The organism is Pseudoalteromonas sp. S1727, from assembly GCF_005886375.1.
Taxonomy (GTDB): Bacteria; Pseudomonadota; Gammaproteobacteria; order Enterobacterales; family Alteromonadaceae; genus Pseudoalteromonas; species Pseudoalteromonas haloplanktis.
In genome coordinates this window covers 1-57,671 of record NZ_PNDT01000049.1, presented here as the reverse complement: position 1 = coordinate 57,671, position 57,671 = coordinate 1, and the positions used below count along the sequence as shown (strand labels likewise).

Genomic DNA, 57,671 nt, shown 5'->3' with positions numbered 1-57,671 from the left:
TAAGTTGCGCTGGCGCTATTTACATGGGCAGTACCTGGCTCCCATTGTGGCATGGCTTCAATGCCTTGTGGAATAATACCAAAAGTACCATCGGGTAAGCGCCAGTAATCACCCTCTGTATATTTTAACCAATACGATGCAAGCATTTCACCGGCTTCTTGTTGATGGTGGCGAGTATTTACTTCTACGCTGTGCTCGTCATTAAAAGCGTAATTAAACTTGGCAAGGTAAGACTCACTGGCAAAGCTGGTGTTAACCACTTCTGCACCTTGATTGACGGGAGGCAGTCGTTCAAAGCCGCTATCGGTTACATCAACAAACTGATCATAACCATGACTCCCAGCAAAATAATTGCCGGTTTCTTTTTTACTGTAGGCAAGTACCCCGCTAAAATCATCGCCTTTGTAAGCTGATGCCAGTACCAAGCCGCCATTTTCAAATTGGCTACTGTCTTGATCTTGAGTTACTTGATAATACTCTTGTTGCCAAGGATCATCGCTTATCTCGGGTGTTTTATTGTTGTTGTAAGTTTTTAATTTCATTAACACACCAAACTCTTGGTTGGCGCTTAAAATATCGCTCGGGTTGAGGGTGCTAATTGTGACCGTACCGCCAATAGCACCTGCACCATAAGGTGAAACTCGACTAGAGGCGCCTTTTTCAACACTGACTGTGCTGATCAAATCAGAATCAATATAGGTTCTGTCAGATGTACCCATATAGCCTCGGTTGGTATGGGTTGACTGCAAACTCCCATCAATAAAAACCGGCACACGGCCTTCCCCCTGTACACCACGAATACCAATATCCAGTGCACCAGCTTCATTACGCAGGTTGTTAGCTTCAATACTGGTATGAGTTGAGAAAATATCAGCGTTGGAACTACCTTTAGTACGCTCTAACTGTTCGCGATTGAGGTTTATTTGATCGCCTTTGACAACAATGACTTCGATGTCGTCAGCGTGTTTTGGCTGCTCTGCTAAATTAGCCTGCAAATCAGCGGGAGCAGTTGTTGTGGCTGTTGTGTTAGTACCTTTGAGGATAATAGTGTTGCCCACTATTTCAGCTATTATTGCCGTGCCTTGCAAGGTTTGCGTTAATGCATCGCGTACTGTTTTTTGCCCATACAAAGCGGGTGCTTGCAAGTTATCAAGTAAATTTGCATCTGCGATTAAGCTCATATCAGCTTGTTCAGCGAGTTGGTTAAGTGCTTGGCTAAGTGGTTGTTGAGCAATATTAAAGGTGACTATATTGCTCTGTGCTTGAGCCGCTAAAGGCTGGCTTAACACTAGCCCTAAAGCAAGCGTGAGAGTGGTTAACTTTGAACAGTGTCGCGAAGTGCTGAGCATTGTAATTGTTCCATATAAAGCAAATTGATTTATATGAAAACGAATGAAAATGAGAATCCCTCAATAAATTTTGAGTTTTTTTAAATTAATTAATTTTCACTCATAACCACATGATTATTATTGTTTTTAATTTCTATAGGCAATACGTGGGGAAGAAGATTTAAAAAATTGTCCAGCTCATTAGCATTAAATGTACCTGAAATCATCATGTTTCTAACGCTGAATTTGGTAAATTCAAAGTTAACATCGTGATAGCGGGTAAACTCAGCACATACTTCGTATAGGGGCACATTGTTAAAGACTAAGCGGCCGTTACGCCACGCATCGACAAGGTGTGGATTTATATTTTGCACCTCGACTCCTTGTTTTGTCAGTACGGCTTGTTGCCCCTGAACTAGTTCAATGAGGTGCTGTGAGTTATCAGTGCTCTGTACTTTTACACGGCCATGATCAACGCTTATCCGCGTGCTATTGCTTTTACTATCAACACTAAAGCGAGTACCTAACACGGTAATATTTGCGCCGTTAGTATTTACAATAAAGGGGCGCTGTGGATCTTTGGCAATATCAAATAAGGCACGACCTTGCTTTAACTGGCTGACTCTTTGCTTAGCATCAAACACTAATAACAGTTGGCTTTGCGCATCCAAACTGAGCTGACTACCATCGGGTAGTTCAAAGTCGATTTGTTCTCCCCGCGCTGATTGATATTGAGCATGAAAACTTGGCAAGTCACTGTTTGGCCAATACTGATAACTGATAAGGCTGATCACCATCAGTGCTGCACAGGCGGCGATAGCCCATATTTTACTCAAGCCTGAGTGCTTGGTTGCATCATTAACTTTGGCTGTTTGTGCATCGTCAAATTTTGCCAGTAGTAGGTTTACTTGCTGAGTTTCTTGATAAGCTGCGTGGTGTGCTGGGCTTTCATTTAGCCAATGCATAAATGCTTGTTGCTGGGTTTTATTTAAACCAGTTCGTTGTAGCTCGAGCCAGTGGTTAGCCTGCTGTTGAAGTTGCAAAGGTGTTTGATGACGGGTCATGATTGTTATTCTCGCACTTATTTCTTTATTGCATCACGGCATGCAAGCATGGCTGTCGCTAAATGTTTTTCCACCATACTTACTGAAATACCCATTTGTTCGGCTACTTGTTGGTAGCTTAGATTTTTAAATTTATACAGCGTAAAGGCTTGTTTAGTTTTCAGTGGCAGCTGATCAATGCAAGTATAAAGTAATTCGAGCTGTTGTTGGCTAGCTAATTTTGCTTCAGGCTCATAATCACAGGGGGCAACGAGTTCGCATTCTATGGGATCAACGAACTTCTGGTTGCGGCGATAATGATCGATCACAATATTTTTAGCTGCGGTAAAAAATAGTGCCCGTTGGTGATTTTCATCGTAGTTTGTTTGATTAATGCGCCCACGGAGTAATCGAGTATAAGCTTCTTGTACTATGTTTTCGGCTTTATCACGACAGCCCACAGAGCGAGAAATAAAGCTTAGAACTTCAGCGTAATGTCGTTCCAATGTGTACCATCCGTTTCCAAAAAAGAGCCAGATGTTAGCGGTTTATTTAGTAAATAGCAATTATTATCGTTTATAAATATTGTGAATTCTCGATTGTGTGCGGTTATTACTGTGCAGAATGAAAGTAAGCGTAGGTGAGAATGCACCCAGCAAACACGCTGGGTGACTGAATAAGCCTAAAAATAATAGCCTATATTGATATTAAAGCGACGTTCTGTTTCATCGCTATCGCCTGCGACAGAGCCGCCAACAAAAGCTTGGTTTCGAGCATGCACTAAATCAAAGTAGGTAAATAAGCCACCTGCAGCAACGGATACGCCGGTCACATTCATCCAAGTATCTGCGGTATCATCAGACTTGTTATAAACAGCGCTGTAATCATTGTAGAATTGCAGATTGCTCACAGGCCCCCATTCTACCGGTAAACTATACGCGACATTCAAACTGCTGGTGGTTGCATCGGCTGCAATTGAGTCATAAAACGCATAGGCGCCTACCGCGATGCGGTTGGTGTCATCAATGTTGTAATCATATTCTCCATGCTGTAGCTGAATATTCCAGTTATTAATATTGCTATTTACATGCAATGCCCATGCATTGTAACTTCCGGCACGCTCTTGGCCGTCATGTAAGCCCCCAGCTAAGCCAGATACACCCACTTCGGTGATCATGCCTTCACCGTGTTCAAAGTAATAAGCGTAGCGCCCTGTAAAGGTATTGTACTCACCAAGCTCTCTGGTTGGTGTAGCATAAATACCTTCGTCGGCGGTGCGGCTGCCGACAATATCGTACGAATAGCGGTGGCTACGATCTTCTACGTAACCATCAATCCCACCGAGTTCATCGTTTTTGAAAAACCCTAAGTCTAATTGCCAGTTATCAGCCACTTTGCGTTTAAACATTATCCCTAAATCATGGTCATCTTCGAGGCCAAGGTAGTAGTTTGCGCTAAAAAAGTAGTTATGCGAATTATATGGATCGTTACCAAATGGGACTTTTGTTATACCTACCTGCATTTGCCAATCATCAGTAAATTGATACCCTGCCCAAGCTGATTTTATCGCGGTCATGTAATCAAAAAAGCGAATTTCGCCGCCTATCAACACGCCGCCGATATCACCAGAAACATTTAAACGGAAGATATCAAAATCAAAATCGCCACCGCGATTATTATTACCGTCATCGTAAGAAGTATGGCTGTAGTTGGTACGAATCGCGCCACCAAACTTTACCCCAGATAACGCTGTTTCAGTATTATCCTGCGCTTGCTTTGCAATGATCTCGTTTTGCTGCTCAAGCTGTTGGTTAATTTTTGTTTGTTTGGCTTTTTCAGCGGCTAACTGCTGTTGTAGTTGCTGCATTTGTTGTTGCAGTTGATTTAGTTGGGCTTGCATAGCTTCAATGTTCGAAGAAGCGTATGAGGCGCTAGTTGTAACGCCTAGTATAGTTGCGACAGCCAACTGAGATAGTTTGAGCATGATATATCGCTAATCTAGAAATGGATATAGATAGGATAGACTAATTGTACCTCAAACCCAAGTTGGTCATTTATAAACTATGCTTAAATGTATGTTTAATATATTTATTCTGTTATTTTTCCTTCAGCAGCTCGGGTAAGCAGACCCACTTCTAATAATGGTGCCGCGTCGATACTTTGTGCATCCATCATAGTTGCAATGCGCTGCATTGATGAAAGTAACTGGCTTTGTTCCCACTCTTCTAAAGCACTAAATTGTTCGATAAAGTGCTCTTGCAAAGGTTGTGGCGCTGCTAGCAATATAGACTTACCACTTTGTGTTAAATACAGACTGACTCGACGCTTATCTAATTGGCTACGCACACGAGTCACTAAATCTCGGTTCTCTAAGCGGTCTAAAATATTGGTAACAGTTGCGGGGCTTAAATTAACATTTTGCGCGATGCGACTGGCGGTAATACCGTCTGTTTGAGCGACTTCTGTCATAATTAGTAGCTGTGGACCGGTCAGACCTGACGTTTTATTTAACTGCTTAGAGTGCAGATCGATCGCGCGGATCACTTTACGTAAAGAAACCAATAACTCGTCATATTTTTTCATTTTTATCTCATTAGCAGCAGGTTTGCAGTTTAGGTGTGATCGCAACTAATAAATATTACACATCTAATAAATAGAGTTCAAATTAATGAAGAGGATTAATACTGTAATACTGGCTTTACAGAGTGGTTTATATTATTTGAGTTGAAATCAATTTCCTCTAAAACATCGTTGTTAAATTACACGTTATTACCAGATATTTTACTAATAAGAAGCGACAGAGTGAAAAATTATAGAATTTGACACAAAAACTCACTAAATAATATTTACTAACAGGCCGAGTATTGGGTAAGGTGGGTTAGGCTTTTCATTTTTATGGGACGTATTATGAAGTTATCTCCATCTGTAAGCATAGAACAAACAGACACAGGCTTAGAGTATATTAATGTTGCAAGTGAGTTTTGTAGCGCGAAAATTTTCCTACAGGGCGCGCAGCTCACTGAATTTACACCAACTGACAAAAAACCTTTAATCTGGGTATCAAGCGAAGAAGATTACCAAGAAGGCAAAAGTGTACGTGGTGGTATTCCCATTTGCTGGCCATGGTTTGGGGTTAATGCAAATCCAGATTGGCCAATTCATGGTGTCGCGCGCACAAGCCTATGGCGTGCGAATGAAGTATCTGAGCAAGATGATGAAATACGTGTCAGTTTAACTCTGCCGATGGCTCAAGTGGATGAGACTTATTGGCCGCATAAATCAACGCTTAAAGTGGAATTTATACTAACAACTAAGCTTGAAGTGCGTTTAACAACAACAAATCTAAGCGATCAAACGATTACGTTTACGCAAGCACTGCACACCTACTTCCCAACACCAGCAATTACTGAAACTCAGGTTGATGGACTACAAGGCTCAAAATATATTGAATTTGCTGAGGGCCCATTTGAACAAAATGAACTGGTTGGTTTTGCTCGTGAAACAGACATGGTTTATACCCAAGCTGCTGCGACACAGCGTATCATTACCCCTGATGGTATTATTGAAGTAGGCCGCGAAAATTCAACATCGTGCGTACTATGGAACCCATGGATTGATAAATCAAAACGTTTATCTAATTTTGCTGATGACGAATACCACACGATGTTGTGTTTAGAAGCCGCAAATGTAATGGATGACAGTGCTGTTGTAGCCCCAGGTGCAAGCCATACTTTAGCGACGACCATTCGTTGGGTTTAATACATAGGTTATAGTGGTATTATAAATTGAGCCAATGCCTTACTACGTTGGCTTTTAAGGAATTAAAGTGTTCGAAAACCACCAATTAGACGCCTTGCCTCAACATCAAAAAATTATTTTTAAGCCGCTTGCAGAAAAGGCGTTATTACACGCTCAGCTAAGTTGGCTATTGTTTTATATTCCATTAATGGCTGCCTTAGCGGTGGTTTGCTTTTTTAACCACGCTTTTGCAGCTATTGCGCAAACACCGTTACTCATTGCTTTACCAAGCATTTTGGTTATCTCCTTACTGTATAATATCGTAAGTATACGATTGAAAGGAATTGCTATGCGCGAGCATGATATTGCGTATCGTAAAGGGGTTATCTGGCAACAAGTGACTGTTTTACCGCTGGCACGGATACAACATACTGAAATTCATCGTGGGCCCCTAGAGCGAAAATTGGGCTTGGCGAGCTTGCGATTATACAGCGCGGGTGGCATGAGTGCAGACCTTAATATCAGTGGCTTAAGCCATGACGATTGCAAAGACATTCGTCAATTTATTCAAAAGTACACCGAAGCGAGGCAAACATCTGTCCATAGTTCAGCGCCGCTTAGTGATAATAATGAGTTAGTCGGATGAATAACATAGTGTGGCAGCGTGTATCGCCCTGGGCGCTTGGTTATTTTGTATTACATTTTGCGTTTCGATTTGTAAAAGACGGTATTTTTAATTTACTGCCAATTTTGGTGGTGTTTGTTACCCAAGTGCAAAACAAGCTGTTTTGGGGGCAGGTAGCTGTCGCAATAGCGGTTGTTGCGTTATTGGTTTATGCGTTTGCCTATTACGTTAACTTCCGTTTTTGTATTTCTGATGAGCATGAGATCTTGCTCAATAAAGGGGTGTTTAAAAAAGAGCGCTTAACGCTTAACTTTTTAAGGGTGCAAAACGTTAATATTACGGAGCCGTTTTATTTTAAACCACTTGGCTTAGTTAATTGTATTTTTGATGCCGCAGGTAGTGTGGGTCAAGAGGCTGTACTACCAGGGGTGACAACTCAATATGCTGAACAAATACGCGAGCAGGTGCTGGCTTTTAAAGAAACGCAGCAAGCAGATGAGTTGCAACCACGTACTGAAGATACACGGCCAAATGCTATGGAACATCACTTAGCGCTAACGAATAAAGAAGTTGCGAAGTTTGGCTTGATGTCGAACATGGCGATTTTAGCGCTGGCTGCGCTTGCGCCATTTATGAATGTGATGCTGGATTTTCTAGAAGAAGTCGTGATCAACCGCCTTGAATCTTTTTATCAGCAAGAAGTTGGCATGTTGGTGGATGCAGCGGCGTTAGCTGTTTTTTCGCTACTTGTGGTGATCGTTGTGATTGCGGTTTTGTTATCGATATTGATGTCGTTAATTCGCTTTTACAATTATCAGTTGTGCTTTCAGGGAGGAAAATTTAAACGCATTGCAGGGTTGTTAGAACGTCATCAACTGTCGGTCAGTTTTGAAAAAGTGCAATCGATTGTGATTAAGCAAAACTTAATTGCGCGATTATTAAAGCGTTATACCGTGCAATGTTTCCAAGCTTCTAGCGGTGGCTTTGCGGGCGCTAAGAGTAAACAAAGTTTAGTAATGCCCGTGCTTGATGTTGAGCAAGTTAACCAGGTGTGTCAGTGGTTGTATCCATGGCTTGATTTTAAGGCCCTTAATTTTAAAAGGGTTGAAAGAGCATTATTAATTAAAAATATGTTCGTATACGCCTTAATTCCTAGCTTACTCTTTGCTGGGCTGTGCATGATGAGCGACACGCTAACACCTGCTTATGGGGTATTAAGCTTTTTGCTGTTAAGCGTTTTAGTGTATTTATCATATAGTCGTTATGGCTATTACTTTTACCAACATGAAGGCCGCTTTTATGGAGTATTTCGCAGCGGTATGATTGGCGTACAATATAGAGTCTTTGAGTTATATAAAGCACAAAGCACACACAGTACGAGTACTTTCCTGATGCGTAAAGCGAAGTTGAAGAGCTTGTCTATACAACTTGCAGCAGGCATAGTTTCCTTGCCTTACCTCACGACAGAACGAGCTGATGAGATTATCAACTTTACTTTGTACCAAGCTGAATCAGATCTACGAAGTTGGATGTAAAAAACATGCAATTGCAAATAATTATCAATTGCATTGATCTATTTTAAATTCACTTTATACTTAATCTCATCTTATCTCATTCAATGCGGGGTTATGATGGCATTAGTACTTTGTTTAATCGCCTTTTGTTGTGTATTGCTATTAATGTGTAACATACGTAGCCAGAAAAAAAATTCACAGTCTTGTATACGTTGTGGGGTGTTTGTTATTGGTAGTTTGATTACCCTTGCTATGTATAGTGCGGGCCTTGGCGTGTTACGTACTATATTGGTATTTGTCGTTTCAATATTCATAGTGAGTTTGTTGATCACTTTAGTACAGCCGTTGGATCTTGACTAGCAAATCAGTTGCACACGCTTTCTTACATTTTTATGCTCTCTTTTTATGCTTATTTATGACCATAATAGTTATAAATAAAATATCAGGGAACATGATGAAAAAAACACTACTGACTTTATCGTTATTCTTAGCCTCCCATGTGCAAGCGGCACCACAATGGCAAACCATCCATACAGAGCATTTTAATATTCATTACAGCGAAGAGAATGCTGATTGGGCACGCTCAGCTGCAAATGAGTTAGAAATAGTGCGCGCTAAGGTGCTCGAGCAACAAAATCGTGCGTTGGATGAAACAGTTGATGTGGTCGTGTTTGATCCGCTCAATGCAGCGAATGGCTTTGCTTTACCTGTGTCTAATAAACCCTTGATGGCACTTTTTACTACACCACCGCAATCAGATACGGTAATTTCTAATAGTAGTGGTTGGCAGCAGTTACTTGTTTTACATGAGTACATTCATTTAGTGCACTTGGCACAACCAACACGCAGTCAATGGCGTCAAAAACTGCGTAATATTTGGGATCTTTATGATATTAGCTACAGCGATATGCCGCGCTGGGTAGCCGAAGGTTACGCAACGTTACTCGAATCAAAAATGACAGGTCGTGGGCGCTTATTCGATAACTACAGTGAAGCAATTTTAACTGAGTTTGCTCAGCAGGGGGCTCTGCCCAGCTATAGCCAGTTAAATATCACTGATGGTGGTTATTTAGCTGGCTCTATGGCTTATCTAATGGGCTCACGCTTTTTAGATTGGTTAGAGAAAAACAGCTCAACACAAACTCTTGATGCAGTTTGGACCCGCATGCAAGGTGTAAAGCAGCGTGATTTTGATGAGGCTTTTACTGGTGTATTTGGTGACTCTGCAAGTAAGCTATATAGACGTTTTATTGCCGAATATACCTATCAAGCAATGAATAAAGAGCAAAGTGAGCAGTCACTTACTAGTGAGTTGTGGCTCAAATTAGATTTATATGCCAGCAACCCAACATTATCACCTAATAATCAACAGCTTGCAGTTGTGGAACGTGATAAAGAGGGGAAAACACAGTTATCCTTGTATAGCACAGAAGATAACCTCGAGGCGGCTGAAGAGTTTCAAAAAGCACAGCAAGAGTTACTTGCAGACGATCCTAAAGATATAGCCGATAAGCCGCCAGTGATATTTAAACGTAAGCAAAAGCAGCTACTTAATCAGATCAACCGCGCAGGTTTGCAAAACCCTCAGTGGCTAAATGACGAGGTGCTATATTTTTCGGCTTATAGTCGAGTCGATCACCTTGAGCTGCAACGATTATCTGACATATTTAGCTGGCATACAAAAACTGGTGAAGTAAAACAGCTTACCGAGTTAGCAGGATTGAGGCGTTTTACTATTGCTGATAACGGACAAGTACTTTACGCCGAACAAGTTAAGGGCGGTTACTCGGAGTTAGTGCGAGTTGACTTACAGACAGGACAAAGTCAGCCATTATTTGAAAAGAGTTTAGCAACGGTTTACGACTACCCTGTACTTAACCCAAATCAGCAGCAACTCGCGTTCCTCAAAACGGAGTTTAACTACAATTGGCAGTTGTATATACAAGGTTTGCAAGGGCAAAAAGCCTTGGCTGTGCCTATGCCAAAGGGTTATCAGTATTTATCCCAACCGAGTTGGAGTGAAGATGGTAAGCAGCTCTATTTTGTCGCGGGACTTACTGGTTCTACAGATATTTATCGTTATGATTTAACTTCTCAGCGTTTATTTAAACTAACTCAAGGACAGCAAGCAGTCGCTAATCCGTTACCATTGACAGAGCAAGAGTTGCTGTATTTCTCAATCAGTAGTGATGGCCCCGATATTATGAAGCTACAGCTAAGTGATAGTGAAGAAGTAACAGAGTTTGCAACGACGAGCATTGCACCACTATTACTCGTTAATGAGCACACTTTGCCAAAAGCTAAAGTCTATCAACAGCCTATCGGGGAGCAAATGAGTTATGATTTATGGCAGCAAAAAGCCACGTTTGCGCTAGGTGAGCAATATCACTCTGCTGCTGCGGCTTTACTTTCAGCCAGTGTTAAAGGCAGCGATCTGCTCAAGCAGCTTGATTGGCAACTCGGCTATAGCATTGACTTACATGACACAGCCTTAAAAGGCATTTATGCTCAGGCGCGTTACAGTGCGCTCGCGGTGAAGCTCGATAGTCAGTTATTTTCTTATGACTTGGATGCTAGCAAGCAGTATCAACAAAGCCTATTCGCAGAACAATCAGTACAAGGTGGTTACTTTGCTGCAAGTTTACCGCTGCGTTTTGGTGAATTTAAAGTACAACCAGAGTTGGCTTATAATTACTCTGAAATAGATGATGTAATTTATGACCAAAAGCAAAGTTCACAATGGCTTAGAGTCGCTGTTAAGCAATCGTGGAGTTATGACATACAAGATTTTGCAATTGGCCAGGCGGTTAATGCACGCTGGTACAGTGGTGACAATGAGATACAAAACTGGCAGGGCTATGATCTTGCTGCACAGCTGTTCGGCAAAATATTCGATATTCCTTTATACGCCAATTTCAGCCAACAATATCGAGATGACAGTGAGCTGGCATTGGGTGGTTTTAGCTCGTCTTTATTATCAAAAAACACTCGCAGTGACTATGTTTTTGCACCAGAACTCCCTTTTTATAGCGCGCTCGGTAATCGCTACCAAGGCTATGGAGGGGGGATTAGTTGGGAAGAAGGCATGCCATGGCTTTATTACCAACAACATCAAGTTGATCAACACGTGTATGGCCAAAGTTACGGTATTAAGTGGCAAGGTCCGTTTAGTTTTGGCCTTGGTCCTGCAGGGTTAAATGATCTGCAGTTTGACTTTGGCTTGGTCAAAGTTGAAGGTGATAGTTTTGCCGATGAGCTCAGAGGCTGGCTCGGGTTTTATTATTCGCTGTAAATGTTAATAGAGGCCAGCTTTGCAGCGTAAACATTGCGTTGCTGCTGGTCTTTTTCAAGTTTTATTGCTTGTTTTAATAGTTTGTGAGCATCATTTAAATTACCTTGTTGATAACGAACTTTGGCAAGCGCGACATAAGGTTCAGCTAAATAAGGTGCTTTTTCCATTGCGTCAGTGATGTGCTTTTTAGCACTCATTAATCGACCTCTTAATGCTTCGTTTTCACCCAGCGCAATTAATTCGAAAGGATCTTTTTCTTGTGCGCTTAATAATGAGTCAAGTTGTGCAACTAATATTTCATTCCCAATATCCTCAGCAAGAACTTTATAATTACTCAATAAGTTTAAACTTTGCAGTTGTTGATCGAGTGCCTTTTGATAGATCTGTTGGCTGGTTGTTAAGTCGTTAACACGTCGGTGTAGTATGGCTGCAAGATTAAATAATTCAGGGTTGCTTGGAGTGTATTGATGCGCTTTTAATAGCAAGCTATAGACTAAGTCGTAATCTTGTTTTAGCAAGGCATCAGCTGCTAGATTGCTGTAATACTTAGCAACGAGATCCTCATAACTGGCAGTTCCGACATAAAAACTACCCTGTGAAGGAAAATAATCAATAAGCACGCCTGGTCTAATGAAGTTGATATGACCCTTTTTCTCAATTAAAGGGCGGTATAACTTAGTGCGAAAGTGATTAGCCACAAAGACTAGATTACTTTCTTTACCATAGACCGGTTCACTCGTCATTTCTTGAAAACTAGTCTCAAGGTTAATTAAGTTGGCGTAAGCTTGCGTTAATATCGCTAGGCTTATGCAGTTACCATGGGCTGATTCAATCGTTTGTTGTGCTGTAAGGGTATCACCGTGATAACTAAAATGATTTAAGCTACGCTCAATGTAGTTATAAACAATAATATCGTCGGTTAAATCATTTTGGCGCTGTTTTTCCACATAGGCTAGAAATGTTTGTACTTCATTATTAGCAAGTTGAAAAATAACTTGCTCAGTTGCAACAGGGCGTAACTTAAAAAGCGAGTGGTTGAGCAAGCTCGTAAGTGATGGAGCTGTGGGAGGGGGCGATTCCGTACTTTTACAAGCCGTTAATAAACATATTAAAAGTAATAAATAGTAGAATTTCATAGTTACCTCAGCGTTTCAATCAAAGTACGCTGAGGTGATTATTTAATCAAGCATTTAATTCGTTTGTTGCGCGCCTGTGCTTACGGTTTTTTTGAGACTGTTTTTTACGATTACGGCGACTCAGCCATAAGTAAAATCCCGTGCCAGCAAGCCATACTGGGCTTAGCCCAATGACGCACCATAAGATTTTACTGAGTAAACCTGCAAAGTAGCCAAAGTGGAGTTTTCTAAAACTATCAATTACTTGCCAACCAATGCCCACTTCGCGAATATCCCAGTTTGCCATATGTTCACCGGTTTGTTTGTTATAACTAACTGTGTTGGCGTATTCGCTTGCCAGCGGGTTACGGCTATCCACTTCGCCGAATAGCGTGATATTTTCATCAGGTTCAAGTGGCATTACTAAAAATGTGCCGTTAAAAGTGGGGATCTGCTTTTTGCTATCATCAAGAATAGCTTGAAAATTAATGTTCTCGCTGTATAAGTTATTAGTGAGTATAAAATGCTCTTCTTCAGCGTGCTCCACGACTTCGTGGTACCACACAGCCCAATTGAAGTAACCACCAGTGATCGCCAATATCAAAATAATCGGTGAACCCAGTACGCCGGTCATTTTATGTATATCACTGAGTACAATTTGCAGCGTTGCACGCCAGCGCACTGAAAATAAACGCTGCCAGAATTTACGATAAATAATTAAACCGGTTACACCGAGTACGAATAAAAATATTGCAAAGAAGAAACCCAAAACAGTACCCGTTTGCCCTGGTAAAGACTTTAAATCATTGAGTAAAAAGGTGTAATGCAGCTCTAAAAACCAATCGGTAAAGTAGTGGCTGGTACCAACGGGTTGCGACAAAACCTCTCCAGTATATTGATTTAAATGAAACTTATACCAAGAGTCAGTACCGCGTTTTACTAAATAAACGCGATCGGCGGTGTTATCATTAAAAATCTCCCAACTACCTACGACATAATCCGGAAATGTGTTTTCTGCCACTGCGATCAGGTTATCAATAGGCTGTCGCTCTAAGGAATTGTTAACAACAAAGTGGCTATCAGGCATCAGCAGGCCATCAATTTCACTTTTAAATACTAATACACTACCAGTAATACTGATCACGATGAGTGGCACTAAAGCGCAAAGGGCAATCCAGCTGTGTATTTTAAAAAGTGTTTTTCTCATGGGCCAACTAGCTATTAACGTAAATTTACTGGCATGATAACAATTCTCAGTGTTATTTCAATTTTAGACGGCAATTTAACCGTCGCTTTTTAGCCGACATAAAAGCATTTCAACTTGGCAACTGTAAGCTTATCTTGCCGCGTTGTACCTGAACTAATTTTGTACTGTTGGTTGCTTGTTTACGTTAGATCTTTACAATGCCGCCCCTTGTATAAAGCACGTAAAAACAGTGCTTTACAATAATTTTCTGTTTTATTCATACATTGCTAACTTATTAATCAATTACTAACGAACGAGGTTTACTTTGGCGCATTACCTGCCTATTTTATCGTCATTTATTTTGGTGTTTAGTTTTTTACCGCTACTCAATAAAATTAGAAAAAACCGCAGTGTATCAGGGTTGTCACTATTGATGATGAGCTTTGGTGTGGCGCAAAGTATTTACTTCATTACTTATAATTTGTATTTTTCGCGCTTTTACATGGTATTACCATTTGTGGTGACGGGGTGTTTGAGTGGATTAATTTTGTATTATTTTGCGCGTTATAACGCAAAGCGTGAAGAGCGAGTGCAACTAGCAGCTATGCTTGGCTTCTCCCTATTACCATTCTTACTGCTGCTCAACCCAGCTCTTGAGGTTGCAACAGTACTTACGTGGCTTACTTTTGTAGGGTTAATTATGAGTTCAGTAAGAGTGATGCCACAAACCTATAAAACATTGCGCAGTGGTGATATTAGTAACCTAAGTGCCCGTTATTTCAGCTTGCAGTTTATTGCTGGTGTTTGTGGCTTATTTGCAGAGCTTGCAATGGCAGCGCCTAGTACTTCGCATATTTTAACGTTTGTAATGATCTTACTCACCAATGCCGCTCAACTTGGTTGTATTCAATATTATAAATTACGCCCTGCTATGATTTAATTTACCTGAATAAAAAACATTCAATTTAAAAGTTACTGGTTTTATGGCAAATTACTCTATCAAAACAAAAAGGATAGAGTATGAACTGGAATCAGCTCGGCTATTTATGCCGATTATTTTTGCCATCAAGTAACCTTACATCAGCGCAAAAAGCTCAATTAAGCAGTGCTAGGCATTTACGTATTTATAAGTGTGGGCAGCCAGACAGTTCACTTGCTACGCAATTATCGGCACATATTATAAATAGTAGTACGGAGCATGAGCAGCAAAAGCTGGCGCTATGCTACGAGCAATTACCCAGTACAATTGACTATCGCGGCTTTGAATACAAAAATAAGGTAAGTTACTTGGCGGTTGTTTTTGCCATTTTTATCGCGATTAATGTTATTTATCAGCTTTACGTAATACCAACCTTTGTAGCTGTATTTAATGACTATCAGGTGCAGCTGAATAGTTCATTTAGTTACGTAACGCAATTTTGGTACGTATTTGTATTATTACTAGGATGCCTTTTTATAACCACTTGGCTCAGTGCTATACGTTTAAGTCAAATAAGTAATTTACTTAAAGCTTATAACTCCCCCAGTATATTTGATTTTATAACCCCACAAAAAATTAAGCGCCAGCATATTGCCCTTATTGCAATACTTGAGTTTCCAATTAAAGGCTTGAAAGAAAATTCGGATATTCCCGAGCTTGATCACTTACACAGTTGCCAACTACACGGCTTAGATATAAGTAAAGAGTTTGCCTTTTTAGTAAAACAAAAAGCGTTAGAGTTAAAGCAAGATGCCAACGCGCACCTTAATAAACTTATCAGTGTTCTAACTATTGTGATGGTTCTTGTTATCGCACTATTTTTAAAAGACGCTTACCAGCCTATTTTTGCACTTGGAGAAATATTATGAGATACAAGGGGTTTACCCTCATAGAGCTGATGGTGGTTATAGCTATAATAGGTATTCTAGCCTCTGTAGCATTGCCGCAATATAGTAAATACATTCAACGTAGTGAGCTTGTAGAGCCACTAGCCATGGCGGCAACCATTCGCGAAGATGTCGCTGCATTTTATTTAGAGCAAGGGCGGTTTCCTGTTAATAATGAACAAGCGGGCGTACCGAACGCTGAGCTTTTGATTGGTAATAGAGTCACAAGCATTACTGTTGAAAGTGGTGCTATTCATATTAACCTTGGTAACAAGGCATCAACCCCATTACAAAAAACAATATTGTCATTTCGTCCAGCGGTTGTGACCGGCAGTCCAACGAGCCCGATCACTTGGTTGTGCGGGTATGATCAGCCAGTAACAGGTATGCAGGCGGTGGGTGAAAACAAAACTAATGTACCCAAAGAACTTTTGCCGTCATCATGTATTAACCGATCTTTTTAGAATTAAAGGACAGCAATGCAACTAACTATCCACCAAATAGATGCGTTTACTAACGAGTTATTTAAAGGTAATTATGCGGCGGTAATCGATTTAGACACTTGGCTTGATGATGAGCTGATGCTTAAAATCGGCGCGGAAAATAATGTCTCAGAAACAGCGTTTACTTGTCGCCAAGCCGATGGCAGTTATGCCATTCGTTGGTTTTCACCGTTAATGGAAATTGACTTTTGTGGGCACGCCACTTTAGCGGCTGCTTTTGTATTGTGTGAACAGCATGATTTATCGCAAATTCGTTTTCAGGCAGCTGCAGTAGGCGAGTTAATCATTAATAAAAATAATGATGGCAGCTTTGCTATGACCTTTCCAAAGCAAGCACCGATTGAGGCTGAAAATATACCCGTTGAACTATTAAACGGCTTGTCTATACAACCTATTAAGGTATTGAAAAATAAACAAGCTTACTTTGCAATTTATGAAAGTGAGCAGGATATATTTAACCTTAAAACAGATTCAAGCTTGCTAAAAACACTCGCTCCACTTGATGTAGTTGCAACCGCACCAAGCGCAAAATACGACTTTATTTCACGTTACTTTTGGCCAGCCAATGGCGGTGATGAAGATTACGTTACCGGCTCAATTCATACCGGTCTTGCGCCTTATTGGGCGCAGCAATTAGGTAAAAAAACCTTAAGTGCTTACCAAGCCTCTAGTCGTGGCGGCCATATGCAATGCGAAGTGAGTGAACATAGTGTTACCCTCACAGGATACGCAGTGCGGTATATGCGAGGCACAATTTATTTGTAAGTTTTTAATAGCGATTTTGCGGTAGTTTAATGGTGATTTGTGCGCCAAATGCTGTGTTAGCTAACTGCAATTGGCCGTTGTGCTTTTGCACAATATCATTACACAAGGCAAGGCCTAAGCCGTTGCCTTGTTTTTTGGTGGTGTATAAAGGTTGCAGGGCATTATCAATATTAGCAAAACCAGGACCGTTATCAGTCAGCTGTAATATTTGCATGTCGCTTTGTGCAAAACAGCGCAATGTTATGCAAGCTTGCTCTGCGCAGGCTTCATAGCTGTTTTTAAATACATTAATTAATAATTGTTCTATCAATAGTTTATCGGCAAAAAAGGATGGGGAGCCGGCGAAGTTAAGTTGAACGCTTTGTTCTTTGGCGTTGAGTATTGCGAGCGCTTTTAAATCAAAGGTTTGCGGTTTTGCGCTCGGTAAACGACTTAACTCTGCATAGGCTTTAATAAAAAGCAGCAGTGACTCACTGCGCGATTTAATCCGTGTTAGCACTTGTCTCGTTTGTGTTTCGTCTAATTCATCTGCCGCCATTAGCGTATCTGTCATTGAGGCCATAGGTGTTAGAGAATTATTTAATTCATGGGACAAAATACGAATTAAATCTGCTTGTGATTGGCGCTTTGCATCTTGTAACTGATGGCCAATGTAGCTTGCGGTGATCAGCGTTTGTTTCGCGTCGGTTAAGGCGATACTTTGTATTTGCCAGTTTTGGTTTAAGTTAGCGTGGCTACATTGCTTGTTATCAAAACTAAAACCGCACTCAGTGAGTGGCATACCCCTTAGTAATGGTGTTTTCAGCTGAACATACATTGGGTGGTTAAAAAATATTAACTGTTGTTGCTCGTTAAATAATGCAATAGGGTGCGGCCAATGCTGAAAAAGCCCATCAATTAAGTGCTCAGAGTGAGGTTGTGGTGTTGTAAATAACGTCTCAATTTGTGCGCCGAGTATTGCCCATGGGGAGCTTGGATCACTGTAGCCTAAGCTAAGATTACTTTGCCCTTGCTGCTTTGCATCAATATAAGCTTGTAATTGTGCCACGGGTGAAAAATGAATATGGAATAACCGATAGGCGCAAACAATCAATGCATAACTTAAGCAAACCCCTAAAGTGACGGTGAGTAGAATATCTTGGCTTAGTTGGTACACTAAAGCAGCTGTAGGAATAAGAATTGCGGCAAATATGGCGCTTAAAATGGCAATCATCTTGGCTTTATGGCTCATTTTAAAATGATTCATCCAAACCCTCTAATTGATATTTTTCCATACGCCGATAAAGCGCGTTACGAGAAATACCTAAGCTTTTAGCTGCCGCAGTGATCTGCTGATTATGTTGTTGTAGTACTTCGACTATGCGTTGTTTTTCTAGCTCCTCTAAAGTCAGCGCAGGGATAGATTGACTTTGTGTTTTTTGATTGTCGAGCATGATATGACTTATTTCTATTGCTTCACTGCTGCAGATCAGCATTGCACGTTCGATTACATGACTTAATTCTCTAATATTGCCAGGCCAAGGGTGGTTTTTTAGTAACTCGCGAGCACTGGCGGATAATGGCAATATGGGTTTGTTGTATTTAGCCGCAAACTGATTGATAAAATGTTCGCACAGCGCAGAGATATCGTCTTTACGTTCGCGTAGCGCAGGCAGACGAATGACAAAGGTATTTAAGCGATAATATAAATCTTGGCGAAATTGGCCGTTTGTAATTGCGCTGGCTAAGTCTTGATTGGTAGCTGCGATTAGTCGCACGTTTACACTTTCGCTGGCGTTTGCGCCAAGCGGAGTAAACTCACCTGTTTCTAACACCTGTAATAATTTCGGCTGTAAATGAAACGGTAAAGTGCCGATTTCATCCATAAACAACGTGCCATTTTTAGCACGGCTAAATGCGCCAACGCGGTCTTGCTTGGCATCGGTAAAAGCCCCTTTATGATGTCCGAATAGTTCACTTTCAAATAACGATTCTGCTAATGCCCCCATATTGAGACTTATCAGTGGCGCTTCACAGCGGCCACTGAGCAGATGAATTCGCTTTGCTAATTGCGATTTCCCGGTACCGTTTTCACCTAAAATTAATAAGTTCGCATCGGTCGGCGCCAGTTGCTTGATGAGTGTCTCGAGAGACTGCATCGCGCTAGATTGCGCGATCCAACTAGTGTCCACAGGCTTTGCCGTTACGGACTTAATATGATTAGCAATTTGGCTTAGCAATTTTTCTTTACGCCATGGTTTTTCAATGAAATCTTTTGCGCCATTTTGTAAGCCAGTGACTGCCAGCTCAATGTTAGCCCAAGCGGTCATTAAAATGACGGGAATATTTAATGGGTTAATTTGTGCAAGTAACGCGAGCCCTTCTTTTCCTGAGGTGGTATCACGAGTAAAGTTCATATCCAATAACACCAGTGCAGGCGTTAATCGGCTAAGCAATTGCATGCATTGCACCGGTCCATCAGCTTCAACCACGCGATAACCGGCTTGCTCTAACAGTAATGTGAGTGCAAAGCGGATATCGTCATCGTCATCCACAACCAAAATAGTGGGTTGGTTCATAATGGTCGTATTGGCAGCGTTTGCTGCCAACTCCTTAAATTTATTGCTCTCTAAGCGCACGCATAGGATCAGCATTTATAATACGCCATACTACCAAAACAATGGCAATAAAGACGATAGCAATCAATAAACTAGTAAATATTGTAAGTGCTTGCCAGGAAAATGCCGGCAACAAAGGTATTTGCAATTGCAATAGTAAGTAAATACCACATGCAAGTGTAATCGCAATGACAAGTGCGCTCAGCAGTAAACCATTAAAGCTTTTAATGGTGCGTTTCATCAGATTACTACGACTTGCTCCTGTTGCCATACGGATGGCAAGCTCAAAGCGTTTTAGTTCAGTAAAGCTCATTGCCATACCATTACTGCCCACCGCGGCTAACAATAGTGTTAATACCGATAATGCACTGATAAAGTAAAATTGTACGCGAGGTGGCATTGTTTGCTCATCCCAGCGTTCAGTCAGAGTTCGAGCTTTAACTTCGTTGACTTGTGGATGAGCACTTTTAATTGCTTGAATAATGGTGTTTTTATCAAACTCTTGCCCCTTGGGCAATTGCATCACCAAGTTTATTGTTGAGGTGTTGCTCTGGTCAGTATAAAGCATAGCTGGGTAGCCTTGATTTTTAGCCATGATAGTATAGGTATCGGCAACCACTCCAATGATACGTCGACCAGCAATATTTTTTCCTACCACAGATTCAAGCGTACCGTCAGTCGAGATTTGTTTGGCAAAGGTCTCGTTAATAAGCGCCACATCATCTAAATCTTGGTATTGTGTTTGGCTAATATTTTGCCCAGCTAGTAGGGTCAAGCCAAATGTATCCACGTAATCAGCTGCTATATTAATATTCATAAAGGTGAACCTTTTTTGGGTTTCATCATCCTGATTCATACGAATTGTGGTATTAAAATTAAACGGTTCACCTTGGCTTTGTAATATGGTTATATTCGGTTGAATCTTTTGCACAGCCTGACTTAATTGGCGCTGTATATCGAGGGTGCCCAAAAAGCGTTGCTTCGCTTTTTGCTTGCTATCTTGGTCATTATCTTGCGCTGCTTTTTGTGCTTCCAACTCGGCATTCGTTAAAAGCGCTTTCTCGTTATTGTGTAGGTTTACCTGGGCAACAAGTGTATTACCAGGGGTGAAACCTAAATCGACATTTAAGCTGTTATAAGCGGCATTCGCTAGCATGGCGGTACCCGTTAATATTACTGCCGCAGAGCTTAATTGTGCGATAAACAATGCGCGACTAAGGGTGGTGATTTTCCCTGCATTAACACCTTTATTGCCGTTATTTAAATTGCTAATCAGTTGCGTTTGATCAAATTGCTGGGTTGATAAAAACGCAAAAAACAAGTTGATAGTTAAAACGGCCACTAGCGCAACCAATATAGTTACGGCGTCAATTTTTACCAGTTCGAGCATCTCTATATTACCGCCACTGATTATGGGTAATATGCGGATCAACCAAGCTGCACCTAATAAACCTAACACTGCGGCAAGTAAAAAGGTGCTGAGATTTTCTAAAAAACTCATCACCAGGAGCTTGTTGCGGGTAGCACCCATGCATAGGTGAGTAGCAAATTCTTGTTCACGTTGCTGATAGTGAGCAATAAACAAATTGAGCAGGTTTAGGCTTGCCATTATGAGTAGAATGATTACAGCGGCAAGTAAAAACCAGATCATAGTCTGTTGATCAGCCATTAAACTATCTCGATAGAGAATCGCAGTACTTTTTGGATTCATGCTTTCAAACATTTGCTTCATCGGGCCAAGTTGTTCACTTTCTTGTTGGTAATATTGCTGCCAGAACTCTTCGATGTCGCTTGTTGTCATTGCTTGCTGAGTTTTTCTAAAAAGAGGTTGCAGGCTGCCATCAATCGTCATTTGTGTTGGCTTTGAAGCTTGCTCTGCTAAATTGTAGTAAAGCCATATTTGCTGGGCGTGCTTTTCGTCATTTTCCGATAAAAAAGATGAAAAATCAGTAACAACGCCACGAACTTGCAGTGATTTGCCTTCAAGGTGCAAGGTTTGACCGATTACATTGCTGTTATTTTGAAATGCACTGTGCCACAGGCTTGCGGAAATCCACACTGCATTTTGGCTATTTTCTTGACTTGGTCGTTCGCCAGCTAATAACTCGCCGCCGACTACCGTCATAAAGTTATCACTGGCATCAAAGCGCGATACAGGATAAGTAAACTCATCCACTTTTATAGCACTATCATCTGCTTGAAAGCCTGCAAATTTGCCATACTGTTTATATTGTTCGGCTAACAGCGCAAGGCGTTTAGTGGTAAATATTGATACTCGCATATCGTCTGAGACAGCCATAGTCCGATTAATTGAATAGAGACTTTGCTCGTCTTTAATATCGGGTAGCGGTTTAAAAATTAAGTTGCTACTCATTGCTACCACAACCAACACGGCTGCCAGCGTAAAGCTGAGTGTAATTAAAATGGGCAAAGATAGGCGCGGCAAAGTAAATAGCCTTAAAATGCCATGGCGCAGAGCGCGAAGGTAAAAACTCATGCTACCGCTTCCTTATGCTCAACAAGTACTTTGCCGTCAAATAAGCGAATTTGACGCTGTGCCATTTGGCTATACCGTTCGTCATGGGTCACCATGACTACAGTGGCACCTTGTTTGTTTAGCTCTAGCAAGAGTCGCATTACAGCATCGCCATTTTGGCTATCTAGATTACCAGTTGGTTCATCCACAAGTAGTAAGTCGGGGTTGCCAACTAGCGCGCGGGCAATCGCAACGCGCTGTTGCTGTCCGCCAGAGAGTTGGCTTGGTTTATGATGTAAACGGGCGCTCATGTTAACTGCCGCTAATTGTTGCTCTACGGCGGCCTTAATATCTTTACTTGGCGTACCTCGGTGCTCCAGCGGCAAAGCCACGTTTTCAAATACGGTTAGGCTATCAATCAAGTTAAATGATTGAAATACATAGCCAATATGCTTGTTCCTAACTCTAGAGCGTTGATCAATATTGAGGCTGTGAGTGTCAATGTTCGCCAGTTGATAGTCGCCATCGGTTGGCGTATCCAGCAATCCTAAAATACTCAATAAGGTTGATTTTCCGCAGCCAGATGAGCCTGAGATAGCGATAAACTCACCTTTGTTTATTGTTAAGGAGACATCCTGTAGCGCATGAGTTTTAACTTGGCCTTTGCTATATACTTTATTGATGTTGTTAATGGTAACGAGTGCAGTCATGGTATTTTTCCTTAAAGTTTTTCAGTATCTAGAGCCAAGTGGCTGTAAGTATGCCATTGGCTTAAATCATTTGTGATAATTTTTTCACCAGCGTTTGCACCTGCGGTGATGAGTAAATCTTTGCCCGTAAGCTCGCCAAAAGAGATCTCTTGTTGCTGCAGTTGTGCTTGATTAGCTAGATGTTTGTAGAGCAGTTGTGCGCTAAGCGGTTTTAACCCTGGTTGCTGGTTCACATAGAGGGCGTTTTCTTTACGCTCAACAAATACCAAAGCATTAACCGGTTGCGCAGGGCGCAAATTGGTTGGTAGTGGTTCATTCAGGTGTACTTCTGCAACAATAAAACCGTTCTCAACTACCGACGCTAATTGTTTTACTGTGCCACTGAGCATACCCGATGGATGTTTTAGCTCGACCCGGGCGTCTAATTGAATGCGCTCAGCTATGCGCTGGGGAATATTTAATTTAGCCATTAGTTGGCTTTTTGAGCCAACACGCGCCATTGCTTGTCCTTGGCTTACACGCTGCCCAAGTTCTATGTCTAAGCGTTGTAGCGTGCCTGCTATTCCCGCGGTGATCGTTAGTGCCGCTACTTTATTGCTTACTAAAGTTACTTGTTTTTGTTGTTGGGTTAACAAAATTTGCTGCTGTTCAAGCTCCAGCTTGTGCATTTCTTTTTGTTTTTCAAAGCGATAACTTGAAAATTCAAGGCGTTTTTTAAGTTGCTGATATTTTAAAGTGGCACGTTCTAAATCAATTTTGGCGGCAATCCCTTGTTCTGATAGACGTTGATTCGCATCGACATCTAATTTGGCGCTTTGTATTTGGCTATCAATATCGGCAAGTTCTGCTTGAAAGGTCAGTTGCTCATTTTGTTTTTGAAATTTAAATGCAGCAAATTCCGAGTGCATACGTTCTAGCTTGGCTTGTGCTTCAAAAAATTGCTGCTCTAAATCCGGGTTTATGAGTGTGGCAATCACAGTGTCAGCTTCAACCTCTGCGCCAGCGCGCAGGTAAATTTCACTAACTTGACCAACTGCTGGGGCACTAATTAGACGCTCATAGCGTGATGCATATTGGCCATACACAGGCGTCATAATATCAATATCACCTTGCTGGACAGTCACCACATTGAGAGTGTCTGCTTTAAGCTGTGGCACCGTAGGTTGTATTGTGAAGTAACCGATACAGACAAGTAGTATTACGGCAGTGATAAACAGAGCTATTCTAGTCTTGTTCGATTGTGTGGTTTGCTCAATATTAATATTCATAATCTAGTTATCATTGTGATTGTTGAGCTAGATAGTGAAAGTTTGATGCCAAAATTAAATATTGTTTAACTTCAAGTTGTTGAGTGATTTTTAGATGTTTTTTTATTTTTAACTGTTCGATATCGAACACGAGGTTGTTCGGTTTTGAAAGTAAAGCTGGCATAGCCAATTGGTCGCAGCAGCGATACTAGGTGTAACATGACTTTTTTGACTGATAACTGCCGTTTAAAATTAACATATCAAGCTAAAGTCTTTTTTATAGTAAAGACTGTAAAAAAATATGCCGGGGTTTGTAACAGTTGCTTACAAATGTCACGTTAATGTTTCATCTAGCTCTGGTATTATGGCTCAAGTAGAAAATTAAGGGGTAGTAATTATGCGAACAACGATATTGAAGTGGGCGCTTCCATTTGTTGCGCTAAGCTTAGGGGTTGCTGGTTTTGTAGGGATCAACGCGATTGCCCAAGAGCCAGAAAAAAAAGAAGTAGTTGATACACGGCCGGTGGTGAGAGTTGAACCCGTTGCAGCAAATAACCATCAAGTCGTTATAAATAGCTACGGCGAAGTTAAGCCACTGGAGAGCACTCGGTTATCAGCACAGGTGTCAGGTGAAGTTGTCAGCTGGCACCCTAATTTTGTTGCTGGTGGTATTGTTGCTCGTGGTGAGATCTTATTCACAATAGAAAAAGATAACTACCAAGCGGCTTTATTACAAGCGCAAGCTGAACTAGCTCAAGCTCAAGCGCAATTAATTGAAGAACAAGCACAAGCTAAAGTAGCTGAAGATGAAGCTAAGCGCTTTCCAGATAAAGAACGCACCGCACTTTTTTTACGTAAACCACAACTGCTTAGTGCCGAGGCGTCAGTTAAGTCAGCGCAAGCTCGATTAAAACGCGCGCAACGTGACCTAGATAACTGCGAAGTAACAGCCCCTTATGATGCACTTGTTGTGAGTCGTGAAATTGGTGTGGGCCAATATATCAATATGGGCACACAAGTGGCTGAGTTAAACAATATTGAAACTGCAGAAATTATTATCCCTATCGCTGGTTTTGACAGTGTATTTTTACCAGAACGTGTAAAAGGTATAAAAGCAACTGTTATGAAAACAGGTCTGCATGGTTTTAGCCGCGAAGCTAAAATCGACCGTGATTTAGGTGTGGTAGATAACGCAACCCGCATGAGCAGTTTAGTGGTGCGTATCGATGACCCATATGGCCTAATAAACAAGCAACATGCGATTAAGTACGGTACCTATGTGCAAGTAAATTTTGCTGGTGCTATGTTGGAGAATATCTACCGTTTACCGCAAGAGTTAGTCAATAATCAAACTGTGTGGATTGTTAACGCAGAGCAACAGCTGGAGCCTCGTAAAGTAAAAGTGATCCGTGAGGAAGGGGAATATTTTTACATTAGCGATGGTTTAGAAGCGAATGATCAACTCGTACTTACCTTACCTGAGTATCCGCAAAAGGGCATGGCAGTAAAAGTCGCTGGTGTTCAGGATGTTAAAAAAGTGGATGCACTAGATAGTGCCGCCACTGAAAAACTATAAAAGGTAGATTACGTTATGACTAACACTGAACTGCCTAATAATGAAAAACAAAGCGGCCTGATCGCTTATTTTGCTAATAACTCCGTCGCGGCAAATTTAATGATGGTTTTCATTATTGTGATGGGGATCATTAGCTTTTTAACCATTCAAAGGCAGATGTTCCCGAACATTGAAATTAATTACATTACTATAAATGCCAATTACCCAGGGGCATCGCCGCAAGAAATGGAAGAAAGTATCTTAATTAAGATTGAAGAATCTTTAAAAGATATTACTGAAATTAAAAAAGGCACCTATCGGGCATTTCGAAATGGTGGCAGCGCGCAGTTAGAAATTAATACTGATGCTGAGTTAACAGAGGTGCTGGATAAAATTAAGTTGCGAGTTGATGGTATTGCAACTTTCCCCGCGGGAATGGAACCGGTCACTATAAGTCAGATTGAGTTTCGCCAAGATGTAATTGGTATGACGCTTGTTGCCGATTTACCTCTTGATGAGCTAAAACCGATAGCTAACCGCATAGAAGATGAGCTATTGCAGCTATCAAATGTGTCATTGGTGGTTAATGATGTACCTTTAGATGAAATTGCCATTGAGATAGAGCCTGATACATTACGCCGTTATAATCTTACTTTGAGTGAAGTCGCAGCTGCAGTACGCCGCTATTCAGCAAACTTTTCTGCAGGACAACTGAAAACCGACTCAGGTGTCATATCCGTAAGGGTTGAAAACCAACTTTACTCTGGTGAAGAGTTTCGTCAAATACCAGTAAAAATTGGTGCTAATGGTGCAAAAGTATTACTGCAAGATATTGCAGTGATAAAAGATCAGTTCATTGAGGGCGAACGTTACTTTAAGTTTAATGGTGAAAACGCCGTTTACTTATCGGTCAAAGCGACAGAGGAACAAAGTATTATTCCTGTTGCGGATTCAGTAAAAGCATTTATAGATCAAAAAAATAAAGAGTTACCTCCGGGCGTACGTTTAGAGCCATTAATGGATATGACTTATTACTTGAATGCGCGTTTAGAGATGATGCTAAGTAACCTGATCCAAGGTGCTATTTTAGTGGCTATTATGCTGTCGTTGTTCTTGCGCTTTAAGCTTGCATTATGGGTAATGATTGGTCTGCCAGTGTGCTTTTTAGGTGCGATGATGATGATGCCATTGTTTGGCGTCACTATTAATATTTTGTCATTATTTGCCTTTATTATGGTGCTAGGGATTGTGGTGGATGACGCCATTGTCATTGGCGAAAGTGCTTATACGGAAATAGAGAAGAAGGGCGGTGGTGTTGTTAATGTGGTTAATGGCGCTAAAAAAGTCGCCACTCCAGCCACATTCGGTGTACTAACTACTGTGGCGGTATTTGCGCCATTTACCCTGTCTTCAGGCCCTGAGAGTGCATTCTTTTACGGTATTGCAGTGGTGGTTATGCTGTGTTTAATTTTCAGCTTAATCGAGTCAAAACTGATTTTACCAGCACACATTGCACATACTAACTTTTCGCCGATCAAACCAGATAGTTGGCGTGCGCGTTTTAATAAGCGTTTTTTTGGTTTCGTAAATGGACCTTATCGACGTTTTATCGTGCGTTGCGTTGAGTGGCGATGGGCTGTATTTTGCTCATTTATTGCTTTGCTAATTATTACCTTTGCTCTGATTGCATCAAACCAAGTGCGCACTGGTTTTATGCCTAAGATCCCGCACGATTTTCCGCAAATTAATTTAGAAATGAACGATAACGTCTCTGATATGCAAACTATCGAAGCAATACGTGAAATTGAAGCCATGGTGGTGGCGGTCGATAAAGAAACTGAGCGTGAGTACGGGCATAAGTTAGTTCGAGATGTATTAGTGTTTAACCAAGGCCGTACAGAAGCACAGTTATTAGCGCCTTTGGTTGAAGAGGATTTACGTCCTTATAATGCATTTGAGCTGTCTCGTCGCTGGCGTGAACGAATGCCAGTTATTGCCGGCGTTAAGTCGTTAACGATTTATGATGATGTGAACAGTCAAGGCGGTGGTGATGGTGAGTTTGGTTACTTACTGTATGGCTCAGACATTGACACGTTAAATGATGCAGGACGTCGTTTTATTCAACTATTACAGCAACAAGAAGGCTTGTTTGATATTAGTTCGACCATCGATCCTGCCAGTAAAGAAGTGCAAATGAGCTTAAAACCGGTTGCATATGATTTAGGCTTGGATTTAGCGTCGATTGCAAATCAAGTCGGCGCCAGTTTTTACGGTGGCGAGGCACAACGTGTTATTCGCCGTGGCGAAGAAGTACGCGTTATGGTGCGCTACCCTAAATTGACCCGTGAAGCATTTTCATCACTTAAACATGCTGTAGTTACAACACCGCAAGGCAAAGAAGTGCTGCTTGGTGATGTAGTAGAACTGACGGAAACACCTGGGATCAGCTATATTCGTCGCGAAGGTGGTTATCGTACTGTTTATGTTTATGGCAATATTGATGAAGAAGTGATTGAACCAAACGAAGTAATAAATCAAGTCAAAGACAAACTGTTACCGCAGCTTAAAGAAGAATTCCCTACTGTTAAATCGGAGCTAGGTGGCGCAATTGAAGAGCAGCAGGCGCAAGCCAATCAACAGGTAATGTTCTTTTGGGGGGGGATGATTTTAGTCTATATCTTATTAGCTGTACCGCTAAAAAGTTATGCGCAACCTTTGATTGTGATGTCGGTGATCCCATTTAGTTTAACTGGCGCAGTTTGGGGCCATTACTGGTTTGGCTTAGATCTGACCTTAATGTCTGGTTTTGGTATCATTGCAGCAGCGGGTGTGGTTATTAATGACTCGCTGGTAATGACTGACTTTGTTAATCAAGCGCGCCGAGAGGGGATCGCGATTAAAGATGCGGTAATAGAAGCAGGTTGTGCGCGTTTTAGGCCAATTTTACTGACCTCGATCACAACCTTTGCAGGTGTATTACCGATCATGTTTGAAACCAGCTTGCAAGCCCGATTTGTCATACCAATGGCCGTGGCACTTGGTTTTGCAGTGATGTTTGCAACGCTAATTACTTTAATTTTGGTGCCGTGTTTATACATTATCATGAGTGATATAGGTAAAATGTTTAAAGCTTTTTTTATGAGGGCTGCTCACCTATTAAACCCTAAGGCATATAGCAGTTAAATACTGAGAATTAAAAGCCAATACTTTATGTGTTGGCTTTTTTGTTTTTATAGACCTAAGTATTGGTTTTTATTCACGGTTACATTCTTTAGTTTGATCTTTGTACTGTGTCACATTATACTCACGCTGTTTTGGCAAACTAATCGAAAGGTTAGGACGCAAAGTTTCCGGTCTAAGGTTTTAGCATGCTAAAACTAGGATAGCGGGGCCGTCGCACAGGGTAATATTAACCTCGCTGTGTGTCATTAGCCCTACAACGTATTGAAAAAGTATTTCTTTTATCCAATAAATACTGGATAGTACCTATTAGATGTTCTTAAGGTGTTGCTGTGTTTATGCATACGTCATTGGCCTGTGGTAATTGGATGCCAATAGGTTGTCTAAATCATCATACCCAATTATTTGTTGGTGATATGGTGACGGTGACTTTTTATGATACGCAAGGAGAGCTAGTCGATTTATCATTTAAATATGAAATTATCACTGAGGAACAGGGCGAGCCACATAATTGGCCGCGCTATGTTGCACAGTATATTAATACCCATATACCGCTTGTTGAAGCGGGTAGAATGACAGAGCAAGGCTTGGTTGTTGCTTATCGTTCAAATCAGATTTATGCGCTTGAGGGCTGTGGTATTAACCGAGCTGAATTAACGTTTCAGTGCATTGCTAAATGCGATGACTTTCCTGCTGTGAAGCCCGCATATGATTATATCTACCCTGAAAAATGCAGTACGTATAATGCCGGCGTAAAAGTATTACAGCCAAAAACGGGCTTAATATATAAATGCAAACCTTGGCCTTTCAGTCAGTTTTGTAATGTAAAAGAAGAAAATAACCCGCTTTATGAGCCAGGTGTAGGGCAAAGTTGGCACCTAGCTTGGCAGCAAGTTTCCCCTTAATGCTAGTTAGCATTTTCGGCCCACTCTTTGAGTGGGCTTTTTTATGTACTTTTGAAAATTATGGTAAACTCTCGTCATCAAAATTTTTTATTGGTTTTTCTGTGGCTTTATCAAACTTATCGTTGTCTTCTCTTTTAAATGCGCCTGTTGCACGTAAACAGCCGCACGTTTTAACAACGCACCAGCAAACACGCATAGATGATTATTATTGGATGCGTGATGACGAGCGCACAGAGCAAACTATATTGGCGCATTTAGCTGCGGAAAATGATTATTGCGAACAACAGTTAGCACCAATTAAGCCGTTGCAAACGGCTTTGTTTGACGAACTTAAAGACCGCATAGTGAAAGATGACAATACCTTTCCTGTTAAGGATGGTCAGTATTGGTATCACTCTGAGGTTCGCGGTGATGACGAGTACTCTCGTCACTACCGTAGTCGTGAAATAAACGCGACCGATAAGCAATTATTATTAGATGTAAATAGCTTGGCAGCAGGCTTTGAGTTTTATGACTTAGGCGAAGTTGCGATTAGTCCCAATGAGCAGTTGCTCGCTTACTCGCAAGATACTGATGGCCGCCGTATTTATACCGTAAAGTTTAAGACGATTGATAATGATAGGTTACTCGACGACGTATTAGAAAACACCGAAGGTCAGATTGTTTGGGCAAATGACAACAAAACAGTATTTTATGTAAAGAAAGATTTGCAAACTTTACTGGGCTATCAGGTTTATCGTCATGTGTTAGGAACTAAACAAGCACAAGATGTATTGGTTTATGAAGAGCAAGATCGTAGTTTTTTCATGGGACTTGGTAAAAGCCGTGATGAAAGCCTAATTATTATTGATTTAGCCACCACTGAAACTAATGATACTTGGGTATTAGATGCCAATCAGCCTAGCGGTGAGTTTACGCAATTAATGCCGCGTGAAGAAGGCCATGAGTTTGATATTGATAAACTCGGAGATACCTTTTATATCGTGACCAATTGGCAGGCTAAAAACTTTCGTTTAATGACTGCGAGCGCCGCAACAGTTGCTGATAAAACGCAGTGGCTTGAACACACCCCTCACAGAGCTGAAGTACTGCTTGAAGGTGTTGAATTATTTAATGATTTTTTATTGTTAACAGAGCGAGAGCAAGGACAAACTCGCTTTATTGTGATCAATAAGCAACAGCAGCGTATGACCTTAGAATTCGATGACCCCTGTTTTTATGCATCTGTGGCGATAAATCCTGAACCAAACTCTCAATCGGCACGTATCTATTATTCAAGTTTGACTACGCCAGGCTCGCTTTATGAGGTTAATCTAATAACTGCAGAGAAAACCCTGCTTAAACAACAGCAGGTGTTAGGTGAGTTTGATGTTGACAATTACGGCTCGGAGCGATTGATGATCACGGCGCGAGATGGTGTAAAAGTACCGGTGTCATTGGTTTATCGTAAAGAATTATTTAATAAAGACGGCACTAATCCGTTATTTCAATATGGTTATGGTGCGTACGGTATCACCATTGATCCGAGTTTCTCGAGTACTTCACTCAGCTTACTTGATCGTGGCTTTGTGTACGCTATAGCCCATGTTCGCGGTAGTGAAATGTTGGGGCGTCAGTGGTATGAACAAGGTAAAAAACAACATAAGCAAAATAGTTTTAATGACTTTATTGATGTGACTAAGTCACTTGTTGCGCAGGGATATGGTGCGCAAAATAAAGTGTTTGCTTCTGGCGGTAGCGCGGGAGGTTTGTTGATGGGCGCTGTTGTGAATCAAGCCCCTGAGCTTTACTTAGGTGTGGGGTGTCATGTGCCATTTTTAGATGTGCTAACCACCATGCTTGATGAGTCTATTCCGCTGACCACGAATGAATATGATGAGTGGGGAAACCCGAATGATCCAGATTATTATGACGTGATTGCAAAGTATTCACCGTATGACAATATTAGCGCTCAGGCTTACCCAAATATCTTAGTTACTACGGGGCTGCATGATTCGCAAGTGCAATATTGGGAACCCATGAAATGGGTGGCTAAAATGCGTGAATATAAAACCGATGATAATATTTTAGTGTTTAAAACCGATATGGATGCAGGGCATGGTGGCGCATCGGGTCGCTTTAAAAGCTTGGCAGAAAAAGCCCTAGAAATGGCATTTTTCATTAGCTTAGCTGAATAACATGGCAGCTATATGTGATTGAGTTGAGAGGTGTAGATATGTTTGAAGTGCATGGAAGTTGGGAATACTCAATAGAGCCGCCAATCATTTATATTAAAGTCATTGGTTGCTTTAACCGAGAAGGGGTCATTGCGTTTGCTAACAGTGTACAAGCCGACTTATCAACATTACCTGCAAACTCAATTGAATATGCTGTAATTAATTTAGCTGAATTTGAATTAACCACCGCAGATAGCTTAGCGGTGGCAACCGAGTATTTTCATGGCGTTAAAGCGCGAGGCTATAAACGCGTTACCTACATACAACCAAGTATTGTAGCTCAAAGTATGTTAGAAAGTGTTTGGCTTGGTAGTGGCATGGATGTGCAATTTTGTATGAATGCTCAGCGTTACTTAGCACAGTACCCTGAGCATCAATATGTAAAAAATTGGCTATGAGTAATCACGAACCAAGCCTTTTACAAAGCTTGGAGTTAATTAATTTAAGTATGCTTTTAACATCCAAACCAGTTTTTCTTGCTCAGTGATGTAATCACCCATTAATGATGCAGTACCTTCATCTTGTGCATCACCCGCCTGTTCTAGAATTTCGCGCTGCATGTTAATTAATGTGCTATACCCTGCTAGTAGATTTTCTACAGCAGCCTCACCATCACTAATATTCTTAGCTTCTTTAATTTTGCTGATCTCTAAATAATCAGAAAACGCATGCAGTGGCGCACCATCAAGGGTAAGAATACGCTCTGCTATTTCATCAACTTTTAATAGTAGTAGGTTATAAATTTCTTCAAACTTAACGTGTAACTCAAAAAAGTTACGTCCTTTAATATTCCAATGAAAACCACGAGCATTCATATACTGAATTTGATAACTACTTAGCAGGGTATTTAGTGACTTTACGATATCTTCACTTTTCGCACTGTTAAGACCGATTGCGTTTACCTGTGACATATTACTCTCCTTAAATAAACTGATAAGTTATTTTCGAATGACTGATAGTAAGTATCAGCCATTATTGATGAACTGTAAAATGGTTAGAATCGATGATAGCCATAGCTTTTACCTATCAACAATAAACCACTCAAATAAAACTCGTTACTTTCGTAAGCATTACTGTAATAGAAATGGGTGCCAAACTTTAAAAATCTACCCCTTAGGGGAAAATAACGGATATTTACTTAAAGATAGAACAAAACCATGATCCAGAACAAACTTTATAATTACACTTTTTGACTGTCTACGAGGGTTTGATTTAGGTCAAGAGTTCAATTTTTAGCCGGCGCATAATCAACATAGATTAATTACATGGAGAAAGATCATGCGCGCTAAAACTAACAAAGAGAATAAATTTGAGTTGATAGTTATAGGTATAGCGTTGTTAGCATTTGTAGTTGGCTTGGTTGGCCACTTAGCAGGGGCGAGCTTTGCGAACTTTGCTACGTTTGGTTATATCGCCGCACCAACACCGTTAATCTTGGCAATTATCGCTTTTATTGCTTATAAAATAGCAGCCAGTGCACAAGATTAAGTTATTAGGTCAAGAATATAGCTCATTACCTGGCGTGAGTAGATCATACTGGTGTGGCTTAGGTGAAACACCTTGTGCTCTGCCATGCCATTGAGTTTGGTTTCATCGAGTAACACAGTGCCATCTGATTGACTGCCTTTTGCTATTAGTGGCATCAAGCCTATGGGTAAATCACCAGCAATACTATAAAGCTTAGCATTAAATGGCCAATCGCCATTTTCGGTGAGTAAAAATTCCACACTATTTCTTAAAAACACATCAAAGCCTTTTTGCTGCATCCTGCGCGCAATATGACTGCCTTTGTGAGGAGTGCCTAAGGTAATGACTTTTTCAACGTTTTGACTTTGTGAAGAGTTAGCTGCTAAGTAGGCTCGTGCCACTAGCCCGCCCATTGAGTGGCACACAAGTGCGGTGCTTTTATCATCAATAAAATCATCAATCTGTTTAAAAATAGCGGCACGATCGGGAGACAATGTATTGTAGGAAAGGTTGAGTATGCTCAAGCCTGACTTTTCTAGTTGCGAACATAAAGGGCGCATAACAAAGCCAGACATATACAATCCATGTAATACCACAACTTGCTTAACAGCCATACACCCTCTTTTACTAAATACACTTTACATTAATTGTACTGGTTTTATCTCAATGTTCACTGAATCAGAGCTCACCCATACATCACCATCTTGAATGGTGATCGTCAGTGATATATTGCGATCAACTAATGCCGCCAGCGCTTGAGTTGCAGCAAAGTCTAAACTGAAAATGCTTAGATTTTTAAACTCATACAACTTAGGTTGATGTTTTTGCCACCAAATTGCTTGGTTGTTTTCACCATAAGTGTATAACACCACTTTTTTAGATTTATTACAGGCTTTTTTAACGCGCTTCTCGTCTGGTAAGCCAAGTTCAACCCACAGCTCTATTTCTTCACTGTAGTTTTTATGCCACAGTTCAGGCTCATCATCAGCCGATAAACCTTTTGTGAATTCTAAACCATCACAGGCATTGAGTGCATACGCAAGCAAGCGGATCATCAAGCGCTGCTCAGTTTCTGATGGGTGTTGCGCCAAAGTTAAATTAAAGTCTTGGTATACGTGGCGGTCCATATCGCTTAGCGATAACTGCGCCTTAATAATCGTCGATTTAAGAGCCATAATAGTTTATTTGAAAAAATTTGCGCCAGTATAGCGCAATTACGACTGGCACTTGTGAAAATAGTACATAGTTAACCCCACAACAATTTTTAGTGGTAGGAGCCATGTATAAAAATTTGTATACACGGCTCTTTATGAGGGTTTAGGTAGTACCTGAGCAATGAGTATTTTAAATGAGTGTGTTAGTTGAAAATACTTTTCACATCTTGTTCATTAAACACATAATCTTTTAAGCAGTAGTGACAGCTGATTTTCACTTCTCCATTTTCGGCAACGTCATCTAACAATGCTTGTTGGCCTACATTAACCAGTGCGGTGATGGTTTTCTCTCTACTACAACCACATTTAAATTGGATTGTTTGCGGCTCATATACGCGAGGGTTATCTTCATGGTACAGGCGTGTTAATACCGTGGCGGCATCAAGCTTTAAGAGTTCTTCATCTTTAATAGTATTACTAAGCGCTTCTAAATGGATAAAGTCTTCAACAGATTTTTCTTTATTAACAGGGAGTACCTGTAGTAATAAACCCGCAGCCTTTGCATTATCTGCGGTGGTGTCTGTGGCAAACCATAGGCGAGTTTGTAATTGCTCTGACTGAGTGAAATAAGCTTCTAGACATGCAGCTAAGGTATCGTGCTCAAGCGGCACTATACCTTGGTAACGTTCTCCCTTGGTTGGGGTAATAGTCAATACCATTACACCATTGCCAATTAAATCTTGAATTGTTGACCCTGTTACTTCACTTTGTAAGCGAGCAATACCGCGCATGTTTTGTTTATGGTCACCATTGATAACGGCGTATTTCACTGGGCCATCGCCTTGCAGTTGCACGGCAATGTCACCTTCAAACTTTAAAGTCGCAGTAAGTAGACAGGTTGCGACCAATAACTCCCCTAATAGTGCTTGTACTGGAGCTGGGTAATTATGATTGGCAATCATTTCATTATAAGCTTGCTCTATTTGCACGAGTTCGCCGCGGACGTCTAGTTGATCAAATGTATAACGATGAAGTAAATCTTGTTGCATGAGTGGCTTTACCTAACTTGATTTCATTTTTAAAAGTTCGCGTCTTTGCTTTTTATCTGGTTTACGATCCGGATGCGGTGCAAAAAAGCTATTGTTCTTGCGCGCGATGCTATTGGCTTCGCGTTTTTCGATACTTGCATCTGATTCTTGATACAAGGTTTGAGCAATGGGGGCACTTAAGCGTTTATCAAGTAATTTAAGCACAGTGATAACTTTTTCATCAACTCCTTGAGCAAGTTTAATCACGGCATCTAATTCGACTATTTTGCTAGGTTTAGTGCGTTGACCATTATAATGCACTTTACCACCTTGCACCATGTCCCGTGCGATTGCGCGGGTTTTATAAAAGCGAGCAGCCCACAACCACTTGTCTAAGCGGACACTCATTGCTTCATCTTTTGACGTGGAATTACGGGTGTTACTTTTTGACACAATTGTACTCTTTAAAAGCGTGGTTCTGTAAGGCAAAATTTAGCATGAAACTTACTAACAAAGAAATAGTCGAAGCTTTTCAGGTTCATCGTAAGCGTTAATTTACCTTGTTTACAAAGTTTAATATTAGTGCGCTTGTTGAATGAAAAATGAAAAGGTACTATAGGCCAGCGATAAAGCAGTAAATTAAAATAAGAACATCATTTATGGAACAACGATTACAACAGCTAAAACACTTAGTAAGTAAATTACCCCATGCTAAATTGAGTTGGGTGGTAACGCTTTTAGCCGTTGTTTATATTGCCTTTTTAGCTGCAAAGTTATTTTGGCTAATATGGCCCTTGCCTGCTAACCAAAGCCTTTCTCCAAGCTATATTAATACTGCTACAGGTAAACCCGAACGCGTAAATACGCAATCAATTTTAGAGCAAAACTTGTTTGGTAAGGCTGATGCAGCCCCTAAAAAACCAGTAAGTAAGCAAACACAAGTTATTAACAATGCTCCAGAAACACGATTAAGTATTAATTTAACTGGTATCGTTGCGGTCAGTGGCAATGATCTGACCGGTTTGGCAATTATTGAATCTCAAGGGCAACAAACAACTTATTTAGTTGATGATGTTATACAGGGCACGCGCGCTAAACTAGCGCAAGTATTGCCTGACCGCGTAATTTTAGATGTCAGTGGTCGCTTTGAAACATTAATGCTAGATGGTATGGATTTTACCAAAACAGTATCAATGCCTGTACTTGCTGAGCGCGAAAGTGATGAGCCAGAACTTGACGCCGGCCCGCAAATGGAAAGTGATCGACAAATAGATGTAACAGCGGACCAAGATGTAAAAGAAGAAATTATAGAAACTCGGGAAGAACTGTTAAAGGATCCCGGTAAATTATTTGATTATATTCGAGTGTCTCAGGCTATGAAAGACGGTGAACTAGTTGGTTACCGTTTAAGCCCAGGTAAAGATCCTGCCTTATTTACTAAGATGGGACTACAAAATAATGATTTAGCTGTTTCGATTAACGGCTATCAACTAACTGATTTACAACAGGCCATGTCAGCTATTAACGAGCTGCGTAATAGCACCGATGCAAACATCACGATTGAACGTGATGGCGAGCAAATCGATGTACAATTTAGCCTGCAATAACCTAGCTTTGGAGTTCTAATATAATGGTTCACGCGCTACACCTCAAAAAAATCAGAAAAGGGTTAGCTAAGTACGCAACACTTTTTTTTGCGGCTAGTTTATCTCTATCGGTGTCTGCCGTGGAGTATGCTGCAAACTTTAAAGGGACCGATATTAACGAGTTCATAAATATCGTTGGTAAGAATCTGAATAAAACCGTCATTATTGATCCTAACGTGCGTGGAAAAGTAAATGTGCGTAGTTATGAATTGATGGACGAGGCGCTTTATTATCAATTCTTTTTAAATGTTTTAGAGGTTTACGGCTATTCAGTCGTTGAAATGGATAATGGCATTTTAAAGATCGAAAAAAGCTCTGATGCAAAAAAATCAAACGTGCCGTTAGTCACGCAAGATGATCAAGCTCGTGGAGATATGATGATCACCCGCGTTGTGCGCGTTAAAAATGTGAGTGTGCAAGAGCTTGGTCCATTAGTACGCCAGTTTAGCGATCAAAAGGATGGTGGTCATGTTGCCAACTTCAACGCCGCTAACGTAATGATGTTGACCGGCCATGCTGCGTCAGTAAATCGTCTTGTGGAAATTATTCGCTCAGTTGACCAAGCGGGTGATAAACGCGTTGATATTGTGAAGCTAAACTTTGCTACGGCAGATGATGTGGTTTCTGTTGTCGAAAATATTTATAAAGATAGCGGCAAAGGCAGTATTCCTGAATTTTTGATCCCTAAAGTAGTCGCCGATGGTCGTACCAATAGCGTAATTGTTAGTGGTGAAGGTCAAGCTAGAACTCGTGCAATTGAATTAATTAAACGCTTAGATGGTGAATTACAAAGCCAAGGTAATACGAAAGTAATTTATCTTAATTACGCAAACTCTGAAGACTTAGTAAAAGTGCTACAAGGGGTAAGTAAAACCCTAGCCGAAGAAGGCCAAGGTGCGGCAACTAAAACTCGTAGCCGCAGTCAAAATGAAACCAGTATTGAAGCGCATCCTGATTCCAATTCATTAGTCATTACTGCACAACCTGATACTATGCGTTCACTGGAGTCGGTTATTGAGCGTTTGGATATCCGCCGCGCGCAAGTACTTGTTGAAGCCATTATTGTTGAAGTAATGGAAGCCGATGGGATTAACTTTGGCTTACAGTGGATTACAGAGCAAGGTGGCATGATGCAGTTTAATAACGGCAGTACCGTGCCTGTTGGCTCACTTGCTGTTGCCGCAGAGCAAGCTCGCGATACGACAGTAACGAAAACCGTCACTGGCGATAATGCCGAATTAAACGAGTATGACGAAACAGTTGAAGGTGACTTAGGTCCTCTAGCTACATTACTCGGTGGTATCAATGGCTTAGCCATGGGTATTATCAAAAATGACTGGGGCGCGATTATTCAGGCGGTCTCTACTGATACTAACTCTAATATTCTTGCTACGCCTTCTGTTACCACTATGGATAACGAAGAAGCGTCAATCATTGTTGGTCAAGAAGTGCCTATTATCACCGGTTCACAAACTGGTTCTAACAATTCAAACCCATTCCAAACAGTTGAGCGCCAAGAAGTGGGTGTAAAACTAAAAGTAACACCGCAGATTAATGATGGTACTGCTGTACAGTTAACTATCGAGCAAGAAGTGTCAGGTGTAAGCGGTGCTACTTCAGTTGATATTTCAATTAATAAACGTGCAATTAAAACCACGGTGATGGCTGATGATGGTGGCATGGTGGTACTGGGTGGTCTAATCGATGAAGACGTGCAAGAAAGTGTGTCAAAAGTGCCATTGTTAGGTGATATTCCTATTCTTGGTCATTTATTCCGTTCAACTAGCACCAGTAAACGTAAACGTAACTTAATCGTGTTTATTCGCCCAACGATTGTTCGTGATGGCATTAAAATGAATAAACTCAGCCACAGTAAATATAACTTTATTCGTGGTGAGCAGTATAAACAGAAAGAAGATGGTATTGATCTAATGCCGCTCACTGAAGCGCCTATCTTACCTGAGTGGAATGATGCCCTGGTACTGCCGCCGACCTATGAAGAGTATTTAAAGCAACAAAACGCAGATGAGCGCAATAATGACTGATGCAATCACTGAGATCACCGATGAGCACGCTAAGCCGTTAGATAACAGCGAATTGATGACTAGCGATGACTTGGTCGAGCTGCCAAATAAGCGATTGCCGTTTTCTTATGCGCGACGTGCTGGCATGTTATTAAGTAAAAATAATGATGACCGAGTAGTTTTCTATCGTGGTGAACTCGATATAGATGCACTGCTAGAAGTACGCCGCATAGCTGGACATGGTTTTACGCTTGAGCAATTACCGGATGATAAATTTGAGTTGTTACTAGAAGCCTCTTATCAACGCGATAGCTCGGAAACCCAGCAGATGATGGAAGATATCGGTAATGAAGTTGATTTATTCTCGCTTGCTGAAGAAATGCCGCAAACTGAAGATTTATTAGCAGGCGATGATGATGCGCCAATTATTAAGCTGATCAATGCGATGCTCAGTGAGGCGATTAAAGAAGGTGCCTCGGATATTCATATTGAAACCTTTGAGCAAGAGTTAGTGATCCGTTTTCGGGTTGATGGTGTGCTTAAAGAAGTACTGAAACCAAACCGTAAGCTGGCCTCGTTACTTGTTTCGCGTATTAAGGTAATGGCGAAACTCGATATTGCTGAAAAGCGTATCCCGCAAGATGGTCGTATTAGTTTAAGGATTGCCGGACGTGCAGTTGATGTCCGGGTATCAACTATGCCATCAAGTTTTGGTGAGCGTGTAGTACTGCGTTTACTCGATAAAAATAACGCCCGCTTAAACCTTGAAGATTTAGGTATGACGTTGCGCAACCGTGAGTTATTTTCTGACCTGATCAGCAAACCGCACGGTATCATTTTGGTGACCGGGCCAACGGGCTCCGGTAAAAGTACCACGCTGTATGCGGGAATGAGCCAAATTAATTCTCGCGACCGTAATATTTTAACGGTTGAAGATCCAATTGAGTATGAAATCCCAGGCATTGGTCAAACACAGGTCAATACCAAAGTTGATATGACCTTTGCTCGTGGCCTGCGTGCCATATTGCGTCAAGATCCAGATGTAGTGATGGTTGGTGAAATACGTGACCTTGAAACCGCGCAAATAGGCGTTCAAGCTTCATTAACGGGTCACTTAGTGATGTCTACGTTGCATACAAATACTGCCGCGGGTGCAATATCGCGTATGGAAGACATGGGGGTTGAGCCTTTCTTATTATCATCCTCCTTACTCGGTGTGCTTTCACAACGACTAGTACGAACTTTATGTAACAGCTGTAAAGAAGCACATGTAGCCGATGAGCGAGAATGTGAATTACTTGGCGTACCATTTGCTGAGCCGCCGACAATTTATCGAGCAGTTGGCTGTGAAGAGTGTAACTTTAATGGTTATCGTGGTCGTACAGGTATTCACGAACTGTTGGTAGTTGATGAAACTGTGCGTGAACTAGTGCACAGTGGTAAAGGTGAGCAGAGTGTTGAAAAGTACATTCGTAAGCATACGCCAAGTATTCGCCAAGATGGTTGCAGCCGTGTATTAGCTGGTAAAACGACCCTTGAAGAAGTATTACGTGTAACACGTGAGGAAGGCTAACCATGGCAGCATTTGAATACCGCGCTTTAGACAGTCGTGGCAAAGAAAAAAAAGGTATTCAAGAAGCGGACACTGCAAAGCAAATTCGCCAGTCTTTACGTGAACAAGGGCTTACTCCCCTTGAAGTGGTTGCGGCCGCAGAAGGTGAAAAGCATGTCAAAGGTGAAAAAAGCTCGCTTTTTGGTAGCTTTTTTAAACCGAAAATATCCACCTCTGATCTTGCGTTAATTACCCGTCAATTAGCGACTTTAATTCAATCGGCACTGCCTGTTGAAGGGGCGGTGATGGCCGTGGCTGAGCAATGTGAGAAACCGCGCATGAAACGTATGCTTATGTCAGTACGTTCAAAAGTGGTTGAGGGTTATACGCTTGCAGATGGGATGTCAGAGTTTCCTCATGTATTTGATAACTTATATCGCGCCATGGTGGCCGCAGGTGAAAAGTCAGGCCATTTAGATGCCGTATTGAACCGTTTGGCTGATTACACAGAGCAACGTCAACACATGCGCAGTCAAATCACTCAAGCGATGGTTTACCCTGTGATCTTAGTTATTTTTGCAATCGGTATCGTTTCAATATTACTTGGTACTGTTGTACCAAAAATATTAAAGACGTTTGAAAAGTCGAAGCAGGTGTTGCCTTGGACTACAGAATGGGTAATGGCGGCCAGTAACTTTGTACAAAACTATTGGTTGATCACGTTAGTACTATTCACCGCAACAGTAATTGGCGTTAAACACGCATTAAAACAACCTAAAATTCGTTTTTGGTATGACTCTAAAGTTTTAATGCTACCGGGAATTGGTAAAGTCGCACGTAGTATCAATACAGCCCGTTTTGCCCGTACCTTGAGCATTTTGTCATCAAGCTCAGTGCCGCTACTTGAAGGTATGCGTATTTCTGGTGGGGTATTAGTCAATGAGAAAATTAAAAAGTCGGTAGCCGATGCCGCTACTCGTGTCAGTGAAGGGGCCAGCTTAAGAGCCTCTTTACAGCAAACCAAATTATTCCCGCCGATGATGCTGCATATGATCGCCAGTGGTGAAAAATCAGGCGAGCTTGAGCAGATGCTTGAGCGTGCTGCAAACAACCAAGATCGTGAATTTGAAAGCATGGTAAATGTCTCGCTAAAACTCTTAGAGCCTGCGATGATAGCGTCCATGGCGGTTATTGTATTGTTTATCGTTATGGCAATATTGCAGCCTATCATGGCTATGAATAAAGCGATTGGGCTTTAACAGTTTTAGGGATTTCGTAATGCATTTTCAGCGTGTTACGATGGTTAATTATTAAGAACAACAGAGGTATGTACGTGAATAAACAAGCAGGTTTCTCATTACTCGAAGTTATGGTGGTACTGGTTATCATTGGCATGATTATGTCGATCGTGGCACCCAATATTATGGGTCAGCAAGAAGAAGCTGCGTTAGATAAAGCGCATCTTGATATTCAGCAATTAGAAGATGCGATGAGTCTTTATAAATTAAAGAACAAAGCGTACTTAACCACAGAGCAAGGCCTTGAAGGGTTAGTGACAAAAACGAGCATCGAGCCAGTACCAAAGCGTTTTCCTGAAGGTGGCTTTATTTCTAAATTACCAGAAGATCCATGGGGTAACCCGTATCAGCTAATCAGCCCGGGAGAAATCGGCAAAATAGATTTATTTTCTATGGGGCCAGATGGCGAAGCGGGTACTGATGATGACATTGGTAACTGGGATGAAGAAAAATAATAATGCATTTTGAAGAAGCGTTTTTATACTCAGTATTGAGCTTAGCATGTTATTAAGCTGCAATGAGTCGCGCTTTGCAAAGCTAAAGTCACCAAGTCGTGGCTTTAGCTTAATTGAAATTTTAGTTGTACTAGTGGTGATTGCCTTTGCCACAAAAATGGTGGTATACAGCCTTGACGGTGGTGATGAAGACGAGCTGGATAAACAAGCGCTGAGACTGCATACCACGATTAATATGGCCTCTGAATTTGCAATATTAAATCAAGTTGAACTCGGCTTTCACTTAGATAAGAATACGTTCGAGTTTTTAGTGTTTGATGGTGAAAAGTGGGTTACCTTTGACCGTGAAAAGTTGTTTGCGCCAATCACTGTCGATGAACGTTTAAAGTTAACGCTTAATTTAGACGATTTAGCTTGGTCACAGGATAATTTATTAGAGCAATCTAATTGGCGAGAGCTCATGAGTGGCGGCGACGACGAAAGTTTACTCGAATTACAAAAAATGAAAATTCCACAAGTACTACTTTTATCCTCAGGTGAAGTCAGTGCATTTCAACTTATCTATGAATTACAAGACGAAAAAGACCCTGTGTACTTCATTGAGGGGGAATTTTCGGCGCCAGTGAACTTACGCAGAGAGCCAGAATAATGCATAACAAAAATCAAGGTTTTACCTTACTAGAAGTTATGGTGGCGCTGAGTATTTGCGCTATGGCTGGGATTGCTGCGATGCAAGCGACAGGTGAGCACATTAATCATTTATCAAGCCTTGAAGAGCAAACATATGCTTCATGGGTCGCTGAAAATGTATTGATTGAACAGCGCACCTTAGGTGAAAAGTGGCAAGGCAAAAATGGCGCGAAAGGCACTGAAACAATGGCCGGTATAGACTGGTATTGGCGACAAGACACTGAAGTGACAGCAGATAAAAGTTTTGTAAAAGTCACCATTAATGTATTTAGTGATGAAAAGCTTGAGCACTCAGTTTATGAGCTAAGTAGCTATCTAAATAAAGGCAGTAAGTAAGTGAAGCAGCGTGGTTTTACACTCTTGGAGGTGATGGTAGCGCTGGGTATTTTAGCCTTCGTGGTGTTGGCTACCCACCAAATCCTTGATTCGACCACCAAAGCTAAAGATGCATCGGATGAAAAAATTGCTGAGTTAAATGGCTTACAAACCGCTTTTAGATTAATGGACCAAGACTTTAGTCAAATGACTAAGCGCGAAGTGCGCAATGAAGCGGGTGATATACAAGAGCAATACTTACTCGCAGGGCGTTACACATTAGACAGCCAGTACGACGGTATTGGTTTTGTGCGCGATGGCTGGGTTAACCCAATTAACTTACTGCCACGCTCAGAATTACAAGCCGTCGGGTATCGGGTTGTAGATGATAACCTTGAACGTATCTACAGAGTTTATGTTGATCAGCTCGATAACCTTGAGCCGCGTGTACAAGTGATTCTAAATGATATCGAAGATCTAAAATTTGAATTTTTAGATGACCAGAATGAATGGCAAGAGCAATGGCAAATTAAAGCATTGCCAAAGGCGGTTGCGGTTACTATACAGCAAATAGAAGCTGAGCCTATTCGCCGTGTGTTTTTAGTTCCAGGTGATGGTAAAGTTACAGTGCAAGTACCTACAGGCAATAATACTGTGGGCGGCAATGGCAGTAATAACAATGGTGGGCAAAATCAGCGAGAGGATGAAAATGGCAATTAAGTCTTCCCGTGGTGCTGCGCTAATTATTGTATTATTTATTGTTGCTTTAGCGTCAATTTTAGCGGTCGAGATGAGTGCCAATTTACTCGTTCAAGTGCAAAAAAGTACCAATATACAAGGTCATCAACAAGCTAAATGGTATGCCTATGCTGCTGAGGAGCTTGCCATAAAAGCAATTTTGCAAAGTAAAAAAGACGACCCAGACAAAACTACCTTGAAACAAATATGGGCACAACAAGGCGATGTACCTTATCCTGTTGATAATGGTACTTTGCAAGGGAAAATCACCGATTTGCAGGCGTGTTTGAACCTTAATGCTTTACGTGCTCAAGCCCCGCAAACCGGCAGTGGAAGTACGAATAAAACTAATCCTGCTCATTCGGCGTTATTGGCTTTATTGGAAAATATAGAAAATTTGCCAGCAGAAGAATCTGAAGAAGCAATGGCAGACAGTGTATACGATTGGCTCGATGAAGACAGTATTACTTATCGCTCAGGTGCGGAAGAAGACGAGTACTTATCGCGTCAATCACCCTATATGACGGCGAATAGTTATTTTGCATCTACCTCGGAGCTGCGTTTAGTGAAGGGCTTTAATCCTTTAGTAATGGAAAAAGTATTGCCTTATGTGTGTGTGATACCGGGCAGCGAATTATTAGCGATTAATGTCAATACTATTGATCCTGAACAAGCATTATTATTGAGTGCACTGATTGATGGTTTGAGTGAATCAGGAGCACAAAGTGTGTTATCTGCTCGCCCAGAAGATGGCTTTACAGATATTGAAGAATTTTTTGAACAGGTTAACCAACAAGGGGCACAAAATGTTAAGTCGGTTGAGAACTTGTTCACTATAAAAAGCGAATATTTTAAACTACAAACGCAGGCTAAATTTGTTGATCTGCGTTTTTCGATGACCACTTTACTGCAAGCCAAAGATGGCGAGGTAACTATACTGGCGCGAAAATTTGGAGGCGTACAGTGACTGAAATACTGTTGATCCGTACGGGTCAAACTCAACAAGAAAGTATTAATTGGCTGATTTATTCACCATTAGAACAAGAAATCATTGCCAGTGGCGAATTACCTAACGCTGAGCAACTGAATGAACTCGCTGAAAAATCACAGAGCCGTGAAGTTGTCGTATTATTGCCTTGTGATCAAGTGCAACTAAAAACGGTAATTTTACCAACAAAGTGGAACCGCAAGCTTGAGCAAGCTCTCCCGTATATGCTTGAAGAAGAAATTGCATGTGATGTAGATGACTTATTCATTGCCACTGCTGAACCTACTATGGTGGCAGATAAGCACGCTATTAAAGTTGCCATGACAGATCGAGACTGGTTTGAAGCTTGGTTAGCGGTATTTGCTGAGCATGACATTGAGGTGTTTAAATTGTTACCTGATGCATTATTGCTACCTGATGCACAAGGTGATGGACTCAGTGTTATTGAGCTTAATAACCAATGGTTATGTAAACAAGGCGCATGGCGAATTAGTGCGGTAGAGCAAAGCTGGTTAGCTGAGTATTTAACTGCGCTTGGTCATCCGAATGTTGCTCATTACAGTCCCGCATCACAATTTCCAGAAACAGTTACACTAAGCGCACAGACGGATGCTTATGACTTGCCACTGGCATTATTTGCAAAGCAATTACCAAATATTAAGTTCAACTTGCGCCAAGGTCAGTATCAACTGAAAAAGAAAAGCGCGTTATGGTGGGGGTATTGGCAAAGTGCAGCCATTGCAGCCAGTATTGCATTAGTTGCTTCTGTTGCAGTAAAAGGCTTTGAGTTGCATAAGTTAAATAGCGATCTTGAGGTTGCTAAAACACAAGTCGTTTCGCGTTACCAAGCTGCTTTTCCTGGCAAGACTGTGCGCCCACATTTAATTAAAAACCAAATTCAAGGTGAACTGGCTAAATTAGAAGGCGGTAGCAGTGCTGGATTCCTCGATTTAACCAATGAGCTTGTCGGTGTATTTAGCCAAGTTAAAGAGTTTACCCCTGAAACATTACGTTATGATCAACGTCGTAATGAACTTCGGATCCGTGCCCGTGGTAAAGACTTCCAAACATTTGGTAAAGTTAAGTCAATCCTCGAGCAGCGAGGTCTAACGGTTGATCAAGGCTCATTGAATAATGATGGCGACTTTGTAGTCGGTGAAATCAAACTACGAGGTGCTGCATGAAGCAACAACTTTTAAAACAGTGGCATAGCTTAAAAGAGCAAGAGCAGCAGTTGGTAATGGTTGCTGGGGTTATTTTTGTTATCTTTATTTTAGTCATGGGAATTTTTAGACCATTAAATAATGCTATTGCAGAAGCTGAAAAGAACCAAGTTAAACAGCAAGAGTTATTAACCTGGGTTGACAGCAGTATCGTGAAGCTAAAAGCTGGCAATGCACGCACAGTGACAAGCAGTCAAAATTTGAGCCAGATAGTGAATGCCACTCGTGGTCGCTATAATATTACTATCAGTAAAATGCAACCTAATGACGAGTCACTTAGGTTAACCATCGACTCTGTACAATTTAATAAACTTGTAGAGTGGCTGGATGAGTTAGTAAATACAAAAGGCGTATTGATTGAAAATTTAGATCTTAGTCGCGACGATAAACCAGGCTATGTACGTGTAAGCCGATTGGTATTAGAGAAGTAAATAATGAAAAAAATAGCGATTATAATAGTAGTGTTTTTGTTCGGTTTTGTTTTTTTTGCATTATTAAAGACCCCTGCTGCCGTTGCGCTTAATTTAGCAAACCCTTATCTACCAAAAGATCTGCAAATTGGTCAAGCCTCGGGCAGCATTTGGCAGGGGCGGATCATGCAGTTGCGTTATCAGGGAGAGCAAATTAATAACCTAAGCTGGGATATTTCAGGTTGGGCATTGTTTAGTGGACGGCTCAAAGGCAATATAAAGTTTGGTGATGCACGCAATACCGATGAAATGTCTGGTCGCGGCGATTTTAGTTATGGTCTATTGAATCAAGCAGTGGCATTAAATGATGCAACTTTACGCCTAAGTGTTGAACGTGCGATGCAGCGCTTACAATTGCCGTTACCTATTAATGCTAAAGGCAGAGTTATTGTTGAACTAGAGCAATACAATTCAGGACAACCTTATTGTGAGGCGTTAAGCGGTGAGATTGCTAGCCCAAATATAGATGTACAGGGGCTGTCAGGTTGGTTTAGTGTTGGTCCATTAAGTGGCAAGTTAAGTTGTAAATCAGGCGACATTGCGGTGTTGGTTGATCCAGAAAATCGTTTAGGTCTAGCAGCGGACGCCACCTTAAAGGCTAATCTAGATTTCAAAGTCGCAGGCTTTATTAAGCCTGAAGCATCACTACCAAAAGAAGTACATGATGCAGCTAAATTTTTGGGGCGCGCAGATAGTAATGGCCGTTATCCACTAAACTTTTAGGCAAGATTAGGTTTTATATGCAAATCCCAGAGTTTTCAGTACAACATGCTCAGCAGCTAAATGCATATTTAGCCAGTCATGACGGTGCCATGAGCTTAGTGCAAAGTAAGGGTTACTTGTTTGCGGTAATATGCTCACCAGAACCATTAGATGTTCATGAGTGGCTTGAACAAATAGTACCAAACAGCAACGGGCAACTAGAAGAACAAGTGCTGTTTGCCTTTATGGCTTTATATCATCAGATCAGTGAGCAGGTGTATGAGACGGGATTTAAGCTTCCTGTTAGTTTGCAAGTTAATGGCGAAGATGACAGTTACCTAGATTTACACGAGTGCCAACAATGGTGCCAGGGGTTTGTACAAGGTGCTAAAAGCTATATAGATAAGCTAATGCAAGCTGATACCCTTACGGCCGAGCTAGTTGATGCATTGCAAACCGCTTATGCGAGTTTAGGTTTTTTTGCCCTAGAACCTCAGCTAATTACAACTATTGCGGAGCAAAATCAGCTTAGTGAGATACAGTTAAGTCTGCAGCAATTTGCTGTAATGGGAGACTTTGCATTAGGCTTTGCAGAGCTAATAGAGATAATTGCAGTGCAAAGTGGCCTTTATAGCGATGAAGAAGAAAGTTGGAGCTAGCGTTACGCTAAATCCAACATTATTTCTGTGCAGCCTTTCTGGCATTTAGCAACCCCTTGGCCGGGTTGTTGAGTTTTTAAATCCAAGGTTAATATGCCATGGCATACTTCACATTTTACAGTGTGTCCTTTCGCGAGCTTCTTCAGTAAATTTTTATGCTGATTAAAAGACGCGCTACTTTTTTTTGTTAATGCTGAAAAGTCCACTATTTACCTCTACGTTCCGCCAGTGCGGTCGCTGCAATGCCACACACTGTATTTAAACGGTCTTCGTAAAAATATAAATTGAGATCTTTACTACGGCAATAACGAGTATGGAATAGTTGTAACTGCTCATCGGTTTGCATGGTTTCTTCAAGGTATTCTAATTCTGTTTCTGAGAGTGTTAATTCAGATTTAATACGATTTTTTGCCATGCTGGCGGCTGGCCCACGGTTTACTTTACTAGCACTACTTAACAGACCAACGCCTTCCCCCAGCAGTTTTTCTCTGGGTTCTTTTATCATGGGGTGATCAATTGTGAATAGGGCGAGTATCACTACTACAAGTACAAGGAATTTTTTCATATTGTATGTAAACTTTGATCTGAACGGGTACGAATTGACCACCAGTGTAATAAAATGCCCCTTTGTAAAGCAAGTAAGTTAGATGAATAAATTATTAGCGATCAACTTCAGCATTTTTATCAATTGTAGGTATAATGGACAGGAACAATTAGATTTTTCAGAAATCTCTGAACTTTTACGGCGTTGTGGTTCAGTTTGCACTACTTTTAAATATAAGCGCAGTGATTCGCTATTTAAATTGCATTTGATTGTTTGACTTTCATTCTCCAAGCGGCGTTGAGGAACTTCGATGGACAAGCAAATAAAAGTAAAGAATATTCCGAGTGAGGTAAAGATCGAAAAGCCCGATCTGCATTCCCATCAGGATAGGTTTAACCCCCGAAATCGTATTTATGTACGTGCGGTAACGGGATTGCACCAGTTATTAAGACAACGAATTGGCTTTTTAGGTATGTTAGCGTTTATGGCTTTGCCATGGATAAACTTTAACGACCAGCAAGCCGTGTTGTTTGATCTTATAGGTCAAAAATATAATATCTTTGGGCTAACGTTATGGCCGCAAGATTTCACTATCCTCGCATTTATTCTCATGCTCGCTGCATTTGCATTATTTTTAGTTACCACTTTTTATGGCCGGGTGTGGTGTGGCTACACATGTCCGCAAACAGTCTGGACCTTTATTTTTATTTGGTTTGAAGAGAAGTTTGAAGGTACTGCAAATCAACGTAAAAAGCTTGATCAACGACCAATGGACTTTGATAAGTTTTGGCGCAAAACAGCCAAACATACTAGTTGGGTTGCATTTTCTCTCTATACTGCTATTTCTTTTGTTGGTTATTTTACGCCCATTCGTGAGCTCGTTCCTGATTTTGTAACCTTTAATGTTGGTGGCTATGCATTAGTTAGTATTATTTTCTTTGCTGTGTGTACATATGGTAATGCAGGTTGGATGCGCGAAATCATGTGTTTGCATATCTGTCCGTACTCACGCTTTCAATCAGCAATGTTTGATAAAGACACTTACACAGTAAGTTATGACGAAAAGCGTGGGGAAAACCGTGGCCCTCGTTCTCGTAAGCAAGACCCCAAAGAGCTTAACTTAGGCGATTGTATTGACTGTAACTTATGTGTCCAAGTGTGCCCAACAGGGATCGATATACGTAACGGCTTGCAAGCAGAATGTATTAACTGTGGTGCTTGTATCGATGCTTGTGATGGGGTTATGGATAAAATGAACTATCCACGCGGCCTGATTTCTTATACCACAGAGCGTAATTTAGAAACACCAGAGAATAAAACCAATCCGCTGCGGGCTAAAATCATTGGCTACAGTGTTATTTTAGTGGTGCTGAGTGCGGCGCTGGTGGCCAATATCGTGATGCGCAAACCAATGGACTTAGATATTATTCGCGATCGTAATCAGCTATATCGAGTTGATTTTAACGGTCTTGTTGAAAATACCTATACACTAAAGGTGATCAACAAAGCGCAATACGAGCAAACCTTTAATATCAAAGTGCAAGGATTGGAGAATTTTAAATACATAGGTAAGCAAACCTTTACCGTGCAGGCAGGGGAATCGCATAATGTGCCATTGTCTTTAGTCATGGACCCTTATGATTTGAAAGCGCCAATGACAGAGTTTAGCTTTGTGTTGTCGCCGACGAACGACCCTAGTTCACAAATATCGCAGCCGAGTAACTTCTTTAAAGCGCGATAGTTAAGTACACTATAGATAAGCACATAAAAAGCGGGATGTTCTCGCTTTTTTTATAACTGATGAGAATTATGAGTAAATTTAGTTTTGTAGATCTTACCCCAGATTCGATTTTAGATGCGGTAGAAAGTATTGGTATTTATGCCGAATCGGGCTTGCTCGCACTGAATAGTTACGAAAACCGTGTTTATCAATTTAAAGCAGACGATGGCCTGCGTTATGTGGTGAAATTTTATCGCCCAGAACGCTGGAGTAAGGCGCAAATACTGGAGGAGCATAGTTTTACATTTGAATTAGCTGATGCTGAAGTACCCGTTGTTGCCCCTATTCGCCGTAATGGCGAAAGCTTATTTGAGCATAATGGCTACCTGTTTACGCTATTTCCAAGTGTTGGTGGGCGTATCTTTGAAATGGATAACCTTGATCAGCTAGATGTACTTGGGCGTTTAATTGGCCGAATGCATCAGGTAGCGAAAGGAAATGTTTTTAGTGAACGTCCGGTCATAGGATGTGATGAGTATTTAGATACAGCTAAAATTCAGTTGCAAAACAGTAATCTGGTGCCTAGTAGTTTAACCACTGCGTTTTATACTATTTTGGATATGGTGATTGCTAAAACGAAGTCACTCTATCAGCAAGTAGAAACTATTCGCTTACATGGTGATTGTCATGCTGGAAACATTCTCTGGGCAGGTGATGCGTTAATGTTTGTTGATTTGGACGATAGCCGCCAAGGACCAGCGATTCAAGATTTATGGATGATGCTCAGTGGTGATCGACACAATCAACTGTTACAGTTAGACACCTTGGTGGCAGCGTATGAAGAATTTTGTGATTTTGATCACACACAACTCAAATTGATTGAACCTTTACGCGCGATGCGTATGATTCATTATATGGGTTGGTTAGCTAAACGCTGGGAAGATCCAGCATTCCCGCGGAACTTTTCATGGTTTGCTGATGACAAATACTGGGAGCAACAGATTTTAGCGTTAAAAGAGCAATACTCTGCATTGCAAGAGCCGCCGTTAAAGTTGCTACCTAACTAATTATTAAAATATCGAAACGAGAGTCCAATGCTTAAAAAACTAAAACTGAGTTTATTATTGTTATGTTTACCCTTTGCAGCGATGGCTGCAGACTTTAAAGCGGGTGATCAATACGAAGTACTTAAAATTGAAAAAAGCAAAACACCTCAGGTCACTGAGTTTTTCTCTTTTTATTGTCCGCACTGTTTTAAGTTTGAAGCCGTTGCGAAAGCAATGGAAAAAAGTTTACCCGCAGGCACTGAGTTTGTAAAAAATCATGTTAATTTTTTAGGTGGTTTAGCGCCAGAAGTGCAAAGCAACCTAAGTTATGCGTACATCATTGCTAAGCAGCACAATAAAGGTGAGCAAGTTGCAGATCAAATTTTTGACAGCATTCATGTAAAACGCGCTCCTTTAAATAATATTAAAGACGTTAAAGCACTGCTTGACGTTAACGGCATAGATAGTGATACGTTTGATAAAGAAATTGCGAGCATGCCTGTGATTGCTGCTGAAAAAGCCATGCAAGATAAGCAGAATAAATTCTCGCAAATGGGTGCTCTAACCGGCGTACCTACTTTTATCGTTAACGATAAATACAAAATTAATATCAATACCATCAAGAGCCAACAGCAGCTTGATGAGCTAGTTGCCTTTTTATTAAAACAATAATTTTTGGAGTTTTTCCCGATGATCAAATTAGTTAAAGCTGGATTGCTGGCCTTGTTATTGCCGTTAGCTGCAAATGCAGCAACCACATACGAAGAAGGTGTGCATTATGATGTTGTATCCGAGCGAGCGAGTAAAAAACCTGAGGTAAAAGAGTTTTTCTCATTTTATTGCCCAGCGTGTAATAACTATGAAGCGCTACTAGCGGATGTGAAGCCTAAGCTTGATAAAACAGTCGAGTTTAAAAAGAGCCATGTTGATTTTGTTGGAGTTCGTGATCCTGAAAATCAACAAATGATTTCTCAAGCATTAGCAACTGCGGAAGTGTTACCACAAAAAGATGCCATCATTGCAGCTATGTTTAGCCATATTCATGTTAAGCGTGCTAAGTTTAATGAATTAGCGGATGTTAAAGATGTATTCGTAGCCCAAGGCGTTGACGGCGATAAGTTCGACAAACTTTATAAAAGTTTTTCAGTACGTACTATGAGCTCAAAAATGAAGCGTGACCAAGATTACTATAAAGATAAAGGCGCACTGCGTGGTGTACCCACTTTTATCGTAAATGGTAAATATAAGCTTAACTTGGGGCGTGAATCAGGAATTACCGAGCCTGAAGATATTAGTAAACTAATTAACTATTTAGCTGCTAAATAAAACTAGTTAGCTGTATAAAAAGCTCCATACGCGGAGCTTTTTTGTTAGTGGTGAAAATACAATGGAAAAAATACTCATTTCAAGCTGTTTGCTTGGCACTCCTGTGCGTTACGACGGCACGGGAGTGCAATTACTTCATCCGCAAATAATGACCTGGCAACAGCAAAAGCTGATCGTGTCTTTTTGCCCCGAGGTTGCTGGTGGTTTACCTACCCCCAGAGATCCTGCTGAAATCAGCAATGATAAAGTGATTACCAATATAGGTGATGATGTGACCGCTGAATTTAAGTTAGGTGCACGCAAAGCGCTGCAACTTTGCCAGCAGCACAATATTCGTTTTGCGCTGTTAAAGGAATCAAGCCCTTCTTGTGGCCGCAACACAATTTATGATGGTTCGCACAGTGGCACTAAGGTTAAGGGGATGGGCCTGACAGCTGCATTGTTAACTCAACATGGCATTGAAGTGTATAGTGAGCAGCAAATGCCAGCGCTAGTCCAAGCACTGGCATGATAAAACCTTCTGTTACTTACGTTGTAAAAACACCCCTGATTCTATGTGGTGGGTGTAAGGGAATTGGTCAAAAATTGCGAAGCGCTTAACTTCGTGAGTACGAGTTAAGTGCTCTAAGTCTCGCTCGAGAGTATCTGGGTTACATGAAATATAAATAATGCTTTCATAGTTAGCGACTAGATCACAAGTGAGTGTATCCATGCCAGACCGTGGCGGGTCAACTAGAATGGTTTGGCAGTTATAGCTTGTTAAATCAATACCCTCTAAGCGTGAAAACGTGCGCTCGCCATTCATCGCTTGAGTGAACTCCTCACTAGACATGCGAATAATATCTAAGTTAGTCACCTTGTTTTTGGCAATATTGTACTGTGCAGAGTGCACTGATGACTTTGAGATCTCTGTAGCTAACACACGATTAAACGAGCCTGCCAATGCAATCGAAAAATTACCATTGCCACAATACAGCTCAAGCAAATCATTTTTTAATGGCTTACATAAATCCTGGGCCCACTCTAGCATCTTAATATTTACTTCAGCATTAGGCTGGGTGAAGCTATTTTCTACTTGTTGATAAATAAGCTCTTGACCATTAACGGTTAGACGTTCAGTAACATAGTCATCACCCAATACTTCTTTTTGTTTGCGGGCACGGCCAATAAAATCAATTTTAAAGCGTTCACTCAGCGCCACTTTTAACGCTTTAATGGCTGTTAGCCATTCATCATCTAATGGTTTGTGGTAAAGCAAGCTTACAAGAATTTCACCACTGAGACTTGATAAATAATCTATTTGAAATAACTTGCGGCGTAATATCTCACAACCCTTTAAATTTTCGATCATCGCTTGCATAACTTCGCCAATCAGCGGTGCTGCTGGATCAAAGGTATCTACACGAATTTTTTCTTTGGTAGCTTGGTCAAACATAATATGGAATAAATCATCCCCATCATGCCACACTCTAAACTCAGCGCGTTGACGGTAGTGAATAGGCTCTGAGCCAAATACTTCTAATTGCTCAACCCCAAATCGTTGGAATTGCGCAATAATACGCTGCTCTTTTTCGCTTAATTGCGCATCGTATATTGATGTATCGATCTTAATAACTGCCATTATGCCCACTACCTTCTATCTTTAAGCTATTTATCGGCGCTATTGTAGGGGGCAGGGAGTATTTGTCTAGTTTTGCGTAATGAAAGGTGCTGTTTTTTTGTACATTTCGCTTCAGTTATTTATTTTTAGGCCGATACTAAAGAATGCAACTATAGGAGTCGGATCATGAAAATTGGTAACTTTGGCTTTGTTCCAAATAACAATGTCAATAAATACAGTAACAAAGGTGCATTACAGCAACCTACAATACAGTCTCCCCAAGATAGTTACCAGCAACGTGGTAGGGAGTTAGCCGCAAAAGTATTAGGTGATAAAATGGCTGAAGCTTTGGGTTTACCTGTCGCTGAAGAGAAAAAAGACAAACCGTTATTCGATTTTGAAGAAACTGTCAAAAATGTACTGGATTTTGTAACGGGTGCGGTTAAAAAAGCACAAGCCGGTGGTGCCGATGATGACAAACTCAAAGGGATGCTCAGTGATGCACGCAAAGGTGTGCAAATAGGTATCGATGATGCTTATGAAGAGCTCAAAGGCACAGGGGTTTTAAATGACGAAATAGAAGAAGGCATCGAAAAATCAAAAGCAGGTATTTTTAGTGGCCTTGATGAATTTGAAGAAAACTTATTTAACCCAAAACCTGAGTCTGTGAGTGTGAGCCAAGCACAATACTTAAGTTTAAGTAATAACGCAGAATATAACTTTACCACTGCAGAGGGTGATGAAGTGACGATTAGCTTTGCTGATGCCTTTAAACAACAATCTGCAAGTAGTTATCAACGTAATGGTCAAAACGAAGGTTATGCTAGTGAATCATCACAATCACGTGAACTGTCCTTTAGTATGTCGGTCAATGGTGATTTAAATGAAGACGAGCAAGAGGCAATAAATGCCTTAATGGAGGATCTTCAAAGTGTGAGCCAAACCTTTTTTGGTGGCGATTTAGAGCAGGCGTTTGCACAAGCACAAGAGCTAAGCCTTGGTAATGAACAGCTGGTGGCGTTTTCAATGGATTTAAGGCAGACCAAAACCTTCGCTGCAATAAAAGGCTATGAAGAAAATAAACCTGCCCCAGAGAAAAAAGTTGCTGAAAAAATAGCCCCATTTAATGATGATTTAAAAGAAGCCTTCAATAAGGCAGGTGATTTAGGTTTACAAAATGTGCTTGCGGGTATCTTACAATGGTTGAACCAAGATAAAGAAGAAGTTGGCAAGTTGGTTGAATATACTAAATCAATGTTTGAGCAAATGAATAAGCTACGTTCAGCCGCGACAGACAGCGAAGCGTAAGCTTTATTTCTGCTTAACTGCATGGCAAACTGCTTCGCTTAAAGTAAATACGAGGCGAGTAGTTTGTCTGCACATATTTTGGTTTTTGACTCTGGCCTTGGTGGCACTACAGTACTTGAACATATTCGATGTGCGCTCCCTGAAGTGCAATTTAGTTATTTTATGGATAATGCTTATTTACCTTATGGTAAACAGAGCCAGCAAACTATCATTAATCGCTTAAGCGCTTTGCTCGATTATATAACGGTTAATCAATTAGCCGTTGATATCTTAGTTATCGCCTGCAACACCGCTTCAACAGCCGCACTGTCAGCCGTTAGGAAACTAGCGAGTATCCCTATTGTAGGTGTTGTTCCTGCAATAAAGCCCGCCACACTTATAACTCAATCAAAGCATATTGCATTATTAGCAACACCTGCAACAGTACAAAGTGCTTATACGCAGCAATTAATACAAGAGTATGCAAAGGATGTAACTGTTCATTTATACGCAAGTGTAGAGTTGGTTAATATTGCAGAGCAGGCTTACTTAAATAAGCAACTAGACCAGAATAAACTAACCGCCGAACTAGATAGGTTAGCAATTGATCATAGTGTGGATGTCATAGTTTTAGGATGTACACATTTCCCGCTCCTAACTCATGGCATTAATGACTATTTTGCGGGAGCTGTTAGGCTACTTGATTCAGGGGCTGCAATTGCAAAGAGAGTTGTAACTTTATTAGCAACTGAAAAAAGGCCTGAAGTAGCGGTAGATAAAAAAAAGCCGCTGCATTTTTACGCAACGGCTTCTATTTATATCGATAAGCAACCGGTGGAGCTAGTTACGCTGACTGATCTGACTCAGAACGAAAAGAGCTAGATTCATCATCTTGTTTTTGTTTTGCCTCACGTACCTTTAACGTACGCTGTTGAAACTCACTATCGTTTAATTTAGCAATGGCGTTGTCAGCATCAAGTTCTGCCATTTCAACAAAACCGAAGCCACGACGTTTGCCAGTATTCTTATCCTTTAATAAACGAACATTAAATACTTTACCTTGCTCTTCAAATAAAGTGCGAACTACGCCTTCATTTGCACGATAAGGAAGGTTGCCAACATAAAGTGTTTTTGTTTTTACTTCGGCATCTTCAACATCGTCAGATGACATTGCAGCAATAACCACACCACCAATTAATAAACCAGCAGCAAATAATAGTGCAGGACTTAATTGTAAGCTTGAAAGTGCAAAGTTAACTATAACGAAACCAATAACAGCAAGGATAACTGAAGAGATAAGAGATTTTTGATCGGGTAATTTCATTTTGATCTACCAATAAACAGGAAATAAACATTAATTTAACATTGTGAACTTGCTATCTTAACGCGATAAATGAACATAGCAATGTTATTTGTGTGAAATTATTTAATTTGCAGCAAAAAAAGTGCATAAAAAGCGGCTTTAATGTGTTTTTTTAGTGGTTTTGCATGCTTTTTGAGCGAACGATCAAAAGATTACAAAAAAGTGTTGATCTGTTTTTGGATCTCCCTATAATGCGACCCCACTGAGACGGCAGAGCGCATCGCATAGCGAAGCACGCTACTCACAGAGTTAAATAAAACTTACGTTTAAATCATCGAAAGAAACTTTAAATTAAGTGTTGACTCGAAAAATAAAGGATGTATTATACGCATCCCTAGCGACAAGGTCGCAACGTTCTTTAACAATATAAAGCAATCATCTGTGTGGGCACTCGTACAGATTGAGTTCTAACAGCAGATTCTAGTTCGCTAGATGACGCAAACAAATTTAGAGTCTCAATTGAAACTGAGTGACCAACAGAATAGTTACTTCGGTAATTATTCAGCACAGTCAAT

General features: G+C 40.9%; 54 protein-coding genes and 1 riboswitch (1 of these 55 running past the window's edge). Of the genes, 34 read left to right on the top strand and 20 right to left on the bottom strand.

Translation table 11 applies throughout. The features are described from left to right. The 5 genes from CWB85_RS12510 to CWB85_RS12490 all read right to left on the bottom strand — a co-directional run. Nucleotides 1-1,349, bottom strand: the 5' portion of a protein-coding gene (locus tag CWB85_RS12510) for a TonB-dependent receptor domain-containing protein (protein WP_138555060.1). Its footprint begins 1,282 nt before the window's first position; the window shows 1,349 of its 2,631 coding nt (coding positions 1-1,349); the start codon lies at nucleotides 1,347-1,349; its stop codon lies beyond the left edge, outside the window. A gap of 89 nt (nucleotides 1,350-1,438) precedes the next feature. Beyond that, nucleotides 1,439-2,392, bottom strand: a complete 954-nt coding sequence (locus CWB85_RS12505) for a FecR family protein (protein WP_138555059.1) — start codon at nucleotides 2,390-2,392, stop codon at nucleotides 1,439-1,441. Between the two features lie 17 nt (nucleotides 2,393-2,409). Continuing rightward, on the bottom strand, nucleotides 2,410-2,877 hold the full coding sequence (locus CWB85_RS12500; RefSeq protein ID WP_016710300.1) for an RNA polymerase sigma factor: 468 nt from the start codon (nucleotides 2,875-2,877) through the stop codon (nucleotides 2,410-2,412). 176 nt (nucleotides 2,878-3,053) lie between these two features. After that, entirely contained in the window at nucleotides 3,054-4,355 is a 1,302-nt protein-coding gene (locus CWB85_RS12495) for a putative porin (RefSeq protein WP_138555058.1), read from the bottom strand. A gap of 104 nt (nucleotides 4,356-4,459) precedes the next feature. Beyond that, entirely contained in the window at nucleotides 4,460-4,954 is a 495-nt protein-coding gene (locus tag CWB85_RS12490; protein ID WP_016710302.1) for a MarR family winged helix-turn-helix transcriptional regulator, read from the bottom strand. Between the two features lie 324 nt (nucleotides 4,955-5,278). On the opposite strand from CWB85_RS12490, the gene CWB85_RS12485 reads away from it, so the two are divergent. From CWB85_RS12485 to CWB85_RS12470, 4 genes are all read left to right on the top strand, one after another. Next, complete coding sequence (locus CWB85_RS12485; protein WP_016710303.1) at nucleotides 5,279-6,130, top strand: D-hexose-6-phosphate mutarotase; 852 nt, start codon at nucleotides 5,279-5,281, stop codon at nucleotides 6,128-6,130. A 67-nt stretch (nucleotides 6,131-6,197) separates the two neighbouring features. Further along, nucleotides 6,198-6,755, top strand: coding sequence for a PH domain-containing protein (locus CWB85_RS12480; RefSeq protein ID WP_016710304.1), 558 nt, complete (start codon nucleotides 6,198-6,200; stop codon nucleotides 6,753-6,755). Then, complete coding sequence (locus CWB85_RS12475; RefSeq protein ID WP_138555057.1) at nucleotides 6,752-8,269, top strand: PH domain-containing protein; 1,518 nt, start codon at nucleotides 6,752-6,754, stop codon at nucleotides 8,267-8,269. Before CWB85_RS12480 ends, CWB85_RS12475 begins: the two co-directional genes overlap by 4 nt. 433 nt (nucleotides 8,270-8,702) lie before the next feature. Then, complete coding sequence (locus CWB85_RS12470; RefSeq protein ID WP_138555093.1) at nucleotides 8,703-11,540, top strand: TolB family protein; 2,838 nt, start codon at nucleotides 8,703-8,705, stop codon at nucleotides 11,538-11,540. Here CWB85_RS12470 and CWB85_RS12465 read toward each other — a convergent pair. Then, nucleotides 11,528-12,676, bottom strand: a complete 1,149-nt coding sequence (locus CWB85_RS12465) for a tetratricopeptide repeat protein (RefSeq protein ID WP_016710307.1) — start codon at nucleotides 12,674-12,676, stop codon at nucleotides 11,528-11,530. The genes CWB85_RS12470 and CWB85_RS12465 overlap by 13 nt on opposite strands. Nucleotides 12,677-12,722: 46 nt before the next feature. Continuing rightward, nucleotides 12,723-13,862: a PepSY-associated TM helix domain-containing protein gene (locus CWB85_RS12460; protein WP_016710308.1), complete on the bottom strand. Its 1,140-nt coding sequence runs from the start codon at nucleotides 13,860-13,862 to the stop codon at nucleotides 12,723-12,725. A 304-nt stretch (nucleotides 13,863-14,166) separates the two neighbouring features. On the opposite strand from CWB85_RS12460, the gene CWB85_RS12455 reads away from it, so the two are divergent. From CWB85_RS12455 to CWB85_RS12440, 4 genes are all read left to right on the top strand, one after another. Continuing rightward, entirely contained in the window at nucleotides 14,167-14,781 is a 615-nt protein-coding gene (locus tag CWB85_RS12455; RefSeq protein ID WP_016710309.1) for a SemiSWEET family transporter, read from the top strand. Between the two features lie 80 nt (nucleotides 14,782-14,861). Continuing rightward, nucleotides 14,862-15,689 (top strand): type II secretion system F family protein, encoded by an 828-nt coding sequence (locus CWB85_RS12450; protein ID WP_138555056.1) that lies wholly within the window; start codon nucleotides 14,862-14,864, stop codon nucleotides 15,687-15,689. Then, entirely contained in the window at nucleotides 15,686-16,171 is a 486-nt protein-coding gene (locus CWB85_RS12445; RefSeq protein WP_016710311.1) for a pilin, read from the top strand. Before CWB85_RS12450 ends, CWB85_RS12445 begins: the two co-directional genes overlap by 4 nt. Before the next feature lie 15 nt (nucleotides 16,172-16,186). After that, nucleotides 16,187-16,975: a PhzF family phenazine biosynthesis protein gene (locus CWB85_RS12440; RefSeq protein WP_138555055.1), complete on the top strand. Its 789-nt coding sequence runs from the start codon at nucleotides 16,187-16,189 to the stop codon at nucleotides 16,973-16,975. 4 nt (nucleotides 16,976-16,979) lie between these two features. Here the strand turns inward: CWB85_RS12440 and CWB85_RS12435 are convergent, their stop codons facing one another. The 5 genes from CWB85_RS12435 to CWB85_RS12415 are packed head-to-tail and all read right to left on the bottom strand — an operon-like array spanning nucleotide 16,980 to nucleotide 24,026. Beyond that, a complete protein-coding gene (locus CWB85_RS12435; protein WP_138555054.1) occupies nucleotides 16,980-18,221 on the bottom strand; it encodes a sensor histidine kinase in 1,242 nt (413 codons plus the stop codon). Continuing rightward, nucleotides 18,208-19,608, bottom strand: coding sequence for a sigma-54-dependent transcriptional regulator (locus CWB85_RS12430; RefSeq protein WP_249314857.1), 1,401 nt, complete (start codon nucleotides 19,606-19,608; stop codon nucleotides 18,208-18,210). The genes CWB85_RS12435 and CWB85_RS12430 overlap by 14 nt, the downstream gene beginning before the upstream one ends. Then, on the bottom strand, nucleotides 19,574-22,069 hold the full coding sequence (locus CWB85_RS12425; protein WP_138555053.1) for an ABC transporter permease: 2,496 nt from the start codon (nucleotides 22,067-22,069) through the stop codon (nucleotides 19,574-19,576). The genes CWB85_RS12430 and CWB85_RS12425 overlap by 35 nt, the downstream gene beginning before the upstream one ends. Continuing rightward, nucleotides 22,066-22,758, bottom strand: a complete 693-nt coding sequence (locus CWB85_RS12420; protein ID WP_138555052.1) for an ABC transporter ATP-binding protein — start codon at nucleotides 22,756-22,758, stop codon at nucleotides 22,066-22,068. The genes CWB85_RS12425 and CWB85_RS12420 overlap by 4 nt, the downstream gene beginning before the upstream one ends. An 11-nt stretch (nucleotides 22,759-22,769) precedes the next feature. Next, nucleotides 22,770-24,026, bottom strand: coding sequence for an HlyD family secretion protein (locus tag CWB85_RS12415; protein ID WP_138555051.1), 1,257 nt, complete (start codon nucleotides 24,024-24,026; stop codon nucleotides 22,770-22,772). Nucleotides 24,027-24,402: 376 nt separating this feature from the next. Here CWB85_RS12415 and CWB85_RS12410 point away from each other — a divergent pair, with 376 nt between their 5' ends. The 5 genes from CWB85_RS12410 (at nucleotide 24,403) to CWB85_RS12390 (ending at nucleotide 32,259) form a co-directional block, all read left to right on the top strand. Next, on the top strand, nucleotides 24,403-25,581 hold the full coding sequence (locus CWB85_RS12410) for an efflux RND transporter periplasmic adaptor subunit (RefSeq protein WP_138555050.1): 1,179 nt from the start codon (nucleotides 24,403-24,405) through the stop codon (nucleotides 25,579-25,581). A gap of 15 nt (nucleotides 25,582-25,596) precedes the next feature. After that, nucleotides 25,597-28,743: an efflux RND transporter permease subunit gene (locus tag CWB85_RS12405; protein ID WP_138555049.1), complete on the top strand. Its 3,147-nt coding sequence runs from the start codon at nucleotides 25,597-25,599 to the stop codon at nucleotides 28,741-28,743. A 123-nt stretch (nucleotides 28,744-28,866) separates the two neighbouring features. After that, nucleotides 28,867-28,959, top strand: a riboswitch (cyclic di-GMP riboswitch). Between the two features lie 119 nt (nucleotides 28,960-29,078). Beyond that, nucleotides 29,079-29,645, top strand: coding sequence for a hypothetical protein (locus CWB85_RS12400; RefSeq protein ID WP_016710315.1), 567 nt, complete (start codon nucleotides 29,079-29,081; stop codon nucleotides 29,643-29,645). Next, nucleotides 29,645-31,822, top strand: a complete 2,178-nt coding sequence (locus tag CWB85_RS12395; RefSeq protein ID WP_016710316.1) for a S9 family peptidase — start codon at nucleotides 29,645-29,647, stop codon at nucleotides 31,820-31,822. The genes CWB85_RS12400 and CWB85_RS12395 overlap by 1 nt, the downstream gene beginning before the upstream one ends. 38 nt (nucleotides 31,823-31,860) lie before the next feature. Next, a complete protein-coding gene (locus tag CWB85_RS12390; RefSeq protein ID WP_016710317.1) occupies nucleotides 31,861-32,259 on the top strand; it encodes a hypothetical protein in 399 nt (132 codons plus the stop codon). A 39-nt stretch (nucleotides 32,260-32,298) separates the two neighbouring features. On the opposite strand, the gene CWB85_RS12385 is transcribed toward CWB85_RS12390, so the two are convergent. After that, entirely contained in the window at nucleotides 32,299-32,772 is a 474-nt protein-coding gene (locus CWB85_RS12385; RefSeq protein WP_016710318.1) for a Dps family protein, read from the bottom strand. Nucleotides 32,773-33,139: 367 nt separating this feature from the next. Between CWB85_RS12385 and CWB85_RS12380 the strand changes: the two genes are divergently transcribed. Next, complete coding sequence (locus CWB85_RS12380) at nucleotides 33,140-33,349, top strand: hypothetical protein (protein WP_016710319.1); 210 nt, start codon at nucleotides 33,140-33,142, stop codon at nucleotides 33,347-33,349. On the opposite strand, the gene CWB85_RS12375 is transcribed toward CWB85_RS12380, so the two are convergent. From CWB85_RS12375 to hslR, 4 genes are all read right to left on the bottom strand, one after another. Then, nucleotides 33,346-33,942: a lipase family alpha/beta hydrolase gene (locus CWB85_RS12375; protein WP_138555048.1), complete on the bottom strand. Its 597-nt coding sequence runs from the start codon at nucleotides 33,940-33,942 to the stop codon at nucleotides 33,346-33,348. The two genes, CWB85_RS12380 and CWB85_RS12375, sit on opposite strands and share 4 nt — an antisense overlap. Nucleotides 33,943-33,966: 24 nt before the next feature. Next, a complete protein-coding gene (locus CWB85_RS12370) occupies nucleotides 33,967-34,503 on the bottom strand; it encodes a YaeQ family protein (protein WP_016710321.1) in 537 nt (178 codons plus the stop codon). Between the two features lie 182 nt (nucleotides 34,504-34,685). Further along, nucleotides 34,686-35,531, bottom strand: coding sequence for an Hsp33 family molecular chaperone HslO (gene hslO, locus CWB85_RS12365; protein ID WP_016710322.1), 846 nt, complete (start codon nucleotides 35,529-35,531; stop codon nucleotides 34,686-34,688). A 12-nt stretch (nucleotides 35,532-35,543) separates the two neighbouring features. Further along, nucleotides 35,544-35,966 carry a ribosome-associated heat shock protein Hsp15 gene (hslR, locus tag CWB85_RS12360; RefSeq protein ID WP_374954840.1) on the bottom strand — a complete coding sequence of 141 codons (423 nt, stop codon included), beginning with the start codon at nucleotides 35,964-35,966 and terminating at the stop codon, nucleotides 35,544-35,546. Between the two features lie 203 nt (nucleotides 35,967-36,169). On the opposite strand from hslR, the gene gspC reads away from it, so the two are divergent. From gspC to CWB85_RS12295, 13 genes are all read left to right on the top strand, one after another. Beyond that, nucleotides 36,170-37,117 carry a type II secretion system protein GspC gene (gspC, locus tag CWB85_RS12355; RefSeq protein WP_016710324.1) on the top strand — a complete coding sequence of 316 codons (948 nt, stop codon included), beginning with the start codon at nucleotides 36,170-36,172 and terminating at the stop codon, nucleotides 37,115-37,117. A 23-nt stretch (nucleotides 37,118-37,140) separates the two neighbouring features. Next, the gene (gene gspD, locus CWB85_RS12350) at nucleotides 37,141-39,201 is read left to right on the top strand and encodes a type II secretion system secretin GspD (protein ID WP_016710325.1); all 2,061 of its coding nucleotides are present in this window, start codon (nucleotides 37,141-37,143) and stop codon (nucleotides 39,199-39,201) included. Next, nucleotides 39,194-40,753: a type II secretion system ATPase GspE gene (gspE, locus tag CWB85_RS12345; protein WP_029216273.1), complete on the top strand. Its 1,560-nt coding sequence runs from the start codon at nucleotides 39,194-39,196 to the stop codon at nucleotides 40,751-40,753. Before gspD ends, gspE begins: the two co-directional genes overlap by 8 nt. A gap of 2 nt (nucleotides 40,754-40,755) precedes the next feature. Beyond that, on the top strand, nucleotides 40,756-41,991 hold the full coding sequence (gene gspF / locus CWB85_RS12340) for a type II secretion system inner membrane protein GspF (protein WP_138555047.1): 1,236 nt from the start codon (nucleotides 40,756-40,758) through the stop codon (nucleotides 41,989-41,991). A 74-nt stretch (nucleotides 41,992-42,065) separates the two neighbouring features. Beyond that, a complete protein-coding gene (gene gspG, locus CWB85_RS12335; RefSeq protein WP_016710328.1) occupies nucleotides 42,066-42,485 on the top strand; it encodes a type II secretion system major pseudopilin GspG in 420 nt (139 codons plus the stop codon). Between the two features lie 46 nt (nucleotides 42,486-42,531). Then, a complete protein-coding gene (locus CWB85_RS12330) occupies nucleotides 42,532-43,134 on the top strand; it encodes a prepilin-type N-terminal cleavage/methylation domain-containing protein (RefSeq protein ID WP_138555046.1) in 603 nt (200 codons plus the stop codon). Further along, nucleotides 43,134-43,511: a type II secretion system minor pseudopilin GspI gene (gspI, locus tag CWB85_RS12325; RefSeq protein ID WP_016710330.1), complete on the top strand. Its 378-nt coding sequence runs from the start codon at nucleotides 43,134-43,136 to the stop codon at nucleotides 43,509-43,511. The genes CWB85_RS12330 and gspI overlap by 1 nt, the downstream gene beginning before the upstream one ends. Next, nucleotides 43,512-44,210, top strand: a complete 699-nt coding sequence (gene gspJ / locus CWB85_RS12320; RefSeq protein WP_016710331.1) for a type II secretion system minor pseudopilin GspJ — start codon at nucleotides 43,512-43,514, stop codon at nucleotides 44,208-44,210. It abuts the gene before it with no gap. Next, complete coding sequence (gene gspK / locus CWB85_RS12315; protein WP_138555045.1) at nucleotides 44,200-45,195, top strand: type II secretion system minor pseudopilin GspK; 996 nt, start codon at nucleotides 44,200-44,202, stop codon at nucleotides 45,193-45,195. The genes gspJ and gspK overlap by 11 nt, the downstream gene beginning before the upstream one ends. Next, nucleotides 45,192-46,400, top strand: a complete 1,209-nt coding sequence (gene gspL, locus CWB85_RS12310; RefSeq protein WP_138555044.1) for a type II secretion system protein GspL — start codon at nucleotides 45,192-45,194, stop codon at nucleotides 46,398-46,400. Before gspK ends, gspL begins: the two co-directional genes overlap by 4 nt. Then, nucleotides 46,397-46,870: a type II secretion system protein M gene (locus CWB85_RS12305; protein WP_016710334.1), complete on the top strand. Its 474-nt coding sequence runs from the start codon at nucleotides 46,397-46,399 to the stop codon at nucleotides 46,868-46,870. Before gspL ends, CWB85_RS12305 begins: the two co-directional genes overlap by 4 nt. A 3-nt stretch (nucleotides 46,871-46,873) precedes the next feature. Beyond that, nucleotides 46,874-47,632: a type II secretion system protein N gene (locus tag CWB85_RS12300; RefSeq protein WP_016710335.1), complete on the top strand. Its 759-nt coding sequence runs from the start codon at nucleotides 46,874-46,876 to the stop codon at nucleotides 47,630-47,632. 17 nt (nucleotides 47,633-47,649) lie between these two features. Next, nucleotides 47,650-48,270 (top strand): UPF0149 family protein, encoded by a 621-nt coding sequence (locus CWB85_RS12295; RefSeq protein ID WP_016710336.1) that lies wholly within the window; start codon nucleotides 47,650-47,652, stop codon nucleotides 48,268-48,270. A 205-nt stretch (nucleotides 48,271-48,475) separates the two neighbouring features. Here CWB85_RS12295 and CWB85_RS12285 read toward each other — a convergent pair whose 3' ends face one another. Next, nucleotides 48,476-48,835 (bottom strand): hypothetical protein, encoded by a 360-nt coding sequence (locus CWB85_RS12285; protein WP_016710338.1) that lies wholly within the window; start codon nucleotides 48,833-48,835, stop codon nucleotides 48,476-48,478. 289 nt (nucleotides 48,836-49,124) lie between these two features. Here CWB85_RS12285 and ccoG point away from each other — a divergent pair, with 289 nt between their 5' ends. The 5 genes from ccoG (at nucleotide 49,125) to CWB85_RS12260 (ending at nucleotide 53,417) form a co-directional block, all read left to right on the top strand. After that, nucleotides 49,125-50,555, top strand: coding sequence for a cytochrome c oxidase accessory protein CcoG (gene ccoG / locus CWB85_RS12280; protein ID WP_016710339.1), 1,431 nt, complete (start codon nucleotides 49,125-49,127; stop codon nucleotides 50,553-50,555). A 68-nt stretch (nucleotides 50,556-50,623) separates the two neighbouring features. Further along, on the top strand, nucleotides 50,624-51,601 hold the full coding sequence (locus CWB85_RS12275; RefSeq protein ID WP_138555042.1) for a serine/threonine protein kinase: 978 nt from the start codon (nucleotides 50,624-50,626) through the stop codon (nucleotides 51,599-51,601). 27 nt (nucleotides 51,602-51,628) lie between these two features. Further along, nucleotides 51,629-52,252, top strand: a complete 624-nt coding sequence (locus CWB85_RS12270; RefSeq protein WP_016710341.1) for a thiol:disulfide interchange protein DsbA/DsbL — start codon at nucleotides 51,629-51,631, stop codon at nucleotides 52,250-52,252. Between the two features lie 18 nt (nucleotides 52,253-52,270). Continuing rightward, the gene (locus CWB85_RS12265; RefSeq protein WP_138555041.1) at nucleotides 52,271-52,906 is read left to right on the top strand and encodes a thiol:disulfide interchange protein DsbA/DsbL; all 636 of its coding nucleotides are present in this window, start codon (nucleotides 52,271-52,273) and stop codon (nucleotides 52,904-52,906) included. A 61-nt stretch (nucleotides 52,907-52,967) separates the two neighbouring features. Beyond that, nucleotides 52,968-53,417 (top strand): 2-thiouracil desulfurase family protein, encoded by a 450-nt coding sequence (locus CWB85_RS12260; protein WP_138555040.1) that lies wholly within the window; start codon nucleotides 52,968-52,970, stop codon nucleotides 53,415-53,417. A 12-nt stretch (nucleotides 53,418-53,429) separates the two neighbouring features. Here CWB85_RS12260 and trmA read toward each other — a convergent pair whose 3' ends face one another. Beyond that, on the bottom strand, nucleotides 53,430-54,527 hold the full coding sequence (trmA, locus tag CWB85_RS12255) for a tRNA (uridine(54)-C5)-methyltransferase TrmA (protein WP_138555039.1): 1,098 nt from the start codon (nucleotides 54,525-54,527) through the stop codon (nucleotides 53,430-53,432). A 165-nt stretch (nucleotides 54,528-54,692) separates the two neighbouring features. Here trmA and CWB85_RS12250 point away from each other — a divergent pair, with 165 nt between their 5' ends. Together CWB85_RS12250 and murI are read left to right on the top strand one after the other, a co-directional pair. Further along, entirely contained in the window at nucleotides 54,693-55,814 is a 1,122-nt protein-coding gene (locus CWB85_RS12250; RefSeq protein ID WP_138555038.1) for a DUF5610 domain-containing protein, read from the top strand. A 63-nt stretch (nucleotides 55,815-55,877) separates the two neighbouring features. Then, nucleotides 55,878-56,675, top strand: coding sequence for a glutamate racemase (gene murI / locus CWB85_RS12245; protein ID WP_138555037.1), 798 nt, complete (start codon nucleotides 55,878-55,880; stop codon nucleotides 56,673-56,675). Here murI and CWB85_RS12240 read toward each other — a convergent pair. Then, nucleotides 56,638-57,117 carry an RNA recognition motif domain-containing protein gene (locus CWB85_RS12240; protein ID WP_016710347.1) on the bottom strand — a complete coding sequence of 160 codons (480 nt, stop codon included), beginning with the start codon at nucleotides 57,115-57,117 and terminating at the stop codon, nucleotides 56,638-56,640. The genes murI and CWB85_RS12240 overlap by 38 nt on opposite strands. Between the last annotated feature and the right edge of the window lie 554 nt (nucleotides 57,118-57,671).

Excerpts from the sequence above, each read along its gene's own strand:
- CWB85_RS12405 (WP_138555049.1), top strand. The coding sequence starts at position 25,597 with ATGACTAACACTGAACTGCCTAATAATGAAAAACAAAGCGGCCTGATC.
- CWB85_RS12385 (WP_016710318.1), bottom strand. The coding sequence starts at position 32,772 with ATGTCACAGGTAAACGCAATCGGTCTTAACAGTGCGAAAAGTGAAGAT.
- CWB85_RS12475 (WP_138555057.1), top strand. The coding sequence starts at position 6,752 with ATGAATAACATAGTGTGGCAGCGTGTATCGCCCTGGGCGCTTGGTTAT.
- CWB85_RS12395 (WP_016710316.1), top strand. The coding sequence starts at position 29,645 with ATGCTAGTTAGCATTTTCGGCCCACTCTTTGAGTGGGCTTTTTTATGT.
- CWB85_RS12275 (WP_138555042.1), top strand. The coding sequence starts at position 50,624 with ATGAGTAAATTTAGTTTTGTAGATCTTACCCCAGATTCGATTTTAGAT.
- CWB85_RS12460 (WP_016710308.1), bottom strand. The coding sequence starts at position 13,862 with ATGAGAAAAACACTTTTTAAAATACACAGCTGGATTGCCCTTTGCGCT.
- gspF (WP_138555047.1), top strand. The coding sequence starts at position 40,756 with ATGGCAGCATTTGAATACCGCGCTTTAGACAGTCGTGGCAAAGAAAAA.
- CWB85_RS12430 (WP_249314857.1), bottom strand. The coding sequence starts at position 19,608 with ATGCTGATCCTATGCGTGCGCTTAGAGAGCAATAAATTTAAGGAGTTG.
- CWB85_RS12370 (WP_016710321.1), bottom strand. The coding sequence starts at position 34,503 with ATGGCTCTTAAATCGACGATTATTAAGGCGCAGTTATCGCTAAGCGAT.
- CWB85_RS12505 (WP_138555059.1), bottom strand. The coding sequence starts at position 2,392 with ATGACCCGTCATCAAACACCTTTGCAACTTCAACAGCAGGCTAACCAC.
- CWB85_RS12305 (WP_016710334.1), top strand. The coding sequence starts at position 46,397 with ATGAAGCAACAACTTTTAAAACAGTGGCATAGCTTAAAAGAGCAAGAG.
- CWB85_RS12300 (WP_016710335.1), top strand. The coding sequence starts at position 46,874 with ATGAAAAAAATAGCGATTATAATAGTAGTGTTTTTGTTCGGTTTTGTT.
- CWB85_RS12330 (WP_138555046.1), top strand. The coding sequence starts at position 42,532 with ATGTTATTAAGCTGCAATGAGTCGCGCTTTGCAAAGCTAAAGTCACCA.
- CWB85_RS12265 (WP_138555041.1), top strand. The coding sequence starts at position 52,271 with ATGATCAAATTAGTTAAAGCTGGATTGCTGGCCTTGTTATTGCCGTTA.
- CWB85_RS12440 (WP_138555055.1), top strand. The coding sequence starts at position 16,187 with ATGCAACTAACTATCCACCAAATAGATGCGTTTACTAACGAGTTATTT.
- CWB85_RS12260 (WP_138555040.1), top strand. The coding sequence starts at position 52,968 with ATGGAAAAAATACTCATTTCAAGCTGTTTGCTTGGCACTCCTGTGCGT.
- CWB85_RS12400 (WP_016710315.1), top strand. The coding sequence starts at position 29,079 with ATGCATACGTCATTGGCCTGTGGTAATTGGATGCCAATAGGTTGTCTA.
- trmA (WP_138555039.1), bottom strand. The coding sequence starts at position 54,527 with ATGGCAGTTATTAAGATCGATACATCAATATACGATGCGCAATTAAGC.
- CWB85_RS12270 (WP_016710341.1), top strand. The coding sequence starts at position 51,629 with ATGCTTAAAAAACTAAAACTGAGTTTATTATTGTTATGTTTACCCTTT.
- gspE (WP_029216273.1), top strand. The coding sequence starts at position 39,194 with ATGACTGATGCAATCACTGAGATCACCGATGAGCACGCTAAGCCGTTA.
- CWB85_RS12490 (WP_016710302.1), bottom strand. The coding sequence starts at position 4,954 with ATGAAAAAATATGACGAGTTATTGGTTTCTTTACGTAAAGTGATCCGC.
- CWB85_RS12450 (WP_138555056.1), top strand. The coding sequence starts at position 14,862 with ATGAACTGGAATCAGCTCGGCTATTTATGCCGATTATTTTTGCCATCA.
- CWB85_RS12295 (WP_016710336.1), top strand. The coding sequence starts at position 47,650 with ATGCAAATCCCAGAGTTTTCAGTACAACATGCTCAGCAGCTAAATGCA.
- CWB85_RS12285 (WP_016710338.1), bottom strand. The coding sequence starts at position 48,835 with ATGAAAAAATTCCTTGTACTTGTAGTAGTGATACTCGCCCTATTCACA.
- CWB85_RS12445 (WP_016710311.1), top strand. The coding sequence starts at position 15,686 with ATGAGATACAAGGGGTTTACCCTCATAGAGCTGATGGTGGTTATAGCT.
- CWB85_RS12240 (WP_016710347.1), bottom strand. The coding sequence starts at position 57,117 with ATGAAATTACCCGATCAAAAATCTCTTATCTCTTCAGTTATCCTTGCT.
- CWB85_RS12425 (WP_138555053.1), bottom strand. The coding sequence starts at position 22,069 with ATGAGTTTTTACCTTCGCGCTCTGCGCCATGGCATTTTAAGGCTATTT.
- CWB85_RS12410 (WP_138555050.1), top strand. The coding sequence starts at position 24,403 with ATGCGAACAACGATATTGAAGTGGGCGCTTCCATTTGTTGCGCTAAGC.
- gspC (WP_016710324.1), top strand. The coding sequence starts at position 36,170 with ATGGAACAACGATTACAACAGCTAAAACACTTAGTAAGTAAATTACCC.
- CWB85_RS12465 (WP_016710307.1), bottom strand. The coding sequence starts at position 12,676 with ATGAAATTCTACTATTTATTACTTTTAATATGTTTATTAACGGCTTGT.
- CWB85_RS12495 (WP_138555058.1), bottom strand. The coding sequence starts at position 4,355 with ATGCTCAAACTATCTCAGTTGGCTGTCGCAACTATACTAGGCGTTACA.
- CWB85_RS12250 (WP_138555038.1), top strand. The coding sequence starts at position 54,693 with ATGAAAATTGGTAACTTTGGCTTTGTTCCAAATAACAATGTCAATAAA.
- CWB85_RS12435 (WP_138555054.1), bottom strand. The coding sequence starts at position 18,221 with ATGAATCATTTTAAAATGAGCCATAAAGCCAAGATGATTGCCATTTTA.
- CWB85_RS12415 (WP_138555051.1), bottom strand. The coding sequence starts at position 24,026 with ATGAATATTAATATTGAGCAAACCACACAATCGAACAAGACTAGAATA.
- ccoG (WP_016710339.1), top strand. The coding sequence starts at position 49,125 with ATGGACAAGCAAATAAAAGTAAAGAATATTCCGAGTGAGGTAAAGATC.
- CWB85_RS12485 (WP_016710303.1), top strand. The coding sequence starts at position 5,279 with ATGAAGTTATCTCCATCTGTAAGCATAGAACAAACAGACACAGGCTTA.
- CWB85_RS12380 (WP_016710319.1), top strand. The coding sequence starts at position 33,140 with ATGCGCGCTAAAACTAACAAAGAGAATAAATTTGAGTTGATAGTTATA.
- CWB85_RS12390 (WP_016710317.1), top strand. The coding sequence starts at position 31,861 with ATGTTTGAAGTGCATGGAAGTTGGGAATACTCAATAGAGCCGCCAATC.
- gspD (WP_016710325.1), top strand. The coding sequence starts at position 37,141 with ATGGTTCACGCGCTACACCTCAAAAAAATCAGAAAAGGGTTAGCTAAG.
- CWB85_RS12470 (WP_138555093.1), top strand. The coding sequence starts at position 8,703 with ATGAAAAAAACACTACTGACTTTATCGTTATTCTTAGCCTCCCATGTG.
- CWB85_RS12375 (WP_138555048.1), bottom strand. The coding sequence starts at position 33,942 with ATGGCTGTTAAGCAAGTTGTGGTATTACATGGATTGTATATGTCTGGC.
- hslO (WP_016710322.1), bottom strand. The coding sequence starts at position 35,531 with ATGCAACAAGATTTACTTCATCGTTATACATTTGATCAACTAGACGTC.
- gspK (WP_138555045.1), top strand. The coding sequence starts at position 44,200 with ATGGCAATTAAGTCTTCCCGTGGTGCTGCGCTAATTATTGTATTATTT.
- CWB85_RS12420 (WP_138555052.1), bottom strand. The coding sequence starts at position 22,758 with ATGACTGCACTCGTTACCATTAACAACATCAATAAAGTATATAGCAAA.
- gspI (WP_016710330.1), top strand. The coding sequence starts at position 43,134 with ATGCATAACAAAAATCAAGGTTTTACCTTACTAGAAGTTATGGTGGCG.